Genomic DNA, 57,671 nt, shown 5'->3' on the forward strand with positions numbered 1-57,671 from the left:
CGGAGAGCCAGGTTCATCGCGAGCTCGCTTCGGGCCTTTCGGTTCCGGTCGGATTCAAGAACGGCACCGACGGCAACGTGCAGATCTGCATCGACGCGATCCGCGCCGCGGCCGGGGCGCACCACTTCCTTTCGGTGACCAAGCAGGGCGACGCGGCGATCGTCGAGACGCGTGGCAACGACGCGTGCCACGTGATCCTTCGCGGATCCACGAGCGGGCCGAACTACGACTCGGCGAGCATCGATGCCGTGGTCGCAAAGCTGCGCGCGGCCAAGCTCGCCGAGCGCGTGATGATCGACTGCAGCCACGGCAACAGCCGCAAGGATTTCCACCGCCAGGTGGAAGTTGCAGAAGACGTCGCCCGCCAGGTCCATTCCGGCTGCGCATCGATCTGCGGCGTGATGCTCGAGTCGAACCTCGTCGAAGGGCGTCAGGACCTCGTCGCCGGCCAGCCGCTGACGTATGGGCAGTCGATCACGGATGCCTGCATCTCGTGGGACACGACCGTGCCGGTGCTCGAGACGCTCGCAGAAGCGGTGCGGGCGCGGCGCGGTCGTTGACTGTGCCGACACCGATAGTCCGACTGGCGTCAATGTTTCGAGCTTGATGACACCGATGTCGTAGCGGCGCGGAGCCGCGCGGTTTACGGACAGGAATGCGTAATGGACATCCCCGTTCTGTAGCCGCTCCACCCCCGCCTTTGCCATTCGCGACGCGCGCGATCGGCTCTGGCCACTGCTAGCATTTCGCGCTATCAAATGAAGCCGCGGAACGCGAGGCAGCGGCGGACGCTTGCAGCGGTGTTCACCCACCCGACGCCAGGCTCGATCCTCTTCGCCGATATCGAGTCTCTGATCGTCGCTCTTGGTGGCTCTGTCGTCGAGCGAGCCGGCTCCCGCGTCAAGATCACGCTGGGCACGGAGCAATGGCACTGTCATCGGCCCCATCCCGGTAAAGAGGCAAGACGCTATCAGGTGGAGGAAGTCCGCGAGCTTCTCGAACGCGCAGGAATCCGACCATGAGTGTCATGAAATACAAGGGCTACACCGCCCGCATCGAGTACGACGAGCGCGACGAGATTTTCATAGGTCGGGTTCTCGGTCTTCGCGCCATCGTCAGCTTCCACGGATCGACGGTAAACGAGCTCCGAAAGCAGCTGCGAATCGCGGTGAACGAGTTTCTTCGTGATTGCGGCAAAAAGGGTGTGCGGCCAGAGAAAGAGGCCTCCGGAAAAATGCTGTTGCGGGTTCCGCCGGAGGTGCACGGCGCCGCTCTCGTCGCGGCGAAAGCAAAGGGCAAAAGCCTGAATCAGTGGGCGACCGAAGTGCTGGCTCGCGCGGCGCGCGTCTGACCACTTACCCAGGCCAGGCCTGACTCATCTCGCCATCGGCGCGCCGCGCATCGCCGGTTGCGGGGTTCCGGTCTGCCGATGTACGCGCCGGCGCTCGGGGGCTGCGGCCTGTGCGACCTTTTTCGGCGTGCCGGTTTCGATGTGCGAGCCGTACTCGTTCGCCCACACCTGCGTGAACTCGGCGCCGAACAGCAGGATCTGCGCCGAGTAGTAAACCCACACGAAGACGACCGCGAGAGAGCCCGCAGCGCCGAACACGCTCGCGGTGCTGCTTTTGCCGAGGTACAGCCCGATCAGTGCCTTGCCGAGCGTAAAGAGCAGCGCCGTCACAAGTGCGCCGACGGCGACGTCGCGCCATGCGACGCGTACGTCCGGCAGGAACTTGAAGATCATCGCGAACATCCCGGCCGACATCAGCAGCGACACGACACCGTTGACGACATGCCACGCGAACGCGCCTCCGGGCAGCGTGTGGCTGACCCAGTCTCCGACGGCTGTCAGCACCGCGCTCAGAACGAGCGAAACCAGCAGCAGGAATCCGATCGACAGCACCATCGCGAACGACATCATCCGGTTGCGAAGGAATGCGAGCATGCCTTCGTTGGGTTTTTCTTCGACGCCCCACACCGTGTTCAGCGCGCCCTGCAACTCGACGAACACGCCGGATGCACCAGCCAGCAGCATCGCAACGCCGATCACGGTCGCAATGATGCCGGAGCTCTGGTTCTTCGAAGCGTTGTCGATCATTCCCTCGATGGCTTTGCCGCCGTCCTGGCCGACGAGGCCGCCCATCGTCTGGATGATCGAATGGCGGGCAGTGTCGCCGCCGACGACGAAGCTCGCGACGGCGATCGTGATCACGAGCAGCGGCGCGAGCGAGAAGACGGTGTAGTACGAAATCGCCGCGCCGAGGCGCGCGGCCTTGTCGTTGGTCCACTCCCGGTACGATTGCTGGAAAAGATTTTTGCCGGCGGTGGTTGCGCTGCGGAGGTCCATCTTCCGTCTCCTCGTGCCGGCTGCTCGCGCAGCCGCGGCTCGCCAACTGAGTTTCGCACTCGCGTGCTTCAGCCGTTGAGCTTCGCACTCGCGTGCTCAGCCGTCAGCTTGGCACGCTCGCGCTCAGCTGTCTGCGATCAGCCTGAGGAGCTCGTCGATCTTGACGGGCTTGACCGTGTGGAGGTCGAACCCGGCCTCTTTGGAGCGTTCGCGATCGCGATCCTGACCGTACCCGGTCAGCGCGATGATGCAGGTGTCGGAAAGTCCCTGCTGGCGCATGCGGCGGCACACTTCGTATCCGTCGATACCCGGAAGTCCGATATCGAGAAGAATCACCGCCGGTTTTTCGCTCGTGGCGACGTCGATTGCGGTCTGTCCGTCGTAGGCGACCCGCACGTCGAAGCCTCGCATCTGCATGAGCATCGTCAAGCTGTCGGCCGCGTCCTGGTTATCGTCCACGACGAGAATACGGCGCGGCTTGCCGTTCGTGCTCGTCGGGTGTTCGACGACCGCCGCATCCGCGCGCAGCTCTTCACTGCGACACGGAATCCGTACCGTGAACTCGCTGCCCTTTCCGGGGCCTGCGCTCGCGGCGGTCACCATTCCACCATGCATCTCGACGAGGCTTTTGACGAGAGACAGCCCGATTCCAAGTCCACCTTGCGCGCGATCGAGGGAACGTTCGCCCTGCGCGAACAGCTCGAAAATCTGCGTGAGCATCTCGGGTGCGATTCCGATCCCCTGATCGCGTACGGTGATCGCGACCATCGTGCCCATCTTCTCCACGATGAGGTCGATGCGCCCGCGCTCGTTCTGGTATTTGGCGGCGTTGGTCAGCAGGTTGCCGATCACCTGGGTAATGCGCGTCAGGTCGCCGTCGATCGAGATCTTCTCGTCGGGGAGCCGGACGACCAGCTGATGATGCTGTTTCTCGACGAGCGCGCGGCTGGTCTCGACCGCGCAGCTGACGGCCTCGGCAAGGTCGAATGGCTGCAGCCGCAGCTTGATCTTGCCCTGCGTGATGCGCGAGACGTCGAGCAGGTCGTCGACCAGCCGCGTCAGCTGGTCGGCCTGGCGTTCGATGACTTCGCGGCACCAGATCAGCTCGGGATCCTTCGTTTCCTTTGCGCGCATGATGCCGGCGGCGTTGCGCACCGATGCGAGCGGGTTGCGAAGCTCGTGCGCGAGCAGCGCGAGAAACTCGTCCTTTCGATGGTCGGCTTCGCGAAGCTGCTGCGTCAGCGCTTCCTGCTTCGCGCTGGCCGCTTCGAGCGCGGCCGTGCGCTCGGCGACGCGCTGCTCGAGCTCGCGGTTGAGCCGCTCGGATTCGCGCGTCTTCCTGTAGAGCTCGGTGAACACGCTGACTTTGGCGCGCAGCAGCTCCGGCACGACCGGCACCGCGACATAGTCGACGGCGCCCGACTCGTAGCCCTTGAGACGGTCGAGGTCGGTCAGGTGTACCGCCGACACGAAGATGATCGCGGTCTTCTGATAGCGCGGATGTCCGCGAATGATCTCGGCGAGCTCGAACCCGTCGATGTCGGGCATGCTGACGTCCATCAGCACGACCGTGATCTCGTTGCGCAGCAGGTGGTCGAGCGCTTCCTTCGCCGAGTTGGCCTTGATCAGGTTCTCGCCGAGCTGGTTCAGCATCGCTTCGTAGCTGAGCAGCTTGGCCGGCTGATCGTCCACGAGGAGGATGTTGACCGCCTCGTGGTGATTGCCGTTCGCCACCGGCGTAAGGGAGGAAACGGGTTGTGTCATCGGTGCAGCCACAGGCGCAGCGCCGACAGAAGCTGCTCGGTGTTGACGGGTTTGGCGAGATAATCGGACGCGCCGGCTTCGAGGCATTTCTCGCGGTCGCCCTTCATGGCCTTCGCGGTCAGCGCGACGATCGGCAGCCTCCGGAACTCGGTTTTCTGGCGGATGACCTGCATGGTCTGATAGCCGTCCATCTCCGGCATCATGATGTCCATCAGCACGATTGCAACGTTCGGGGTGGTCTCGAGCGTCGTGATCGCCTCGTAGCCCGTCCCGGCCGTCAGCACCTCCATGCCGCGGCGCTCGAGCACGCTGCTGAGCGCGAAGATGTTGCGGACGTCGTCGTCGACGACCAGCACCTTCTTGCCGAGCAGGTCGTCGTCCGAGCGATGCAGCCGGTCGAGCATCTGCTGTTTCTCCGGCGGCAGGTCGGAGATCACGCGGTGCAGGAACAGCGCGGTCTCGTCGAGCAGCCGCTCGGGCGACTCGACGCCTTTGACGACCACGCTGCGTGCCAGCATGTGCAGGCGCGCGTCTTCTTCCGGCGAGAGCTCCTTGCCGGTGAAGACCACGACCGGCAGGTCGGCCAGGCTCTCGTCGTCGCGCATGGTCTCGAGCACCTGGAAGCCGCTCATGTCCGGAAGTCTCAGGTCGAGCACGCAGCAGTCGTAGGACTTCTCGCGCAGGGCCTTGAGCGCCTCTTCGCCGCTGGCCGCGGTCTCGATCGTGATGTCGTCGTGCTCGAGCAGCGTGTTGATGCTGAGCTGCTCGGCCGGATTGTCCTCGACGACCAGCAGCCGCTTGCTGCGCGGAACCGCGAAGTCCTTGATGCGGCCGAGCGCCGCTTCGAGGCCTTCGGTCGTCGTCGGCTTGGCGAGGAACGAGAACGCTCCGCGTGCAAGCCCGTGCTGCCGATCTTCATCGAGCGTGACGATCTGCACCGGGATGTGCCGAAGAGTGGGATCCTGCTTGAGCTGATTCAGCACCGTCCAGCCGAGCATGTCGGGCAGGAACACGTCGAGCGAAACCGCCGTCGGCGTGTGCTCGCGCGCGAGCTCGAGCGCATCGGCGCCGCGCATCGCCACCAGCACCTTGAATCCCTGCAGATGGGCCTGGTCGAGCAGGATGCGCGCGTAGCTCGGATCGTCCTCGACGATCAGCAGCACCGGATCTCCCGGGTTCAGCTCGTGACGGTCGTCCGGAATCTGGTCGATCGGGCGATCGACGGCGCGCACGCCAGACAATAGCGGCGTCGCCGGAGGCGAATCGGCCATCTGTCCCGACGCTGCGGTCGGGCCCGCATACGACTGCGGCAGGTACAGCGTGAACGTACTGCCTTGTCCCGGCGTGCTGCGAAGCTGGATCTCACCGCCGAGCAGCGACGCGAGCTCGCGGCTGATCGCGAGACCGAGACCGGTGCCGCCGTAGCGCCGGCTGGTGCCGGCGTCGGCCTGCTGGAACGCCTCGAAGATGATGCGCTGCTTCTCGGCCGGAATGCCGATGCCGGTATCCGACACTTCGAACGCGATCACGTTCTGTGCGCGACCGAGCACCGGGTGCTCCGGATTGAAGCCACTGTCGACCCTGGAGACGGCGAGGCGAACGCCGCCCTGCTCGGTGAACTTGAACGCGTTCGACAGGAGGTTCTTCAGGACCTGCTGCAGGCGCTTGGAGTCGGTGACCATCGTCGAGCCGATCGCAGGATCGATGCGCACGTCGAGCGAGAGCTTCCTGTTGTCGGCCTCGTGGCGAAACGGCCGCGCGATCGCCTCGAGCACGTTCGTGACGATGACTTCCTCGGCAACGACCGTCACCGTTCCCGACTCGATCTTGGACAGGTCGAGAATGTCGGTGATCAGGTTCAGCAGGTCGGTGCCTGCGCCGTGGATCGTTCGCGCGAACTCGACCTGTTTCGGCGTCAGGTTGCCCTCGACGTTCTCGCCGAGCTGCTGGCCGAGGATCAGGATCGAGTTGAGCGGAGTGCGCAGCTCGTGCGACATGTTCGCGAGGAATTCGGACTTGTACTTCGACGTGAGCGCGAGCTCGGTCGCCTTTTCTTCGACGGCGCGCCGGGCCTGCTCGATTTCCTGGTTCTTGCGCTCGACCTCGGCGTTCTGTTCGGCGAGCTGCTGGGCCTTCTGCGCGAGCTGCTCGTTGGTCTGCTGCAGCTCCTTCTTCTGCGACCCGAGCTCGGCCGCGAGCTGCTGCGACTGCACCAGCAGGCCTTCGGTCTGCATCGTCGCTTCGATCGAGTTGAGCACGATGCCGATCGACGTCGTCAGCTGCTCGAGGAACGCGAGGTGCGACGCGGTGAACGATCCGAGGGATGCCAGCTCGATGACCGCCTTGACCTCGCCTTCGAACAGAACCGGCAGCACGATCACGCTGCGCGGCTTCGAACGGAACAGTCCGGAGCTGACCGGCACCGAATCGGGCGGCAGGTCGTTGATCAGGATGCGGCGCCGGTCGGCCGCGCACTGTCCGAGCAGGCCTTCGCCGACGCGGATGACCGGGTTGTGACCGTTGGATCCGTCGTCGGCGAACGATGCGATCAGGTACAGCTCGTTCGGCTCGCCGCCTTCGGTCCGGTAGATGACGCCCTGGTGCGCGTTGACGAGCGGCGTCAGCTCCGACAGCAGCATCCGTCCCACCGTCGACAGGTCGCGCTGTCCCTGCAGCATGCCGGTAAAGCGCGCGAGGTTGGTCTTGAGCCAGTCCTGCTCGGTGTTGCGGTCCGTCGTCAGACGGAGGTTGTCGATCATCGTGTTGATATTGTCTTTGAGCTCGGCCATTTCGCCGCGCGCTTCCACCTGGATGGAGCGCGTCAGGTCGCCCTGCGTCACGGCCGTGGCCACTTCGGCGATTGCGCGGACCTGGCCCGTCAGGTTTGCGGCCAGCAGGTTCACGTTGCCGGTAAGATCCTTCCACGTGCCGGCCGCGCCGGGCACGTTCGCCTGGCCGCCGAGTCGGCCTTCCACGCCGACTTCGCGCGCCACCGTCGTCACCTGGTCGGCGAACGTCGCGAGCGTTCCGGTCATGTCGTTGATCGTTTCCGCGAGTGCGGCGACTTCGCCTTTCGCGTTCACGGTCAGCTTCGGCTTGAGGTCGCCGTTGGCCACGGCGGTCACGACGCGCACGATGCCGCGTACCTGTTCGGTGAGGTTCGCCGCCATGACGTTGACGTTGTCGGTAAGATCCTTCCACGTGCCGGCCACGCCGGGCACCTTGGCCTGACCACCGAGCTTTCCTTCGGTGCCGACTTCGCGCGCGACGCGCGTCACTTCGGCGGCGAACGCGTTGAGCTGATCGACCATCGTGTTGATGGTCAGCTTGAGCTCGAGAACTTCGCCCTTCACGTCCACGGTGATCTTTCGCGAGAGGTCGCCGCGTGCCACGGCGGTCGTCACTTCGGCGACGTTGCGGACCTGCGTCGTCAGGTTTGCGGCGAGCAGGTTCACGTTGTCGGTAAGATCCTTCCACGTGCCGGCCACGCCGCTCACGTTGGCCTGACCGCCGAGCTTGCCGTCGGTACCGACTTCGCGCGCGACGCGCGTGACTTCGGCCGCGAACGAACGCAGCTGCTCGACCATGCGGTTGAGCGTTTCCTTGAGATTGAGCAGCTCGCCGCGCACGTCGACGGTGATCTTCTTGGACAAGTCGCCGTTGGCGATGGCGGTTGCGACTTCGGCGATGTTTCGAACCTGCGCCGTCAGGTTCGACGCCATCGAGTTGACCGAGTCGGTGAGATCCTTCCACGTGCCGGCCACGCCGGGCACCTGCGCCTGGCCGCCGAGCCGGCCTTCGGTTCCGACCTCGCGCGCAACGCGCGTAACTTCGCCGGCGAAGCCGTTGAGCTGGTCGACCATCGTGTTGATGGTGTTCTTGAGCTCGAGGATTTCTCCCGAGACGTTCACGGTGATCTTGCGTGAAAGGTCGCCGCGCGCGACGGCCGTGGTCACCTCGGCGATGTTTCGAACCTGCGCGGTAAGGTTACCGGCCATGAAGTTGACGTTGTCGGTAAGGCCCTTCCACGTGCCGGCGACGCCGGGCACCTGCGCCTGACCGCCGAGCTTGCCTTCGGTTCCGACTTCGCGCGCGACGCGCGTGACTTCGGCGGCGAACGCGTTGAGCTGGTCGACCATCGTGTTGATGGTGTCCTTGAGCTCGCGGATTTCGCCGGACACGTCGACGGTGATTTTCTTCGACAAGTCGCCGTTCGCGATGGCGGTCGCGACTTCGGCGATGTTTCGGACCTGCGCCGTGAGGTTACCGGCCATGAAGTTGACCGAGTCGGTAAGGTCCTTCCAGGTTCCGCCGACGCCGGGCACGGTGGCCTGGCCGCCGAGCTTTCCTTCGGTTCCGACTTCGCGGGCAACGCGCGTCACTTCGGACGCGAACGCGTTGAGCTGGTCGACCATCGTGTTGAGCGTGTCTTTGAGCTCGAGGATCTCGCCTTTGACGTCGACCGTGATCTTCGACGAAAGGTCGCCGCGCGCCACGGCCGTTGCGACTTCCACGATGTTGCGGACCTGTCCCGTCAGGTTGCTCGCCATCGAGTTGACCGAGTCGGTAAGGTCCTTCCAGGTTCCGGCGACGCCCGGCACCTGAGCCTGACCGCCGAGCTTTCCTTCGGTTCCGACTTCGCGCGCGACGCGCGTGACCTCGGCGGCGAACGCGTTGAGCTGGTCGACCATCGTGTTGATCGTGACCTTGAGCTCGAGGACTTCGCCCTTCACGTCGACGGTGATCTTTCTCGAGAGATCGCCGCGGGCCACGGCGGTCGTCACTTCGGCGATGTTTCGTACCTGCGTCGTCAGGTTGGCGGCCAGCAGGTTGACGTTGTCGGTAAGATCCTTCCACGTACCGGCAACACCGGGCACCGCAGCCTGTCCGCCGAGTCGGCCTTCGGTTCCGACTTCGCGCGCGACGCGCGTGACCTCCGATGCAAAGCCGTTCAGCTGATCCACCATCGTGTTGAGCGTTTCCTTGAGCTGAAGGATTTCGCCCGACACGTTCACGGTGATTTTCTTGGAAAGGTCGCCGCGTGCGATTGCGGTCGCCACTTCGGCGATGTTTCGAACCTGCGCCGTCAGGTTGCCGGTCATGAAGTTGACGTTGTCGGTAAGGTCCTTCCACGTTCCAGCGACACCGGGCACCTGCGCCTGGCCGCCGAGCTTTCCTTCGGTTCCGACTTCGCGCGCGACGCGCGAGACTTCGCCGGCGAATGCGTTGAGCTGATCGACCATCGTGTTGATGGTGTTCTTGAGCTCGAGAACTTCGCCCTTGACGTCGACGGTGATTTTTCTCGAAAGGTCGCCGCGTGCGACGGCCGTCGTCACTTCGGCGATGTTTCGAACCTGCGTCGTCAGGTTTGCGGCCAGAAGGTTGACGTTGTCGGTAAGGTCCTTCCACGTTCCGGCCACGCCCGGCACCACGGCCTGTCCGCCGAGCTTTCCTTCCGTTCCGACTTCGCGCGCGACGCGCGTGACTTCGGAAGCGAAGCCGCGCAGCTGGTCGACCATCGAGTTGATGGCTTCCTTGAGCAGGAGAATTTCGCCGCGGACGTCGACGGTGATCTTTCGCGAGAGGTCGCCGCTGGCGACGGCGATCGTGACTTCGGAGATGTTTCGAACCTGCGCGGTCAGGTTCGAGGCCATCGAGTTGACCGACTCGGTCAGGTCCTTCCAGACGCCGCTTACGCCGGGCACCTGCGCCTGACCGCCGAGCTTGCCGTCGGAGCCGACTTCGCGCGCGACGCGCGTGACCTCCGACGTGAAGACCGACAGCTGCTCGATCATCGTGTTGACGATGGTTGCCGAGCGCAGGAACTCGCCCTCGAGGGGGCGCCCGTCGACGTCGAGTCGCATGGTCTGCGTCAGGTGTCCCTGCGCGACGGCCGCGATGGCGCCGGTGACTTCGGTGGTCGGCCGCAGGAGATCGTCGATCAGCGTGTTGACCGAGCCCTCCATCTCGCCCCACGCGCCGCGGCGCTGGTCGAAGCGGGTTCGCTCGCGGGTCTTGCCTTCCTTCCCGACCACCTGGCCGACGCGCTTGAGCTCCTGCGCCATCTTCTGGTTGGCCGTGACGATGTCGTTGAACGTGTCGGCGATCTTGCCGTCGATGCCGGCCAGATCGCCTGGAAGCTGGACCGAGAAGTCGCCGCTGCGCATTCGCTGCAGCGCGTGGAGGAGCTGCCGGCGGTCGAGCGGGACCGACAGGACTGCTTCCCCTTTGACGGCGCCGTTGGTGCCGGCGCGGGTACGACTGGGTCTGGGAGCGGTAGCTGAACCTGGAATGGTTTCCACGTGGAACTCCGTAAGCGGCCTAAGGCTGCGGAAACAAGGCGATCCCGTTATGGCGCGGACACGCGGTCGGGCGCGGGAAAGAGTGAAACAATTCGCCAATTGTGTGAAGAGCAGAGCTGCGGAAATACCCCGCACATGGGGGTAATTTTTTTGGGCGAACGCATCTAATTTCCCCGACGCCCGGCGTCATCGGAAATCTCGGAATCCTAACCGGCGGGAGCCGGAAATCGGGGACAGGAAATCGGGGACAGACACTGATTTCCGGATATCAGGGACAGACACCGATTTCGTGGAACCGGTGCCTGCCCCGCATTCCTCAGAACGCGAGCTGTTTCGGGGGCCGCACGACCACCTCGGCAACGTTCACGTAGATCGGCTGGCTGATCGCGAACAGCACCGCGTTGGCCACGTCCTCAGGGCTCGAGAGCACCTGGCGCACCCGCGGCTGCAGCGTCTTCATGACGTCGTCGGGCAGACGCTCGCCCTTTTTGACCTCGCCTTCGTAGCCGGCGGCCTTGAGGAACCCCGATACGAACGCCTCGTCGAAGTTGCGGGCGAAATTGGTGCCGATCGCCCCCGGCGAAATATTGACGACGCGGATGTTGTCCTCCTCGAGCTCGCGCCGCAGCGTGCTCGAGATGCTGGAGACTGCGTGCTTGGTGGCGCCGTAGACGCCCGAGTCGCTGCGGTGCGCCGCGATCGACGAGATGTTGACGATGTGCCCTTCGGCCTTGCACGCGCGCATCACGCGCACGGCCTCCTGGCAGCCGACGAGCAGCGCGAGGATGTTGGTCTCGAGCATCGAGCGCCATTCCTCCGGATCGCCGTCGACGATCGGTGTCGGATACGAAAGCCCCGCATTGTTGACCATGATGTCGAGGCGGCCGGTGTCGCGGGCGGCGCGCTGCACGAGATCGCGCGTCTCGTCGACATTGCGCAGGTCGACGACGGCCACGGTGGCCTTGCCGCCGGCGGCCTCGATTTTGGCGCGCGATTCTTCCATCGCGGCCAGTGTGCGGCCGGCAAGGAACACGTGGGCTCCGGCGCCGCCGAGCGCCTCGGCGATCGCGCGCCCGATGCCGCTCGAAGCGCCGGTTACGATTGCAGTCTTTCCGGAAAGGGATGCGGTGGTGTGCATGACGGGTCCTCCTTGGGTTGCCGCAAATTGACAGTCTGAACCTATTTTGTCAATTTGTAACGGTCATGGCCCGGCCCGTCACCGCCACGCGCGAGCGCATTCTTTCCGCCGCGTTCGCCCGTTTTTCGCACTACGGCTACCGCCGCACGTCGATGGAGGACATCGCCGCCGAGGCCGGGGTTTCGCGCGCGTCGCTGTACAGCCAGTTCCAGAACAAGGAAGAGATCTTCCGCACGCTCGCGAGCGAGCTTCACAAGGCAGCGCTGGCCGGCGTCGAGGCTGCGCTCGCGCGCGACGCTCCGCTCGCCCGGCGGCTGGTCGCAGCGGCCGAGGCCAAGAGTCTGCGCTTCGTCGAGGTCGCGTTCGCATCCCCGCACGGCGGCGAGCTGCTCGACGAGAACGGGCGGCTGTGCGGCGATCTCGGCACGCAGACCGAAGCGCGCTTTCGCGAGCTGCTGACCGATGCGCTGCGGCGCGCATCGCGAAGCGGCGAGATCGACCTTGCGTCGGTCGGACTGACGGCCGCCGACGCGGCCGAGCTGCTTTCGCGCGCGATGTCGGGCCTGAAGGGCCCGGGCCTTACCGTTCCATCCTATCGCAAGAAGCTGGCCGCGCTGATCCGCGTTTTCGTCGCCGGCTTCCAGTCGGAACGTCGCGCCAGCCGCTGAGCGTTCGGCTCGAACGTCGTCGAGCCGGGGACCGTTGGTCGGACGCTTCAGGCAATCATCGGCTCGGCGTTCGTTTGCACGTTCGCGCGTCCGGCGTAACTGGCACGTATGAACGAGCTCATACTGCATCACTACTGGGAGTCACCGTACGCGGAAAAGATCCGCCGCGTGATGGGCATGAAGAACCTCGCGTGGCGGTCGGTGATCATCCCCATGATGATGCCGAAGCCGGATCTCACGGCGCTCACCGGCGGCTACCGCAAGACGCCGGTGCTGCAGATCGGCGCCGACATCTACTGCGACAGCGACCTGATCGCGCGCGAGATCGACCGCCGCCATCCCGATCCGCCGCTGTTCCCCGCGGAAAGCGTCGCGCTCGCGATGATGCTCAGCTCCTGGCAGCAGGAGTTCTTCTTTCTGGCGGTACGAACCGCCGGCATGAGCGCACCGATTTTTCCGCCCGGTTTTCTCAAGGATCGCGCCACGATGGTCGACGTGCCGCTTACGATGGAGCAGGCGATCTCCGATGCGCCGGCGCTTCTGCAGCAGCTTCGCGCCAAGCTCGACCTTCTCGACCGGCATCTGTCCACGCGCCGGTTCGTGCTCGGCGACGTGGCCGGGCTTGCCGACCTGTCGCTGTTTCATCCGGCCAACACGTTGCGGGTGGTTCCGCAGACGACGCCGCTGCTCGAGCCGTTCGCCAGCGTGCGCTCATGGATGGAGCGCATCGATGCGTTCGGCTACGGGGCCATCACCGAGATGAGCCCGGCCGATGCGGTCGAAGTCGCGCGCGCGGCAACGCCGGAGCGCGGCGGCAGCGTCGATCCCGACGAGATCATCGGCCTCACCGCCGGCGACGGCGTCGAGGTCGTGCACGAAAGCTTCGGCCGCGATCCGGTCGCCGGCGAGCTCGTCTCGTCAACGGTTCAGGAGATTGCCATTGCTCGCCGCGACGATCGCGCCGGCGACGTCGTCGTCCATTTCCCGCGCGAGCACTACAAGGTGAAGAAGCTCTGAGGCCTACCAGATCAGCGGACGCCAGCGGTCGGCCGTGGTCCGATATTCCTTGACCCCGGTCTTCACGAATTCATCGTCTTCGGGCTTGCGATACGTGCCGCCGAGCAGGTCGAACAGCGGAAACGCCTGCGCGAAGTTCGTCCCATGGTCGTGGGCGTCGAGATCGTGGTGAATGCGGTGGTACTGCGGTCCGACGATGAGCGGCGTCAGCGGGCCGAGCGACAGCCGGAGGTCCATGTGGGCGAAGTAAAGGAGGGCGACACCGATCCCGCCCGCAATCGCCGTTCCGCCCGCATTGAAACCAAGAATCCACAGCACCGGAACGATCAGCAGAAGAAACTGCAGCGGCCGCTCGAGGAAATGCGTGCGCCGCGCCGTCGTGATGTTCACGGCCGGATCGCTGTGGTGAATCGCATGGATACGCCACAGAAGCGGAGACCAGTGCTGAAGCCGGTGGTAGAGGTAATAGAGGCCGTCGATCAGGAAGACTGCGGCCAGCCCGTAAAGAAGCGGATTTTCGAGCAGCGGAGCGCGCGGCGCGCCGGGATAGCCGCGCAGCCAGCTCGACGACGGCTGCGCGAGCACCCACTTCAGCAGGAGACCGCCGGCCACGAAGTTGAGCAGCATCGCACCGAGATTCCCGAGACGCTCGGATGCCGCGGGCCGCATGCCGGTCGAAAAACGGTGCTCGATCGGAATCGCGATCGCGAAAATGGCCAGCCCCCACCACAGCTCGGAGGCATGTCGAAACAGGTCGGTCATGACTGAGGAACGGGGGAGAATAACCACCGCCCGCCGGACAGGCAATGGACATTGCGGCGCCGTTCGGACACGGAGCGCCACTCCTTTGAGCTTGTGGTGGAACCTTTGACGCTTTCCTGGCGCGACTACGCGGGTGCTGCCGTCCTCGCCGTCGCCGTCATCGTCGGCGCGGCGCTGCGCATGCAGCCGGGCGTCATCGGCGTGATCGATGACGATGCCGTCTATGCCGTGACCGCCAAGTCGCTCGCCGAGGGGCACGGCTACCGGCTCATCAACCTGCCGGGGGCGCCGCCGCAGACGAAATACCCGATCCTTTATCCGGCGATCATCTCGCTTGCGTGGCGTGCCGGTGCGCTTTCATCGTCGCCGGGCGTCGAGCAGAGCCTGTTCGCGATGCAGGTAACCACCGCGGCCATCGCCGGCGTCGCGCTCGCGCTGGCCTATCTGTTCATCGTGCGCTTCGGCATTGCGGCACGTACGGCCGCGTTCGCCGCGTGCGTGCTGGTCACGTCGGCGCCGAACTATCTGTTCTACTGCAGCCAGACCGTCTCGGAGATGCCGTTTCTCGCGCTGATGATCGCAGCGCTGTGGGTCGTCGAGCTGCGGCTTCGCGCAACGGGTCCGGCGCCGTCTTTGGCGCGCGACGTGGCCGCCGGCATGCTCGTCGGCCTGCCGTTTCTTTGCCGCACAGCCGGCATCGTGGTTCCGGTCGCGGCGGTCGGTCTGCTTGCGTATCGGCGCAAGCCCGTGCGCGGCATCGCGCTCGGCGTCATGGTCGTGACGCTGCCGTGGCTCGCGTGGATGTTCTACGGTGCACACACGGCGAGCGACGAGATCATCGGTTACCAGACCGACTATCTCGGATGGTGGCGCACGAACGCATCGCTGATCGTGCCGCTGTCGAACATCCGCATGGCGTTCGCGGCGTTCCTGCACATCGATTTCGAGTATCTCGCGCGCGCCGCGTACAACAACATTGCGCATGCGAAGTGGCTGATGGCCGCGCTCGGCAGCCTGCCGTGGATCGTCGTGCTGTCGCGCGCACGCTCGCTGGCCCTCGTGCCGGTCATGCTGCTCGTCTATTTCGCGCTGCTCGTCGCGTGGCCGTGGCCGCCCGACCGCTTCCTCGTCCCGATGCTCCCGCTGCTCGGTGCGATGCTGTTCGATGCCGTCTGGAAGCTTGCTGCGCGCGCGTCGGTTGCCAGGGTTGCAAAGCCGCTCGTGGCCGCGGCGTTTGCTGCCGTGCTGGTGTCGAACGAATGGATGCTTTCGACGTACGTCTCGGCGAGCCGCACGGCCGGCTATCCGTATTTCATCTGGCCGGGCATTCCGGTCGAGTGGCAGAGCTATCAGAAGGCCTTTGCGTGGCTGCGCGAGAACAGCCAGCCGGGGGACGTCGTTGCCGCCGGCTTCGATACGATGACGTCGCTTTACACCGGCCGCGCCGCGATCCGGCCGTTCAACTCGCGGCCGCTCGCGCTGTTCTACGGCGTCGGCGGCTCGCCGGTCGGTGACGTCGCCGAGCTCGAGGGTTTTCTTGCGAGCTACGGCGCGAAGTATCTGCTGCTTGCGCCGCTTCCGGCGTACGACCTGGAGGAGCCGTTCTACAATCTCGTCTACGCCGCGAGCGACGAGCGTCCGGGGCTCCTGCGTCCGGTCTGGCAGCTTCGCACCGATCCGCGCTTCACGATCTATCAGGTGAGCGCTGCCGACCACCGCGGCGGCGGGACGCCGGCGGAAAAGGGGTTGCAGAACCCGGGGCCCTGACGTGTAACGTAGCGAGCTTTGCTCACGCTACGGGGAACCATTTTTGCTGCTCTGGCCGCCGCGCTGTCCGTTGCCGGAGGCCTGTCGGCGGTGCGTGCCGACGAACCCGCGACGCGCGGCGACCGCGCTACGCTGCGCGCCGACGGAGCGACGGTGCGCGCCGACGGAGCGACCGTGCGTGCGGATGGCACGACCATCGTCGACGACGTGGTGCTCACCGAGCTGCTGCAGAAGGCCATCGACCTGCGCCGCCGCGAAGACTTCGACCGCATGCTCGACGCGCGCGATCCCGGCGAGCTGGTCGAGCACGCCACGCTGACCGATCTCGACTTCGACTATCGCAAGCTCGGCATCGACTCGCTGTTCATCGTCGGCGACGAGCTGTTCTCGTATCCGTTCCGGCCCGAGAACGGCTGGGGCGGCAAAGGCCGCCGCGCCGATGCCGTCGATTACACGCCGAGCCCGCGGCGCGTGCACGAAGGCCTGGCGGGCGGACCCGATGCGTTCGCGTGCGCGAGCTGCCACTCGAAAGGCGGCCCTGACGGAGCGGGCACACAGACGCAGAACGCGTTCCTGCGCGGAGACGGTCTTGCCATGCACGGCGCCGACCAGAGAAATCCACCGCACGTGCTCGGCCTCGGCCCCGTCGAGATCCTCGCGCGCGAGATGACCGCCGAGCTTGCCGGCGAAGCCGCGGCCGCCCGCGACAAGGCGAAGAAGGAGCAGCAAGCCGTCGACGAGCCGCTGACCGCGAAAGGCGTCTCGTTCGGCCGCATCGGCGCCGCCGCCGACGGCACGCTCGACTACGCGAACGTCGAAGGCATCGACCACGATCTCGTCGTGCGACCGTTCGGATGGAAAGGCCACCAGGCGCGCCTTCGCGAAATGATCGAGGAGTCGCTGCAGATTCATCAGGGCCTCCTGTCCAAGCGCATCCAGCTCGGCGTAAAGGACGGCACGGTCGATCCGGCGCCGTACGGAAAAGGCCGCTGGGACGACGTCGACGAAGACGGCGTATCGCTCGAGATCGATTCGGGAATGCTGACGACGGTCGTCGGCTATCTCGCACAGCTCGAGGTGCCGGTCGTGCGGCCGCCGCACGATGCGCGCCTGCTCGACATGTTTGCCGCCGGCAGCGCGAAGTTCGACGCGATCGGCTGCGCCGGCTGCCATGTGCGCACGCTTCCGATCAAGGATCCGAAGCTCGACGCGGCCGACGGCACCGGCCGCGCTCCGTTCCTGATCGACGTGTCCAAAGACGGCGACGGACCCAAAGTCGAGCCGCTTTTTGCCGGGCCCGGAAGTCCGTATCTCGTGCACCTGTTCAGCGATCTCAAGCGTCACGACATGGGTGAAGCGCTGGCGTCGCGTGGCCCGGAGCGCGAGGTCGCCGATCGCGAGATCCCGGCAAGGATGTTCCTTACGCGGCCGCTGTGGGGACTTGCCGAATCCGCGCCGTACCTGCACGACGGGCGTGCACCCACGATCGACGACGCCATCACGCTGCACGGCGGAGAAGCCGCCGCCGCGCGCGATGCGTACGTGGCTCTGCCCGACAGCGAACGCGCGAGCGTGCGCGTGTTCCTGACGTCGCTGTCGCGCGCGCCGAAGCTGTTCGTGCCATGAACATACCCACCGCAAAGACCGCCCGGCTGCGTGCGGCATCTGCTGTCCTGATGCTTGCAGGTGTCGCGGCCGGAGCGGCGAATGCCGATGCACCGGCAACTGCCGCCGCATCGACATACGCTGCAGCATCGGCCGATGCCGCTCCGCCAGCGAATGCCGCAGCATCGGCGAATGCCGCAAACTGCCCGCCGATCTCGCGGCCGCCGTCGCTCAGCCTCGACGCCGCGCGCGAAGCGTTCCGCGACGCCGAGCGCCGCCACGAATGGAGAATGCGCGAAGCCGCCGACCCCGGCGCGCTGCTTCGCGACACGCGTGCGATCGTCGATAAAAATCCCGGTATGTGCGTCTCCAGGCTCGCCGAGCTCGGCGAACGCCTGTTCGAGCACGAGTACGACTACGCCGACGGTCTCGGCACGAGCGCCGAGCGCGCCGCGAACGGACCGTTCCGGCGCGTGCACGACGGCCTCGTCGGCGGACCCGAGACGATCTCGTGTCCGTCCTGTCACTGGGTCGGCGGCCCGAACGGCGCTGGCGCCGAGACCGACAACGCGCTGCTGGCCGGAGACGGCGACACGCTCGCGAGCGCCGATGCACGCAATCCGCAGGCACTGGTCGCGCTCGGCGTCGTGCAGGCGCTCGCGCACGAGATGACGCTCGATCTGCAGAAGCAGAAGAGCGACCTGATCAGCGAAACCGGCGGCTCCGGCCCGCGCGAAAAACGCCTCGTCAGCAAAGGCGTCGACTTCGGCGTGCTGCGCGTGAACGCAAAAGGCGAGCTCGATGCGTCGGGTCTCGACGGCGTCGACGCCGACCTCGTCGTCAAGCCGTTCGGCTGGAAGGGCACGCGGCCCGACATCGAAAGCTTCGCGACCGAAGCGCTGCAGCTTCATCTCGCCGTCGACAGCGCGACCGAGCTGGGGCAGGGCGCGCTCAAGGCGCTGTCCGCGCATCTGGCGCTTCTCGAGATGCCGATCGTCGAGCCGCTCAACCAGGATCGCGTGCTGCCCGCGGCGGCGACGGGCATGCTGCCCCCGACCAACACCAGCTTCGTCGACGACTTCATCCGCGGTCGAGACGAGTTCCAGTCGCTCGGATGCGCGAGCTGCCACCGGCCGATGCTCCTGCTCCGTAGCGCGGTGCTCGAGGTCGACGGGCTGCCGCCGATCGATCTCGCGCGCGAGATGCGCTCTCCGGCGATCCAGTACGACGAGGCGGTCGGCGGATATCCGGTGTGGCTGTTCAGCGATCTCAAGCGCCACGACATGGGCGCGGCCAACCGCGCGCGTCACGAGCAGCGCGGCGTTGCTCCCGAGATGTATCTTACGCCGCGACTTTGGGGCGTGGCCGACTCGCAGCCGTATCTGCATGACGGCCGCGCACCGAGCCTCGACTACGCAATTGCCGGACACGACGGCGAGGGCGCCGCCGCACGAGCCGCGTACGCCGCGCTGTCGCGCGAAGACAAGGGTGCGCTGCGCGTGTACCTGATGTCGCTCAGGCGCGCACCGCGCGTCGTCGTGCCTTGACGCCGGCCGCGCGCCGCGCGGCTTTCATCCTGGCTTACTTACGCCGGGCAGTGCAGCGTCACTGGCTGCCCCACCGCCTTCTTCAGGACGGTCTGCGCATCGACTGCTGTAACGCCATCTCTGCCGTTCGCGTCACAGACCCGGACGTCGCACGGCTTGGATTCCACGGCGGCATTCAGAACGTACAATGCGTCGACAGCTGTCGGCGCAGGTCGCTTCGGGTTTCGCGGCTGGCCGCACGGCACACGCAGGCAGTCGTCACGGCAGTATTCGCCGAACTCGAAATCGGTCTCTCCGTCGTCGCAGTCTTCCCACGGGTCGATTCCGCCATTCCCGCAATTGCGCTCGAGGGCGCAATCTGCCGGCTGCAGCCCATTTTTCCCCCAGCAGGCAATCGTGCCGTCCTCGTGCAGACCGCATGTGTGTTCCTCGCCGGCTGCGAGACTCACGAATTTCTCATCGGGAGGAGATGCCTCGCCATTGTGGTCATAACCCCAGCACACGGCCGTGCCGTCCTCGCGCAGTCCGCATGTCTGCCATCGGCCGGCAGTGATCCGGACGAACGTTTCGTCGGGTGGCGAGGATTGACCGTGGTTGTCCGCGCCCCAGCACGTGACCTTTCCGTCGTCTCGCAGACCGCACGTGTAGTCGCGACCGCCGGCAAGCTGAACGAATGTTCCCGGCGGCGGCGATGCCTCGCCATCTTCGTTGTATCCCCAGCACTCGGCGGTGCCGTCCTGGTGTAGCCCGCAGATATGCGACGAACCCGCAGTGACCTGCTGGAAAATCCCGCCCGGTGCGAAACTGTCCGACTGCCTCTGTCCCCAGCATGCAATCGTGCCGCTGGAACGAATTGCACATGCATGATTGCCGTTGGCCGCCAGCTCGACGAACGCTCCGGCGGGAGGCATCGGGGATCCGGTGAAGGAATATCCGCCCCAGCATGTAATCGCGCCGGCGAGTCCGATTGCACACTCATGGTAGTAGCCGGCGGCAATGCGGTGGAACGATCCTTCCGGCGGGATCTCTTCGCCGTACAAGCCGAATCCCCAGCAATCGATGCCTCCGTCGAGACCAATTGCGCAGCCGTGCACGTGTCCGACAGCGATCGCGGAATAGGATCCCGGCGGCGGACTGAAAAGGCTCTCGCCCCAGCAGACGGTATTGCCGCCGGCAGTCAGTCCGCACGCATGCAGATAGCCTGCACTCACGTCAACGAACGTTCCTGCCGGCACGGCGAGCTCGCCGTATTTGTTGTCACCCCAGCACACGATCGTGCCGTCGTCGCGAAGACCGCACGTGTGCGAGCCGCCGGCCGAGATGCGCGTAAAGTGATCAGCCGGCGGCACCGATTCGCCGAAGAAGTTTGCGCCCCAGCAGACAACGCTGCCGTCAGCCTTCAGTGCGCACGTGTGCTCTCTGCCGGTGGAGACCTGCACGAACGTACCGGCCGGTGGCGTCGATACTCCGAAGCCGTCCCATCCCCAGCACACGATGGTCCCGTCGATGCGCAGCGCACAGCTGTGTGCGTTGCCCGAAGTGACCTGCGTGAAGTTGCCGTCCGGTGGCGTGGTGCTGCCGCTCTCCGCTTTGCCCCAGCATATAAGCGTGCCGTCGGTTCGCAGTGCGCAGGCATGGTGATAACCCGAGGAGACCTGCGTGAACTGCCCTGGCACTACGACGCCCAGGTGGTCCGCCGTGAAACCGCCCCAGCAGTCGATGCTTCCGTCATCGCGAACTCCGCATACGTGGTAGAGGCCGGAGGAGATGTCCTCGAAGCGTTCTGCCGGCACGTCGCCTTTGCCGTAGCTGGTATTGCCCCAGCACGACGCGCTGCCGTCGGCACGCAGCGCGCAGCTTGCGCTGCCGCCGGCCGACACCTGAACGAATCCGCAGCTTTCTTCGGCAATTCCCGCTCGCACGGATGCGAGCAGTGCAGCCGCGACAAGAAGAGACGCCGTACACAGGCGAGATCGAGTCATGCGGCGACTTAGACTATGCCGTCAGACTCGAAGCAACGACGAATTCGACTCCCGGGTCGAGGAGATCATCAACCAACGCCTTTGCGGTCCGGAAGCTACAACGCCGTGCAGCTCGTGACGCTCGCCAACCCGACCGCCTTGCGCAGGATCGCGAGCGCGTCGGCCGTATCGACCTTCCCGCTGGCGTTGACGTCGCAGACGTTGTTCGCGCACGCCACGAGATCGACCGCAGCGCGCAGCGCCAGCAGCGCATCCGACGCGGTCAGCTCGCAGTCCGAGTTCGCGTCGCCGCACAAGGGATCGACCGACGTCGTCGCGACCGTGCAGCCGCATGCGGCGCCGATGCCGTCGTAGTTGGTGTCTTCCTGCCCCGGATTGGCGACGTCGGGGCAGTTGTCCTCGCAGTCGGGAACCGAATCGCCGTCGCGATCGGACGAGAGCGCTGCGGTCGGAGTGTAGAGGACGGCCTGGCGAACGAGGTCGACCGACTCCCTGCCGGCCCACGCCAGGCCCACCGTGCGGGTTTCGTTCTGGATCCCGGCGACCGCCGTGAACACGCCCGCGCGGCTTTTGCGATACTGCACGAGAACGGTGTTGCTGCCTTCGCTGAGCACGATCTGCCAGAAGTTGGGATACGCAGGAGTGTAGGTGTCGTTTTCGCTCTGCACGATGAGCCGCCGGTGCGGAGCCTCTCCGACGGTCTGGTACCAGAGCGTCGTCTCGTACGTGACGTAGTCGTGCCACAGCGCAACGATGCTTGCAGCCGGTGTGAAGCGCGACGGAAGCGATCGCGGGTAGTACCCCGCGAACTGGTTCGGGATGAAGCTGACGAGCCCCGAGCTCGATCCGTAGAGCTGCGAATACGTCTCGCCGTAGAACTGGAAGTCAAAGCCGATCGGAATGGCATCCGGCATGAAGAAGTGGGCGAGCACGGGCGTGCCGGTATCCTGGATGTCGATGTCCTCGAATACGGGCTCGGTCCCATCGGGCGGCGCCAGCGTGTCGGACTCCGAGTAGCATCCGCCGGTGTCGAGCCTGCCCTGTTCCTCGCAGGCATCGGCGATGCGGTTGCCGTTGCCGTCTTCCTGGCCGGGATTCGGGACGCCCACGCAGTTGTCGCACGCGTCGTCGACGCCGTCGGCGTCCTCGTCGGCGAGGTCGGGATCGCAAACGTCGCCGGTGCCGTCACCGTCGCAGTCGCGCTGCTCCGGGTTGGCGACGGCCGGACAGTTGTCGTCGTCTTCGCAGACGAAGTCCGCGTCCTCGTCGGAGGAGCAATCGAATTTCTCGCAGTCGCCGTCGCCGTCGATGTCGGCGTTGCCCGGCCCGTTGCAATTGTCGCACGCGTCGCCGTAGCCGTCATGGTCGGCGTCGGCCTGGTCGGCGTTTGCCGCCCGGCAGTTGTCGAGGCAATCGACGACGCCGTCGGCGTCGCTGTCGGTGCTCAGTCCGGGCGCGGGGACGAATCGCACGGCGTCGTGTTCGAACTCTACCGGCTCGAACCCCGTGACACGCAGGCCCACCCTGCCGGTCTCGTTCTCGATGCCGGCCGTAGCGTCTTCGTCGCGCGCGTTGCGGTACTGCAGCAGGATCTCGCCCGTGCCTTCCGACAGCACGATCTCCATGACGCGCGTGTTTTCTGGGTTGAAGCAGCGGTTCTCGGCGTCGAACTCGAGCACGAACCTTCGGTTCGGCGCGTCTCCTGTCGTCTGGTACCACACGCTCGTCTGCGCCTGGCACGACTCGTACGCCGCCGCGGCAATGAAGCCGCTCGGCTCGCCGAGAGACGGGATGTAGAAACCGGTGACGTGTGACTCCTGGTCTCGCAGGAATGTGAGCCATCCGTCGCGGTCGACGTAGAGCTGCTGGTACGTCGTGCCGTAGAAGGCGAAATCGAAACCGATCGGTATCGCCACGTTCTGGAACGTCCAGATGTTCGTCACCGGCGTTCCGGTCGCGGAGATATCGATGAAATCGTACGCCGGCTCGCTGCCGTCCGCGGGCGCGATCGTGTCGGTCTCGAAGTAGCAGCCGCCGCTGTCTAGCTGGCCCTGCGGCTCGCACGCGTCGCCGGTTTTGTTGCCGTTGCGATCGGTCGGATCGGCATTGGCGACGTCCGGGCAGTTGTCGAGCGGGTCGCACAATCCGTCGCCGTCGCGATCGGTGGTCCCGAGGCCATCGCAGCCGTCGCACGCGTCGCCGGGGAAATCGTTATCGCTGTTCTTCTGGTCCGGGTTCGCGACAGTCGGGCAGTTGTCGCACCACGAATCGATGCCGTCTCCATCTTCGTCGTAGAAGTCCGGATCGCATGCGTCACCAACGGCGTTGAAGCCGCAGTCGTGCTGGTCGGGGTTCCATAGGGTCAGGCAGTTGTCGACCGGATCGCAGCGGCCGTCGAGATCGAAGTCGCTCACGCCGAAGCCGACGCAGTGGTCGCATGCGTCTCCGAAATGGTCGTTGTCGGTGTCGATCTGATCGGGATTGACGACCGTAAGGCAGTTGTCGACGCCGGAGCAGACTCCGTCGCCGTCGACATCGGTATCACCATCGCCGACGCAACTGTCGCAGGCGTTTCCGAAACCGTCCTCGTCGTCGTCGTCCTGGTTGTAGTTGGCGGTGCCCGCACAGTTGTCGCACCGGTCGTCGACGCCGTCGCCGTCGGTGTCGACCGTGTCGGGATCGCACGGATCTCCGATGCGGTCGGAGTCGCAATCGCGCTGGTCGACGTTGACAGCCTGCGGGCAGTTGTCGAGGCAGTCGCGAAGACCGTCGGAGTCGGTGTCGGCGATCAACTCCGCGGTCGGAGCGTAGCGAACTGCCTCGTTGACGAGGTGCATCTCCTCGGGTCCGCCCCAGCGCACTCCGATCGTTCCGGCCTCGTTCTCGATTCCGGCGACGATGGTGTACCGGGTGGTGACGGATGGATACTCGACGAAGATGTCGCCTGTCGATTCGTCGAGAATGAGTTGCCATTGGCTGTGATGACTGGAGTCGAGAACCACGTCCGGGAACTCGAGCACGAACTGCCGGTTCGGCGCCGATCCGCGCGTTGCATAGAAACCGTAGTCGACTGTCGGGCCGGCCAGCGGCGCGATGACGGCATACGGTGCATATGCAGATGGCAATCCGTTCGGGTGATCCCACGGCTGGTCGTCGAGGAAGCTAACGAACCCTCGCGTCGAGACATAAACGGTGGAGTACGTCCTGCCGTAGAATTCGAAATCGAATCCGAGCGGAACCGGATCGCACTTCGATGCATTGATGCACGACAGCGGCGTACCGGTTTCCGCAATGCTGTCGAACGCGAATACCGGTTCGTTGCCATTCGGCGGCGCAATGGTATCGAAGACGGCGTAACAGCCGGCGTTGTCGAGCCGTCCCTGCACGTCGCAGACGTCCCCGGTCCTGTTGCCGTTGATGTCGGTCTGGTCGCGGTTGGCCAGCTCCGGACAGTTGTCTTCGTTCGCACAGATGCCGTCGTTGTCGGCGTCGGCGTAGTACGGAGCGACGTCACCATCGCACGCGTCGCCGATTTCGTCGAAATCGCAATCGAGTTGGAAGACGTTGGGTACCTGCGGGCAGTTGTCGTCGTTGTCGCAGCGCTCGTCGCCGTCGGAGTCGGCGGGGCCCTGGTTCGCGCAGGTATCGCAGACGTCGCCGAATCCGTCGTGTTCCTTGTCCTCCTGCCCGGGGTTGGCGATCGCGGGACAATTGTCGCACGCATCGGCCACGCCGTCGCCGTCGCCGTCGATCGTATCCGGGTCGCACGGATCGCCGATAAAATCGTGGTCGCAGTCGTCCTGGGTCGGATTGAAGATGTCAGGGCAGTTGTCCTGCTCATCGCAGGTGTCGTCGCTGTCCGCGTCGGACGGCCCGTATCCGAGACAGGAATCGCATGCGTTACCGAACGGATCGCCGTCGCTGTCGGCCTGGTCCGGGTTGGCAAGATCGGGACAGTTGTCGCAAAGCACATCGACTCCGTCGCCGTCGGAATCGACCGTATCCTGGTCGCACGCATCGCCGGTGCCGTCCGCGTCGCAGTCGGACTGCAGCGGGTTGGTGACGAGCGGGCAGTTGTCCGTGCCCGTGCACACCGCATCTCCGTCCTCGTCCGACGGACCATTACCGGTGCAGGTGTCGCACGCGTCGCCGAAGCCATCGCCGTCTGCGTCGGACTGCGTGGTATTGGCGATTCCCAGGCAGTTGTCGCACGCATCGCCGATCCGGTCCGCGTCGCCATCGGTCGAATCCGCATCACACACGTCGCCGATTCCGTCCTGGTCGCAATCGTTCTGTTCGGGGTTCGCGTCGGCGGGGCAGTTGTCGAGACAGTCGCGAATGCCGTCCGAGTCGGCGTCGCCGGTCATTGCTTCGGTCGGCGAGTAGCGAACCGTCTGGTCGGCAAGATGGATCGGTTGCCAGCCGGCCCATTGAAGCCCGATCGTCCCGTCATGGTTCTGAATTCCGCCGCTCGCAAAGAACCGATCGTGGACGGCGCTGGCGTAGTTGACCTCGATCCGGTTCGTGCCTTCGTGCAGCACGATCTCGAAGGTCACCGTCGTGTCGAAGTCGTTGCGTAGCGCAACGTTCAGGAACTCGACGATGAAGCGGCGATTCGGGGCGTTGCCGAGAGTCTGGTAGATCACCTCTCCAGTGCCCGGGAACAGATTCGTCCACAGCCCCGCGATGAGCGTGGCTGGATTGGTGAATCCGGGCAGACGCCCGCCGTAGCAGCATCCGGTCGTCAGCACTCCGTCGAACTGAAGGAAGCCGTTACTCGACAGCCACGCGTGCGTGAACGTTTTTCCGTAGAGCTCGAAGTCGAAGCCGAGCGGCAACGGATCGGTGAGCTCCTCGTCGCCGAGCTCGAGCTTGGTCCCCGTTGCAGCGATGTCGGTAAACGTGAACTGCGGCTCGCTGCCGTCCGGCGGCGAGACCGTATCGGACGCGGTGTAGCAGCCGCGGTTGTCGGACTTGGATTGCGGCTCGCACGCGTCGACGAGCAGGTTTCCGTTGACGTCGCCCGGCTGCGGGTCGGGATCGAGCGGGCACGCGTCGGCGCCATCGCAGAGCGCGTCGCCATCGGTGTCGGCAGCGCCCGGCCCCACGCACGTGTCGCAGGGGTCACCGAACGAGTCGTCGTCCGCGTCGTCCTGCGATTCGTTGGCGATGCCCGAACAGTTGTCGCATGTGTCCACGAAACCGTCGTCGTCGCTATCGGTTGTCGTGCGCGTGCTTCCGATGAGCCAGCTCGCGATTGCGGCCGCGACCTCCTTCCCTTTGGCGGAGTTCCGATCGATGCGAAGCATCGCCACGACGATCCGGCCAGCCGAGCTCTTGCTCGCGATCAGAACGGGAGCGTTCGCGCGCGAGACGGCGAGCACGTTGTAGTCGGGTGAGGCGTGCGAGAACGTACCCGGGATCGAGCAGGACGTGCTGGAGAAATCGGACGGAACAAGATCGGGAGACGGTCCCGTGATGATCGGATGCCGAAGCCCGATGTCGGTGAAGTCGAGGGAGCTCAGGCAGTTGTCGGTGTTGGGCGATTCGACGTCGCCCGGCAGCCAGGACACGTCCTGGCCGGAAAACGTGGGAACGTAGAGCCCGACACCGGATGCCGCGAGCCTCGTCACGAGCGGTTTTGCTTTGGCGACGAACTCGGAGTCGACGCAGCCGAATGCGATCACATCCTCCGCAATGGAACAGCCTTCGACCAGCATCTGATGCGACGTGATGGAGCGAACCGAATCCCAGCCCGGCCATTTATTGATCGCCGGTATGTCCGAGAGGGGGCAGTTGTCGACGACCAGGAGGCTGGCGGCGAATGCGGCCGATGGTGCAACGAAAACGAGGATCGCGAAGAGCGACGCGGCGGCCCGGGTCTTGAAGGATTTCACGGAGGTCAACTAACGGACGCGCGGCCTACACACAATATCGGTGGAAGCGCTCTTCCCGGAGCCGGCTTTCCCTGCTTTTCTTCCAGGTTATGAACGGTCTCGTGACGGGCGCTCCGACATTGCCGATGGTGGTCCGGGAAGACGCAAGCACGCGGCGACTGGCCAGCGCGTACCCCGGCGCTTTGAAGCAAAAAGGGCTGCTTCTCGTCGCTGGGCTGTTCGTTCTGCTCGCCGCACTGCTGGCGTTGTTTCAGCCGACGCTAGCCCTTCTCGCGCTCGTCGGGGCGCTGGTTGTTCCGTTGACGGTGGGAGTGACCGCCGCCGCCCTCTCGTTGTTGCGGAGATGGTTTCCGCAGCGCTGGATCATCGATGACAAAACGATCCGCCTGCGCGGATACCAACTGATCGGCACTCTGCCATGGAAGGACATCGTCTGGTGGAGCGTTCGTCCAGTCGAAGGCCTCGATGCCTACCGGCAGCTCGTAGTCGGTTTCCGTGTCGATCGCTTCAGCGAGAAGACGACCGACATCGTCGTCGCGGCGGAGCTTGCCGAAGCGCTCGACCGTCTGTTCCAGACAAAATCGGCAGGAGAGAAGCGTCTCTGAGCAAAAACGCCCCTGAGAAAGACGCAAGACGTTATCGGAGCCCCGCCAGAGCGGCGAGATTCGCACGCGTGCTAGGATACTCCGAGCAACAGTACGTCCGTCTTGCACTGCAGGATTCACTGCGACGGGCGGGATTGTCGTACACCGTCGAGATTCGCGCGGTCTGATCTGCCTTGCGGTGAGGTCCGATCGGCTGTAATCCGATCGGACGAGGTAGCGGCATGCGAAAAATGATGACGACCGTAGCGATTGCCGCGATGCTGCTGAGCACCTCGATCTCGCTCGCCGCCGACCCGGTCTGCGGCGACGTCAACGACACCAGCACGATCACCGCCAGCGACGCACTGCTGGTGCTCAGGAAGAGCGTCTCCCAGCCGGTAGACCTAGACTGCTCCGCTTTCGACGAGCAGCTCGCGGCTTGCGAGGCATCGCTCGCAGGACGCAACGCCGACCTTGCAGCGTGCAACACCAGCCTGCTCGCGAAGAACGCCGAGCTGGCCGCGTGCCTCAGCGCGCCGGTCTGCGGCAACGGCGTGGTCGAGGACGGCGAAGACTGCGACGTCGGCAGCCTGAACTCGGACGACTGCGTCTCGCAGGGTTTTGCGGGCGGCACGCTCGACTGTTCGCCCGGCTGCATCTTCGACACGACCGGCTGCTACGCGCTGCGCTTCGATGCATCCGGCAGCACGATCATCGACCATGAGACCGGGCTGGAGTGGGAGAAGAAGACGACAACCGTTTCGAGCGGGGAGAACCCGAACGATCCGCACGACGTCGACAACACTTATGCGTGGACCACGACCGGCACCGCGCCCGACGGCGATGCGTTCACCGATTTCCTCGCGAAGCTGAACGGCGGCGGCTCGCAGGATGGACTGACGACGACCGGCTGCTACGCCGGCCACTGCGACTGGCGGCTGCCGACGGTCGAGGAGCTGCTCGGCATCGGCGCGATCGGCCCGGCGTTCCAGCCGGATGCAGAGGATGCTTACTGGTCGGCCTCGACAAATGTCGGGACGAAGACGATGGCCTGGTATGTCGACACCGACGACGGCTCGTCGCAGTCGAGCTCCAAGACGACCGCCCGGTTCGTTCGCGCCGTGCGCTCCGGCGTGTAGAGCGTTCGCCTCGCCGTGCGCGAGTTGCGCGCTCGACCCGGCGTCTTCACGACATCACGAGCACCGCGCTTCCGTCGATCCGGTCGGTCTTCAGCCGCACGAGCGCCTCGTTCGCATCTTCGAGCGCAAACGTCGTCACGCGCGGGCGAATGCCGGCGGCCGCGGCCTCTCGAAGCAGACCTTCACCGTCGTTACGCGTGTTCGCTTCGACCGAACGAAGTTTTTTCTCGTGGAACAGGCAGCTCTCGTAGTCGAGCGACGGCACCGGCGTCATGTGGATGCCGGCGAGCGCACACGTGCCGCCCTTGGCAAGCGCACGCATCGCCACTGGAACGATCTCGCCGGCCGGCGCGAAGACGATTGCGCTGTCGACCGGCTCCGGCGGAACGTCCAGCGTCGCGCCTGCCCATTCGGCGCCCAGATCGAGAGCCAGTCGCTGGTGGCTTTCGCCGCGCGTCGAGACGAACACGCGGTGGCCGCGGTGGCGTGCAATCCGGAGCACGATATGCGCCGACGAGCCGAAACCGAACAGCGCGAGCGTTCCGCCCGGTGGCACTTCCGCCAGTTCGAGCGCGCGGTATCCGATGATGCCGGCACACATCAGAGGCGCTGCTTCCGCGTCGGAGAATTCGTCGGGAATCGCGTAGGCGAATCGTTCGTCGACGAACGCATATTCGGCGTATCCGCCGTCGGCGTGCCAGCCGGTGTAACGCGACGACGGGCAAAGGTTCTCGCGCCCGCTCTGGCACCACCGGCAAACTCCGCAGGTTGACCGCAACCATGCGATGCCGACGCGTGAGCCGGCAGCAAACCGGCGGGCGCCTGCTCCGCACCGCTCCACGGTTCCGACGACCTGGTGGCCGGGGACGATCGGAAGCTTCTGCTCGGCAAGGTCGCCTTCGATCACATGAAGGTCAGTGCGGCAGACTCCGCACGCACGCACGCGCACCAGAATCTCATGCTCGGCAGGCGCGGGGAGGGGCGCATCAACGAGTCGAAGGGGTTTCGTCGCCGCGTCGGCAAGTTTTTCGAGAATCATCGCACGCATCGACATCATCCTGGCTGCGGCGAGCGCGATCGAAGTTTCTTCGATGCGGTCTGCTTAGTCCGCGCGATCGGTAGCCAATGACAGAGTTGGGAGGTTCCCGTTCAAGCTCCGGCCCAGACCGTCCTGATCCCGAGTTCCCTGGCAGCCTTCGCCATCACCGTGTCCGACGTCAGCAGCCCGAGTCCATCGAGCTCCGCCACGGCAAGGTGGAGAGCATCGAGACTTCGCAGCCTTTGCCTCGTCGACCACAACTGGGCGCCTGCGTGATCGAAGTGCCGGCGGTCGACATCGATCGCCCGAAACAGTCCGGTGACGACGTCGCGTCGAAAAGCGTCCAATGCCGACTGTGCCTGCGTCCTGGACAGCTCCTTGTCGTGAACCTTGCGACGAAGCGCGGCGCTGGCCTCCGTCACCACGAGGGAAGAAACCATGCGCTGCCTTTGAGTGCGCAGGGCGCGCTCGGCGCGCTCGCTCTGATCCTCCGGCACGTAGTACGCGACTACCACGCTGGTATCGCAATAGACCGCCGTCATGCACGTTCTTCGTCGCGCATGCGTACGACCGTGCTGCGGCGGGGTTTCGCCCCTTTCCTCAGCATGGCCTTGCGCTCTTCGGTACGGTCGGGAAGCGTCACCGCACCGCGATCGGTCGGCACCAGTCGCGCTACCTCACGGCCATGACGGGTTATCGTCACAGAGTGTCCGGACCTGACCTCGGCAAGAAGGTCGGCCAGGTGGCTACGGACATCGCGGATACTGACGCGGCGCATGGCGGGACCTCCTGTATGTACACGGAAAATGTACACACCGGCCTCCCGAGGAGCAACGGCGGGCGCGATCGGTCTTCGCTGGGAAACAGCGCCCGGGTCCGTGAAGGTAGCCCCTCCATGATCCCTGCTTAGTTCGGTTGGTGGGACTGAGGCAATCACGCAGATGGAATAAGGCGCGACGGTTCTTCGGTCAGTCATCGCGCCGGAACGCTCAAATGTCCCCCGTCAGCGCGTGTTCGTTCGACCAGGTTTCTCTCGACAGCAGCGAATCGGGCGCGCACGATTCGCGCGTCGACCTCAATCTCGTCTGGAACAAGGAGACTCGTCGTGCGCGCACAACTTCTCACCTCTTCCATCCTTCTCGCTCTGGCTGCTGCGATCCCCGCTCACGCGGCGAGCTCGACGTCGACGCCGGCGATCCGCGTCGTCCCGCCCGACGGAATCTGGTGCGCCGTTACCAATGTTAGCACCAAGCCGCTCGATGTTTCCGTCGCGACCGTTGGAGAGAACGGCAGCGAGCTGAACAACAGCGGCGTCGTCACGGTGGCGCCGGGTGCGAGCGTGGGCAACGCGGCCTCGTCACCGAGCATCACAGGCTTCGTCTATTGCCGTGCCAATGGGCAGCCGAGCAAGAAAGTTCACGTGACGACGTGTCTCGTCACGGCCAATACGATCGTGAGCGGCAGCGGAGAGTGCCTGGCCACGACGACGTCGCCGTAGCGCGATTGCCGCGCCGCGCGGGCGCGGTTGCGGCGAGGTTCCGGACCGGAACGGCGGCTAAGGCTCCCCACTCCACCGACATGTTGGCCGCTTCGGCCGACTCGCCTGCAATGCGGCTTACCGCACCGCCTCGACCTTCCTGTCGTTATTCCACATGAGCGTCGTGAACTCGGCCTCCCAGCAGTCGACGTTGCCGGCGGTGTTGGCGACGAGCTGCACCCGCACCGGTGCTGTCAGCGGAAGCGCCGGAAGCGCGAGGCTTTTGCTGAGCGCTTTCGCACGAACCCTGGCTTCGCCGGCCATGCCGGCGCGAAGAACGATCCGGCGCATTCCGTCGGTCAGGCCGGCCCGGTCGAAATAGCGGAAGCCGTCCGGTGTGGTCGTCTTCCAGTGGCTGCCGGGCGGAACCACGAGCTCGACGACGGGCAGACCCGCTGCATAAACGCAGAGCGTGATTTCCGTCGAGCCCGATACCGGATTGCCGAGGTCTTCGAGGCCGGTTGCTTCGCCGTCCTTCCACACGAACTCGAGGGCTTTGGCGGAAGTATCTCCCACGTCCCTCATGCGGATGCGCGCCCGCGACTGATCGCGGCAGTCGCTGCGCGGCACGGGTCCGCAGATATCGACAGACGGCAACGTCGTCGTGCTCGTGGAGGTCGTCGTGGACGTCGTCGTGGACGTGGTCGTGCTCGTCGACGTGCTCGTGGTTGTGGGGATCGTGCTGGTCGTCGTTGATGTCGTGGTGGTTGTCGTCGATGTCGTGGTCGTTGTCGGCGGGCAGTCCACACGGTCGAAGACCGCCAGTCCGTTGCTCCCGTATCCTCCGACGTAGACGCTCTTGCCGTCGTCACTCGCGGTCATGCCGACCGAATCCTGCATTGCGACTCCGACCGTACAGCCGTCGCTGCCGGTCCGGTTCACGCAGCCGTACGCGCCGGGCTGCTGCGTGATCTCGCCGTTCGTCATGTCACGGTCGAAGATTGCGACACCGTCACTGTCCTCGAATCCCACGTATACCGCCATGCCGTCGGAGCTCACCACCACCGAGCGCGGCGAGACGAGACCGTGCCCATCGGTGCACAGCCCGAAGGAGCCATTGTTGCTGATGCATCCGGCGTGACCGGGCTTCTGTGTCAGCTCGCCGGTGGCAACGTTGCGGTCGAACACGGTGATCGCGTTGCTGCTGCCGGTAAAGCCGGCCACCACGTAAAGGTTCTTGCCGTCCGGGCTGAGCGCGCCGTTGATCGCCAGCACGAGCTGCGATCCGTCCGTGCAGGCACCGCCGCTGCCGTCGTCGCTGATGCAGCCGGCGGTCCCGGGTTTCTGCGTAAGCACACCGGTTACCGTGTTGCGGTCGAAGATCGCGATCGCATTCGAGGTCACCGAGACCACGTAGACGCTGGTACCGTCGGGGCTGATCACGATGTCATTCGCACCGGACACCGCGACGCCGTCGGTGCATCCTCCCGCGCCGTCTTCATTGATGCAGCCGCTCGCACCGGGCTTGCGGACAAGAGTGCCGGTGACGGTGTCGCGGTCGAAGATGACGATCCCGTCACCGGTCGTAACCACGGCATAGAGGTTTTTCTGATCCGGGCTCAGCCGCACGTTGATGACACCACCGCTGCCGGTGGCGCAGCCTTCGGCGCCGTCGGCATTGATGCAGCCCGCGGTGCCCGCTCGCTGCGTGAGCTGCCCGGTCGATGTGTTACGGTCGAAGATATCGACCCCGTTTCCGGAACCTACGTACGCGGTCGTAAAGTCTGCAGTGACCTCCACTCCGCGCGCGCCTTCCAGGTTACGCACATCCGTACAGATGCCGCCGGACCCGGTGTTGCTGAGACATCCCGCGGTTCCGGCAAGCTGCGTCAGCGCTCCGGTTGCCGTGTTGCGAGCAAGCACGACGATCTCGTCGCTGAACTCCATCGTCACGTAGACAGTTTTGTCGTCGGGCGAGATGCTGAGCACGCCCGTGTGATCGATCGCCACCGCAGCTGTGCATCCGAGCGCTCCTCCGGTTTCGACGCAGCCCTGCGGCAACGGCTTCTGCACGAGGCACGCGCCGGCACCGGCGCGAATCGGCATGCAGAGGATCGCCGTCACGGCGGCAAACGCACAGAGATTGCGTGTTGGATTCCCCTCCGTCCGTACCATGAAGACCTCCCCCTCGGCCACCGTTGGTCGCGGCGGCACGTGCTGTTCCTAGCAAAGCGATGCGGCCGTGGCGAGGCGTACACCGACATCGCGCGGCCGGTCCGATCTGGTGTAGAGGCGAAGCTATCCGTGGGGATTTCCGCCGGAGCGTCGCGAACAGTCGCTGGCGCGATGGCAGTCGCCTTGAGCAAGGCGCCGTTAGAGAGTCCCGCCCAACCCTCTCTCTGAACAGTAGAAACGTCCATACGTGTGCTCACGGTAGCGCGGCGACTCGTGTGCCGCCGAGGTCATGGGTTTAACACGTACAGATCAATCACCCCGACCCCTTCATTGCCACCCACTGGTTGCCTCAGCGATCCGATGAGCAATGCCGGCCGCCCTTTGCCGTCGGGATCCGGCGCGCGCCGTATGTTCCATCCGAACCAGCTCTCGGCACCGTCGCCGGTCCAATCCGCAAGCACGTCGCCGGTCTTCCCCGAGCGAATGTCCACGCGCCCGACGCGGTCCGCGCCGCCTTCGCGATGCCACGGCGCACCGATCGCAACGTCGTCGACGCCGTCGCCGTCGACGTCGCCTGCGCTGATCACCATGCGGCCGTAGTACTCGCCCGGCTGCTTGCCGCTCCACTTGCGAAGCTCTTTGCCCGTGACGCCGGAGAACACCTGCACGAATCCGGGCTGCGTGCGCGTGGTGTCGCCGCTGTATGCGGACGAGATCGCGATCTCTCCGCGGCCGTCGCCGTCGAGATCGCCGATCGATGCAAACATCTCGCCGAAGCCGGTGATCGGGTCGGGACTGTCCCACTGCCGCAGCAGCGCGCCCGTGTTCGCAGACAGCAGAAACACCGCACCGCGAAGATCGGTCGGCGACACGCCCTGGAAGTCTCCGATTGCGACATCGTCGTGGCCGTCGGCGTCGAAGTCGCTGGTGCGCGCCACGTACCAGCCGAATGCCCAGCGCGGCGCTTCCGGTTCGTACATGCGAAGCACCGAGCCGTCCTTGCCGCTCAACAGATAGACGCGCCCGCCGTCGCGAAACGGTGCGCCGGCAAAAAGGTCGACGATGCCGTCGCCGTTCTGGTCGCCGGCAAGTGCCATGTCCCAGCCGAGCGTCTCTTCGCGCTTGGCGATCTTTCGCCACAGCACTTCGCCGGTCTTCGGCGAGCGCGCCGAGATCACGCCGTGCTGCACGCCGTCGAGCTTTGCCTGCGGCGCAGAGATGACGACGTCGGCCAGCTTGTCGCCGTCGAGATCGGGAATCGGAATCACCGACTGGCCGAACATTCCGCCTTCGAGCACGCCGTCCCATTCGCGCAGCTTCGCGCCGGTGGCGCCCGACCAGATCATCGCGACGCCGTTCTGGTAAACGTTGTCCTTGAGCTTCCAGCGCGAGCCGGCGGCGATGTCGGCTTTGCCGTCGCCGTCCACGTCGAGCGGATCGCCGAAGCGGAAGCCGAGCTCGCCGTTGGGAACTTCACCGGTGATGCGGCGCGCGAGGCACCAGCCGCTGCCGGCTTCGCTGCACGGCGGGACGGCAGCGGCTTGCGATGCAATCGCGAGGATCGCCGCGAGTGCGAAGACAGTGGAGGAACGATTGCGCAAAAAGGTCATAGAGTCTGATTGAGTCTCCGGGGTCGGTTTTGCCCGTTAGAGTTGCGGAGATTACGTGGCTTATTCTCCGCATGCGTTGCGTTGAAACCTCAGTCCTGCGGAGACTGCACGTCATTCCTCGCAGGAAGTGCGAGGCGCGGCAATCTCGCCGACGCGGGAACATTCCCCGGGGAATGTCGGTGCGAGGCGACGCGCGAACATTCCCCGGGGAATGTCGGCGGATGGCGGCCGCGCCGTCAAACGAACAATCACTGGACGCGGTTAGGGCGATAGCCGCTGGTCTTACGGCTTCGATTCACCGATACTGCTCGCCTGCCTGCCGACCCAGAGGCTGTTCTGTCTCTCGGTCCCCTCGTCCTTTCGTCCTCTCGTCCTGCAAGGAGAATTTGAACATGAAGCGACAGTTTCTGATCGCAGCGGCTTTGTCTGCTGTTCTGAGCCTTGGCAGCATCGAGACACGTGGATGATCGCCGGATTTCGGACGCCAAGGGGGGAAATATGAATCGGATCTTTTTTGTCGCGGCCTTCGTGCTCGCGACCACGGCCGGACTGGCGCAGGCGGCCGACGTCGCCATCGTCCCGACCAAGCTCCTCATCGTCGACACGACCGCAGCCGGCGGCAACTTCAAGGTCGTCGTGGTCGCGAAAGATCCGGCTGTTACGAAGGGGACGGGCACGGACCTGACGATGATCTCGGCGTCATTGCGCATCGCCTACGACGAAGCTGCCGGCGAATTCGCGATGCCACAAGGCGCGGCCTGGGTGAAGAACACGGTTTCGACGAGCAAGTATCTGCTGAGCACTGCGCCCGACGGTGGTCCGGTCAAGCTCAATCTCATCGAGTCCGGCAAGCTCCTCAAGTTCAAGGCCGTAGCACCCGGCGAACCAGCGCTCGACATCTCCGCAGCTCCTGTCGGAGAGGTGTCACTCAGCGAAACGATCGTCAATGGTGACGAAACCACCCGGCTCTGCGGCAAGTTCTCGTCCTGCACGTACAAGAACATTGCCGGCGGCCTCGGCTACAAGATTGTCTGCACGGCCGGCGAGGCCGATCCTGGCTGCTCCGCGTCCCCGGCATCGACCACGACCACGATTGCACCGACGACAACCCTCGACGCACCGACGACAACCCTCGACGCACCGACGACGACGCTCAACGTAACGACCACGACCCTCGACGTAACGACGACGACGCTGGACGTGACGACGACGACGCTGGACGTAACGACGACGACTCTGGGCGTAACGACGACGACGCTGCTTTTCTGCGTCCCGGAGACGACAGACAACTGTTCCACCGGGCAGCCGGGCATCTGCGATGCAGGAACGCGAGTTTGTAATCCGGCCGGTACGGCCTACGGATCCTGTACGCCGCTGACGACGGGTTACGCGGAAATCTGCTTCGACGGACTCGACAACGACTGCAACGGCGTCGCCAACGACGGCTGCGTCTGCCAGCTGGGCACTCCGGAAAGCTGCAACACCGGTCAGCCCGGTTTTTGCGCGAACGGCACACGCATCTGCCTGGGCACGAGCTGGGGCGCCTGCACTCCTAACGCGCCCGTGTCGCCGGAGGTCTGCGATTTCCTCGACAACGACTGTGACGGCGAGACGGACGAAGGCTGCATCTGCTCACCGAACTCGACTGCCGTCTGCAGTACGGGCCTGGCTGGCCTCTGCGACGTCGGACTCGCGACCTGCAGCGCAGATGGCAGCGGTTACGGCAGCTGCAGTCAGCTCCTGTTCCCGACCGAGGAAAGCTGCGGAGATAGCGTGGACAATGACTGCGACGGCGAAGTCGACGAGGACTGTACGACAACGACGACTACGACATCGACCACGATTCCACCCGATACGACGACGACGACGACGACAACAACGACCAGCACAACGGTGACGGCTTGTGTTCCCGTCATGGCGCCGCCGGCTCTGGCTGCGGGCACCTTCATCCGCTTCACGCGCGGCGAATCGCAACTCGCGAACGACGTCAATTTCTATGCCGACCCCGAAGCCAATGCGCTTTCCAACGCCGACCCGGCGGTATTGGATGCATCCAACTTCATCGATCCTGCCGTTTGCGGTTCCACGGCCGCCGATCTGGACTTTCATTGGGAGGTCCGATACCCCTCCACGTCGGCCATCACGAACCCCTATACCCTTGCAGGCATCACTGGTTACCGCAGAGTCCGCCTCGAAATCGGCGCGAACACACTGATCGGTCAATCTGTTCCGCCAGTCACGTTCAGGCTCACCGCAACCTCGCGGCTGACAGGGCTCAGCAGCACGGTCGATATTCTTTCGGAGCTTTCAGAGTCGACTATGTCCCTGACCGTGTTCAATGCCTGCAAAGGCCAGGTGACAGCGTGCCCTACCTGCATCTGTAATTCGGCTCTGGCGCTGCCGGCGAACGAACCGACCTGACGGTCGGCGTTTCGCGGAGCGCGGCACGAAGAGTTGAGGATCGTTGGTCTCGCCGACGCGCGAACATTCCCCGGGGAATGTTGGGGGATGACGGCCGCGCCGTGAAACGGACAACGTAGCTTCACTGGACGCGAACTTGGCAATCCACGCATGTCGCGGGAGGGCAACATCTCGCTACGATCATGCTTCGACCTTCCGCTTGCTTGCAGGCGTCCTTCCGAGCTTCATGAATGGCTTTTCGATGGCGAAGTAGGTTGCGGCGGCCAACGTTAGTGTTGCAGCAACTGCAAGCCACCCCGCAAGTGTCGGTGAACTGGTCAGATGGCGGCTACCGAGCTTCACGATCGGAAAGTGAAGAAGATACACGCCAAAGCTGATAGCACCCAGAAAACGGAGCGGCGCCAGAGACAGAACGCGGCGCATGGTTCCTTCTCCGTGCATCGCAGCAATCAGGCATACCGTCCAGAGCGCGCCGAAGCGCCCTGGCTCAGCAAAGAAGCGGTTATGTAGAACCTCTTCGCCGGTTACCCATGACCAGACACTCGGGATGTGGAGCAGCACGATTGCCATGGCAAGCCATCCTGCGCCTTCGACAGCCGTTCGCGCTCTCGAGCTCAAAGGGCCCAGCATGGTTTCGATCGAGTCGTGAGCCCATGCGGCGAAAACGCCACCGAGAAATGCGGGGAGCGTTCGCCACAGCTCCGCCGGGAATGTCGAAGGAAAGAACGACTTGATACCGCTGACCAGGCCGATGAGCAGTGCAGCGGCTGCTACCAGGATGGCTGGTCGATGTGGCAGCGCAGCACCGGCAAGCACGATCAGAGGCAGCAGGGCGTAAAAATAACACTCTATCGGAATGGTCCAGAACACTCCGACGCCCGCACGAAGCATCAGGTGGTCGACGACGCTGTCGAAGGTCAGACGATCCACAAAGTCCGCGCCAAGAAACGACGCAAGACAGGTTGCCAGCAGAACGACGGAGTAGAGCGGGTAGATCCTGAAGAATCGTCGCTTGAAATATTGCGTCCAGACCTCCGCGCTGTGGAGTGCGTCGGGGCTGTTCTTCAGAAGCAGCGACGTGAGCAGATAAGCGCTCAGCGTGAAGAAGAGACAGACGCCGTAAAATCCCGACCCCGCGAGGTCGAGCCCCGGGAATAGGGGAACCCGGAGCTGGCTGAGGTGCGACACGACCACGAACGCGACGGCGAGACCTCGCAGGCCGTCGAGGCATGAAACGCGTCCCACGCGCCGAGCTTGTCACAGGGCCGGTCCTGAATCACCGCGGCCGCGTTGACACCCACGGTGCTACAGTCGTGGTCGACATCTGTCGACGATCTGGCAATGGGTACGCGACTTAGATCGGGCACGACTGGGCCAAGCGGTCGTTGGGTTCGATAACGTGTAGATGTTTTCGACAACGGGGATAGACAATCCATTGCTTTGCACAGCCGCTGCAGTGGCAGCATGGTAGTCTTCAGCTACATAGTGCCCATGCTGATTTTGGCCGAAACGCCTGACGCCATTACAGTTCTGATGGCGGCTGCGGCCCTCGCCACAATTCTCCCCGCGGTTGCTCGCTTGTACCGCTGGCTGCGCCCGGAACCGGGCGCGCTTGCGCCCGTCGTCGTGGCCACGGTGGACTGGGAAAGCTACGTGATCGCTCCGGACGTGAAGAAGCAGCTGCGGGAAAGCGTCCCCTTGGAAGACTTAGTCTCATGGGAAAAGCGGCAGCGAGAATTTCCTTCGGTGAGTTCAGATGAACTGCTGGAGCGTTTCTCGCGATCCTTCACCTCCGCCGAAGCGATCGCATCCCGGCAGACTAGATACTTGTATATACGGTGGGAACTCGAGCTGGCCATCGTTGTTCGTAACGACAGCAATGTCGTCGCCTCTGCAGCGAAGCTGCTTCTGCCTGGAGACGGCGTAGCAGTAGTTTCGAGAACAATTCTGTTCAGAGATTCCCCGCTCGTAGAATGGAAGGGTGAGATTGCGCTTGGAGACATTCTTCCAAACTCAGCTGTACGCCTACGAGTGTGGAAAGCCGATCTTTTCTTCGACGCCACGCAGTTGAGCCAGTTTGCCGTTGTCTATGATGGAGGGCTTGGGAAAGTCATCAATCAAGAGATGACAACCAGTCCGCAATCATGGTTTGGTCTGGGCACACTCTTTTGGATCTCAGTCGGTGGACTTGTTCTTATGGTTCTCTCGTTGGTCGGCCTATTTCTCTTTGCCAGCCATTGAGCAATCGCATACTTGGCTCGACCGTCTGACCCCGTCCCGCGATTCGTATGCTGCGGTGCGGAGGAGCTGTAGCGAAACGGGATCAGCAGACTGAACGAGCCGATCCGATCCGCTGCTCACGCCAACGTTTCACCGATCCTCATTTTTCGCGCACCTCACCGATGGTGACGTCAGACTTGGAACACCTCATCGCTGCATGACGTACCAGTCGATCACCCCGACCCCGTCCTTGCCGGCCATCGGCTGTCGCAGCGAATCGATCAGCAACGCTGGCCGTTTCTTGCCCTCGGGATCCGGTGCGCGCCGAATGTTCCATCCGAACCAGCTGCCTGCGCCATCCCCGGTCCACTCCGCGAGAGCTTCTCCGGTCTTGCCGGATCGAATGTCCACGCGGCCGACCTTGTCGGCGTCGCCCGCTTTGTGCCACGGCGCGCCGACCGCGAGATCGTCGACGCCGTCGCCATTGATGTCGCCGGCGCTCGTGATCATGCGGCCGTAATACTCGCCCGCCTGCGTCCCGGTCCAATGGCGCAGCTCTTTGCCGGTGACGCCGGAGAACACCTGAACCTCGCCGGGTTTCGACCGCGAATCGTCTGCGCTGTACGACGACGCAATCGCGATCTCGGTGCGACCGTCGCCGTCGAGATCTCCCATCGACGTCACCATCTCGCCGAAGCCGGAAACCGGGTCGGTGCTATCCCAGCGGCGAAGCAGTGCGCCTGTGTTGGTCGACAGCAGGAAGACCGCACCATGCGTATCGCCCTCGGATTCTCCCTGCATCGCGCCGACGACAAGGTCGGGATGTCCGTCGGCATCGAAGTCGTCGGTGCGTGCGACATACCAGCCGAACGTCCAGCGCGGCACTTCGGGCGCATACATCCGGAGCACGGAGCCGTCCTTGCCGCTCAGCAGATAGACGCGGCCGCCGCTGTTGGCAGGCGAGCCGACAAACACATCGACTGCGCCGTCGCCGTTCTGATCTCCGGCGAGCGCCATGTCCCAGCCGAGATTCTCTTCGCGCACGGCCGTCTTCTGCCACAGGGTTTTGCCGGACTTGGGCGAATGCGCGGAGACGACACCGTGAAGGACGTCGTTTTGCTTGGCTGTCGGCGCGGCGATGACGACATCGGCAAGACCGTCGCCGTCGAGATCGGGAATCGGAACGACCGAGTGGCCGAACATTCCCTCGTTGATCGTCCCGTCCCACTCGCGGATCTTCGCACCGGTCGCGCCCGACCAGATCGTCGCGACGCCGTTCTGGTAGACGTCGTCCTTGAGCTTCCAGCGCGAGCCGGCGGCGATGTCCGCACGACCGTCGCCGTCGGCATCGAGCGGCTCGCCGAAGCGGAAACCGAGCTCACCGTTCGCAACATCGCCGGCAACGCGACGTGCATTGCACCAGCCGGTACCGGCACCGCTGCACGGCGGGACGGCCGCGGCCGGCAACGCCGCCACGAGCAGCGTCGCGAGCGAAAGCGCGATCAGTCGAGAGAACGGGATCAGAACAACCGGCGCCGGAATCGAAAGAAGCAGAGGAAGAACGAGGCTGCGCCGGCGGTGCGAGTGCACCGCCGGCGCCGTGATCATGAGTGGCAGCAGGCGACCCAGTGCATGGTGAGGCAGTTTCGACCTCCGGGGTTACCATCCCCGCCCAATACGAGAGCACCCAGCGCACCGGTGGCGTTGGTCAATGAGACAACGTCGCCGCCGACTCCGAGATGACCGGTGTTGTAGACCCACCGCGGGTCGCCCGACGCGGGGCTCTGGGCGCACTGACCGGCCGACGGCCTCGCAGGATTGACTGCCCACAAATCCGTCACCGTGTTCATCGCCGTGTCTTTCAGGCCCGTCATTGGCGGGCCCTGCGATACGACCAGCTCAGGATAGCTGCAGACGTGAGCGCCCGCGAAGTTGGAGGCGCAGGCGGCTTCCGCGGCCGGAAGACCAGCCATGAGATTGTAGTTGAAGCGTCCGGCAGTCTTGGTCAGCGCGCCGACCACCGTTCCGAGCGTCGTCGTCGTGGTGGTGCTCGTAGTGGTCGTTGTCGTGCTCGTCGTGGTCGTCGTCGTCGCCACCGGCAAACATCCCGGCGGCTCCGCATCGCACACAGCCTGCGCGCACTCCTTGCCCTGGAACTTCTTCTCGTCGTCGGTGATCACGTCGGTACCCGTGCAGTGCATGCAGAAGCGCGAACCCCCGGGGCCGAACTGCACGGACGCGTTTACGGTGTTCTGCGGGAAATCGTCGGCGAGCGTGAACGTGACGCCCGAGCGGATCTTTACGAGCAGCTTGCCGTCGGAGATCTGCGCCTGGTTCTTGGTGTCCGGATTTTTGTACTTCCAGCCATTGCCGTTATCGAGCCAGAGCTCGCTGTCGGCGGTCAGCACGTAACAGAAGTTGTCGGTCGCGCTCCAGACGTGAACCGAAGCTCCATTCAATTTGGGATTGTCTGCGTCCGTGTACTGGATGTTCGACACGTGCGAGAAGAGCTGGATCTGACGCTTGGTCGCGTCCGTCGGATGATCCTTGATCGAAAACTTCTTGGTCAGCAGGTCCTCCTCGGCCGCGGATGCGCCGCTGGCGAAGATGGCGATCACGAACATTGCCGACATGGCTGCGAGACTGATTCGTTTCATGAGTTACCCCCGAGTTGCCGCCTCGGGACGGCAGGAAATCTGAAGAATGCGCGATAGTCACTGATACCTCTCCCCGGTGTCAAGGCCGCACCCGACGTACGGGCCTGCCGGCGTGGCGCGGGCCTCGGCTCGCGTTCGGCATTGCGAGTGTCGCAAGTCCGGACCTCATGCGTCCTTAACAGGCAGTCACCGATTGCGAACCGGCCCTCGCGACCCGCATCGCCCGTCTGCTCTCGACCGCGCCGCGGCTGCTCCCGGCCCGAGCGCCCGCTCTTCCCGTCGGAACGGTTCCCGGGCTATGGTCGCGGCCTATGACATACGATCCTTTTTCCCGTGGCCCCCATGCGGTTGGTGTCCGTACCGTTGACCTCTCTGACGCATCGCGTTCGCGCTATCTGCCGGTCGAGCTGTGGTATCCGGCGACAGCTGCGATTGCGGGAAAGGACGTCGACGAGTCCACGATGGACCACTACGACCTGCTGCCGGGATTTCCTCCTCTGAAGCAGAAAGCCGTGCGCGGCGCCGAGGCAGCCGATGGCCGCTGGCCGATCGTGATGTTCTCGCACGGCTTCGGCGGACATCGCCGCCAGTCGACGTTCCTGTGCACGCATCTCGCGAGTCACGGCTACGTGGTCGCGGCGCCCGATCACACCGGCAACACCGTCATCGACATGGCGCAGATGACGCTGCAGGTGATGATGGGCGAGCCGATGCCGGAAGTGGAGCCGATGATCACCGAGCTCATCAAGGCGCGGCCGGCCGACGTGAGCTTCGTGATCGATCGCCTGCTCGCCGGCGACATGGGCATCGCGCCGTCGTCTCTCGAAGCCGACCACATCGGAATGTCGGGCCACAGCTTCGGCGGCTGGACGACGCTTATGGTCACCGGCGGCGACCGCCGCATCCGCGCTGCGCTCGCGCTCGCACCGGCCGGCGGCAAGAGCCCGCTTCCCGGCGAGCTGCTGACAGCCGCGCTCGATTTCTCGTGGGGACGCGACGTGCCGACGGTCTACCTCGTTGCCGACAAGGATTCGCTGCTTCCGCTCGAAGGCATGCACGAGCTTCTCGCGAAGACCGGCGGCACCAAACGCATGTTCGTGCTCGAGAACGCCGACCACATGCACTTCTGCGACGACGTCGAAGGCACGCACGAGCTGTTCCGTTCGATGCCGCCGCCGGGACCGTTCGCCGAGATCGCCAAGGTGCTGCCGGCTGCGAGCGAGCTCTGCCCCGGCGAGCACGCGTACGACTTCAACCGTGCGCTCGGCCTTGCCCACATGGACGCGGTGCTGCGCGGCAGCGAACCGGCTGCGGCGTTTCTCGCCGGAAACGTCGAGAAAGCGTTCGCGGATCGCGGGGTGAAGGTGATCGCGGTCTGAGCATGGCGGGCGCGGGAGAAGACGGACGGCTCTTCGGAACCCGCGAAGAGCTTCGCGCTCGCAACGCTGCGCTTTCCCGTTACGAGCAGTGGCAGCTTGGTCGCGTTGCGGTGATGCGTCCGGATCAGGCGATTTCGGCGGTTGCGGCTTTGTACGAGCTTCTGCCGGCTTCGAGCCGCGACAGGCCATTCGATCCCACCGGCGTCGTGACGATGCACGAGCGACTGGCCGCATTGTCACGATTCGCCGCCGCCACGTGAACTCGCAGGAAAGGGCGATCGCGGACCTGGCGCGCCTGCTCTCGGCGGCGGCAATTCCGTACATGCTCATCGGCGGCCACGCCAATGCGATCTGGGGTGAGCCGCGCGCGACGCTCGACGTCGATGTGACGATCTGGGCGACCGAGCATCAGGCAGAGCACGTCGCCGCTATTCTGGAACCGGCCTTTCAGTGCCTGGTCGAACAACCCGTCAACTTCGTTCGCGATGTTCGGGTGCTTCCGTTTCGCTCGCTCGACGGCGTGCGCATCGACGTCATCTTCGGTCTGCTTCCGTTCGAGAAGATCGCAATTGGCCGCGCACGGCGCGTGTCGATAGCCGGATGCGATGTTCAGGTCTGCTCTCCCGAGGACCTGATCCTGATGAAGGTCATCTCGGAAAGGCCGCGCGATCTCGAAGACGCCCGAGGCGTCGTCCTCGCGCGCTACGAAGATCTCGACTTCGACTACCTCGATCCGCAGATCAGCGAGCTTGCGGAGTTTCTCGCGAAGCCGGAGATGGCCCGGCACTGGTCGCAGTGGAAGCACGAAGCGAAAGACAGGCGCCGCGCATGAACTTCTCCCTCCCCGACGACGTCGAGACCATCCGCGTCGAAGCCGAGCGTCTCGCGTCGGGGTTCGACGACGACTACTGGCGCCGGCACGACGCGGCGAAGGAATTTCCGTGGGAGTTCTATCGCGCGTTCGCTGCGGGCGGCTGGCTCGGCATTCTCGTTCCCGAACAGTACGGCGGCTCGGGGCTCGGCGTGCTCGCGGCCGGCACGCTTCTTCATGCCGTCGCTTCGAGCGCGGGCGCGATGAATGCGGCGTCGACGCTTCATCTGTCGATCTTCGGAATGGGGCCGGTCATCCACCACGGCTCCGAGGAATTGAAGCGCCGCGTGCTGCCGCCGACGGCGACGGGCGAGCTTCACGTCTCGTTCGGCGTGACCGAGGACGATGCGGGCACCGATACGTCGCGCATCCGCACCACGGCCGAACGCAGCGGCGATCACTGGGTCGTAAACGGCAAGAAGATCTGGAACACCAAGGCGCAGCAGGCCGAGAAGATCCTGCTGCTGACGCGCACCACGCCGCGCGAGGAGTGCGTGAAGCCGCTCGACGGCATGACGCTGTTCCTTGCCGACCTCGACCGCAGCTGCTGCGAGATCCGCGAGATTCCCAAGCTCGGCCGCAACGCGGTCAACTCGAACGAAGTGTTCATCCGCGACCTCGTCGTCTCCGATGCCGACGTAGTTGGTGAAGTCGGGCGCGGATTCTACTGCCTGCTCGACGGGATCAATCCGGAGCGCATCGTGATTGCGGCCGAAGCGGTCGGCATCGGGCAGCGGGCGATCGACTGCGCGGTTCGTTATGCGCGCGAGCGCGTGGTCTTCGGGCGGCCGATCGGACAGAACCAGGCGATCGCGCATCCGCTTGCCGACTCGCACTCGGAGCTCGAGGCGGCCGACCTGATGTGGAAGAAGGCGGCGTGGACGTACGACCGCGGCGAGAACGCCGGGCCGCTTGCGAACATGGCCAAGCTGCGCGCGGCCGAAGCGTCGTTTCGCGCGTGCGACCGCGCGCTGCAGACGTTCGGCGGCTTCGGCTACGCGACCGAGTACAACGTGGAGCGCTACTGGCGCGAGTCGCGCCTGATGCGCATCGCGCCGATCTCGCAGGAGATGGCCCTCAACTACCTCAGCGAGCACGTCCTCGCCCTCCCGAAAAGCTACTGATGCCGAAATCGGGGACAGACACCGATTACGGAAAATCGGGGACAGACACTGATTTCGGAAAATCAGTGTCTGTCCCCGATTTAGCCGGCGACCCGCAATTTCCCAAGGGAAAAATAAATGTACCTGGTCCCATTTATCCCGATGCACCGCGGGCGGCGGTGGGGGCGCTGGTGATGCGCGACGGGAAGCTGCTGGTGGTGGAGCGGGGGAAACCTCCGGCGGAAGGGGTGTGGGCGCTTCCGGGCGGAAGCGTCGAGCTTGGCGAGACGCTCGCCGAGGCGGCCGAGCGCGAAGTGCTCGAAGAGACCGGAGTGGTCGTGCGCGCCGGTGCAGTCGTTCACGCGTTCGATGCGGTGGTGCGCGACGACGACGGCCGCGTGCGCTTCCACTACGTGATCGTCGATCTCGCCTGCGACTATGTCAGCGGCGAAGCAGTCGCGGGCTGCGATGCGCGCTCGGCGCGATTCGTTTCGCGTGAGGAATTCGCCACGCTTCGCTCGAGTCGCGCGACGGTGGACCTTTTGAGGCGCATCACGTCGTTCCTTTCTGCGCCCGAAACGACCGATGCGCCCGACGCAGACAGCGACGACGCGTCCGACTGAACTCGACAGCCCCACCTGCTGCAAGTAGTCTCGCCGCGTGCATGCTGCTTTCGCCGTCCCGGGCGCGCGCCGCGCTCACCGCCGTCACCTCGTTGTTGCGACTGCCGTCGTGCTTGCCGCCTCGCTGGCCGCAGCAGGATGCGGCGGCACGATGCGAAAGACTCCACTCGCGCCCGCGCCGTCGCTCAGCCAGCTTGCGCCGTCCGACGAGCTCTACGAGCTGTCGCCGGCACGCATTCACATCCGCCGCCTCGGCCCCCAGGCGCTGCGCCTGCTCGCTCCGCACTGGAGCCGCCTGCGCGAGAGCGACCGCAAGATGGTCCAGCTCACGCTCGTCAGCACGCTCGCCGAGGCCCGCATCGCGCCGTTCGTGCGCGCCGAGCTCAAGAAAGCGTCCGACGCGCACCCCGACCTTGCGGCGGCCGCACTGGCGTGGCTGAGGACCCCGATCGGCTACGACGTGAAGTTCTCCGAAGCCACGGCGTGGAGCGGCGAGAAATCCCCGGAGAAAACCTTCTACTCCGACGTGGCGGAGATCCGCGAGAACCGCATGCCCGAGGTCCGCATGGAACGCATCCGGCGCCTCGCGGCAGTGACCGGTGCGCTCGAGAAGACACTCGACATGACCGAGGCTGTCGGCAAGGTGGTCGCGCGACTCGTCAACGTTGCGATCGCCGATCGTAAGGCGCTGCCGCTCGCGACGCTCGAGGCCGAAGTCGACCGCGAGCGGCGCGTGCCTGCGGTTGCGGCGGCGTACGAGCCGGTCGTCAACGCGTCGCTGCTCGCGCGCTGCCGCGATCTCGACCTCGATCAGCTCGACCAGTACATCGACTTCTCCAAGTCGCCGGCCGGCATGTGGTACCACGACACGCTGTCGGCAGCGCTGGTTGCCGGCATCGCGCAGGCCAGCACCGACGTCGAGGGCGTGCTCGACGCCAACGCGCACTCCGACAAGCCGGCGCCGGAGGTCGGCGGATTCGATCTCGACTCGCTGCTCGTTCCGCTGCCGTCGGGTCGCACGATCCGCCTGCTCGCGCTCGCGCAGAGCGGTCCCGAATCCGAGCCGTCGGTGCTGCTTCGCTACGAGACGACGCTGCCGCTCGACAACGCGGCCGCGGTTCGCAGCGAAGCGAGCGAGGTCTGGGACAAGCTTCGCGGCCAGATCGAATCCGAAGGCGCGACCGCAGCCGTGCTGCAGCCCACGGGATCGGTCAGCGGATGGGTTTTCCCGTTCGCGTCGTCGCGCAAGTTCGCGTGGCGCAGAAGCGAAGACGGAAACTGGACGCCCGCGCCGCAGACGGCCGGTGCGCTCGAGCGCGAGATGTTATGGAGCGTTCCGCCCTGACGGCGGATTCGTCGAGCCGCGCGCAGCCGGCGCGCGTCCTGCCGGCGCCGCCATGTTTCCACGAGGAGCACCGGCGGGCGGTTGCCCGATTCCACGCGCAGCACCAGCGGCCGGCGCCGGCCCGCCCGCAGCGTTAGCACCAGCCGCCGGCGCCGCGCTGCGCGCAGAGTTCGCACTCGCACCACGCGCAGCGTTAGCACCAGCCGCCGGCGCCGCGCTGCGCGCAGGGTTCGCACTCGCACCGGGCGCAGGGTTCGCACCAACCGCCGGCGTCGCACCACGCGCAGCGTTCGTGGCCGGCACCGCTCCGCGCACCGCACCGGGCGCGGGCTTCGGCGGTCTTCTCTCCGGACCGGCTGCAGCTTTCGGCGCGCTGCCCTTGTCGAATCCCGAGGCCACTCCGATCCTGCGGCTGAACACGCGGATGCGGTCGCGTGCCAGCACAGCGGGCGTGATGTCGATGTACTCGGTCATCAGCCACGTCTGGAATCCGGGGCGCAGGCCGCGACCCGCGAGGATGATCTCCGGCATCTTCTCGTTGCGCAGCGGCCGCCACGTCCTGGTGTCGAGCTCGACGGTCTCGCGTCCGAAATTTCCGACCGGCGTCCAGTTGTCCCTGTGGTTGAAGCCGATCAGGTGCACCGCGCCGAGTCCCCAGACGCTGCCGCGATGATCGTAGTAAAGATTGACGAGGCGCGCCTGGGCGTACTGCGATTCGAGGTCGTTGCTCGCATTGAAAACCGCACGCGCAACGTCGGAACGCGCTTCGGTCGCGACCCACGCGGCGAACGCAGCCGTGAGCACGCCGATCGCGATCTTTCCGCCCGGGTTGTGCCGCAGCCACGAGAAGATCCAGCCCGACGCGATCGCTCCGGCGACCGGGAAGTACGGCTGCGCAAGCAGCATGTCGGGATGCGCCTGGTGATCGATGAACGTGAACGTGGTGGCGAGCGCCCCTCCGATCCAGAACGCAAACAGCCCGGGTCTTTCGCGCACGATCGCGAACGCACGCGCCGGTCGCACCACGGCGGCCAGCAGCGCGATCGCACCGGCCACCAGGAACAGCGTAGGCAGCGGATGCGGATAGTGCTCGAACCCGCGCGACTCGGTCACGAAGAACCACAGGCTCTCGTGCCAGTCGATCGGCTTGTGCGTGGATCCGAACGCGAGCAGCTCCTGGTGGATCTGCGCTTCGAGCGCACCGTGGAGCGCGAACCACGCTTCGTACGCGCCGAGCGCGAGCAGCGCGCCGGCGATCAGCATCGCGACCGATTTCCACGTGGAACGGCGGTCGACGAGGGTCGCAAGGCCGCACGCGGCCAGCACGAGGGCGGCCGGCTGCCAGCAGAGGAACGCGCACATGCCGAGCACACCGCACGCGAACGGCCTTCGCCGCGCGCACGCGAGATGCGCCGCGAGAAGGAACACGACCATGTACATCTTCGGCTGGAAGCCGGTCGCCGACTCGAGGAACACGCCGTACAGCACGAACGTTCCGGCCGCACCGACGAGAACGGCCGCGTCGAAGAGCGGAACTTTCCCGGTGCGCTGCCGCACGTCGAAGCCTGTGAGCTCGGCGGACAGCAGCCAGATGAGGATCGCCGAAATGGCAGCAGCGGCGACGCACGCGGCGCGTCCGGCAATCACGTCCGTTACGCCGAACGTGCGTCCGACGGCGAGCGCGGCGCCGCCGATGATCGTCGGCAGCTGCGTCTTTACTTCCATCTGCGCGACGTGCGGCGGAACGCCCGACGCGCAGCGCTCGGTCATGTAGAAGTAGAGCTGGTCGTCGGCCAGGATCGGGCGAGTCCAGAAACCGTGCCCGTAGCACATCGCCCACGTCAGCGCGCAGAGCAGGGCGGCGAAGAGAGCTTTCATCGCTCTGCCGCCTCGTCCGCCGGCGGAGCCGGAGGCTGCCGGAGCGCCGCGACGGTCGCCGGATCTCCGTAGCTTTGCGCGAGAAGAAGCGCAGACTGCCCGAGCCGGTCGACGGGGGATGAATCGGCGCCGGCGGCGAGCAGCTCTTCGACTACGCCGGTGCGCCCGTACCACGCGGCAAACATCAGCGCGGTGCGCCCGGTTGCGTTGCGCGCATCGATCTCGGCGCCGGCTTCGACAAGCCGGCTTACGATCGGGCGGCTGCCTGCGGCGGCCGCGGCCATGAGCGGCGTCCACTCGTCGTACGGCCAGCGCCGTACGCGCGCCGACGGATTGGCGTGTTTGCGCAGCAGCAGCGCGACCAGGCCGTCGTCGCCGTGCGCGGCGGCATAGAACAGCAGCGTCTCGCCGTGCGAATCGGGTGCATCGATCGCCCCGACGCGCTCGAGCAGAAGCAGCACGTTGCGCCCCTGGGCCATCTTGCCGGCAAAAGCAGGGAGCTTTGCGGGATCTACGCCTTTTCCTGCCGGGTTCGCGTCGGCGGCGAGCAGAATCGCGATCGTGTCTTCGTCGCCGCGCGCCACGGCAATCGCGAGCGGCGTCCCATAATTTTCACGGGCCTCGTTGACGTCGGCGCCGTCCTTGATCGCGTTCGCGACGATCATCGGACGGCTGTGGCTGACGGCCTTGAACAGCAGCGTGGTCTGGAACGAGCGCTGCTTTGCAGGGTCGCCGAGCTCCTCGAGCATGACCGGTGCAAGACGCGGCGCCGCAAGCGCAACCGCTTCGGCAGCGACGTCGGCAAACGTTTCGGACTGCGCGACCAGCGGACCGATCGGCCGCACCACCAACGAGATCATTTCGCGGCTGTCCTTGTCGCTCGCCGCGTCGGACGGCGTGCCGCCGTCGCCGGTACGCGGCACTTCGCGCCCCGAGAGCACGCCGCTTTCGACGAGACCTTCGAGCACGGCGCGCGCCTTCTGCGGATCGGTGAGCACCTTGCTGCCGCGTTCGAGCAGCAGCTTCGCCGACGACAGATGGCCGTTCGCGACCGCGAGTGCGAGCGGCGTTTTGGACGGCCCCGCGCCGGCATCCGGATCTGCACCGGCATCGAGGAGCATGCGCACGATCGCGTCGTTGCCGGCACGCGCAGCCCAGCCGAGAGCGGTCGCGCCGCGTGCGCCGGGCTCGTTGATCGCGGCTCCGTGGCGAAGCATCAGCTGAACGCCGCTCGCGTTGCCGGCCGCTGCGGCGGCGCCGAGCGGCGTCGCATCGCGCTTTCCATGTCCGTTTACCGCAGCACCGCCGGAGACGAGCTTTTCGAGCTGCGCCGTGTCGGCGGCGGCGCGCACCAGATCGTCGGCGGACGCGGCGTGGGCCTCGGCGTGCGGGGCCGCGGGCTTCGCGACATCGGCGGCCGATGCGGCGTGAAGCTCGGCGGACGCGGCAATCGGCCACGTGGCCACCGTTGTGATCACGATGGTGGTCGCGATCGCGCTCTTCGCAACCGCGGCGATCGCGATCGCGATCACGCGCGCGGTGGCGGCGAACGTTGCTGCGGAAAGAACGGCGATAAAACGAGGCATGTCGGCTTCCGGTGCAGTCAGGTCTGGAACTTTCCGAGCACCGCCGGCTCGGCGAGCGGCTGGAAGCGCTCCATCGCATCGAGGAGACCGGCCGCATCGGGCGCGACCAGCACCTTGGCGCGGTGCTTCGGCTTGAGGAACCCTTCGTCCACCGAGTGGTCGAGCATCGACAGAAGGTGACCGAAATAACCTCCCACGTCGAGAAGCCCGCACGGCTTTCGATGAATGCCGAGCTGCGTCCACGTGAGCACCTCGAACCATTCCTCGAACGTTCCGATCCCGCCCGGCATCGCGATGAAACCGTCGGAGACCTCGGCCATCAGCGCCTTGCGGGCGTGCATCGAATCGACGATCTCGAGGCGCGTGATGCCGTGGTGCGCGAGCTCCTTGTCGGCAAGGCCGCGCGGAATGATGCCGGTGACTTCGACGCCGCGCGCGAGCGCGGCATCGGCGAGGATTCCCATCAGGCCCACGTTGCCGCCGCCGTAGACGAGCCGTATGCGGCGGCGCGAGAGCTCGTCGGCGAGCGACTCGGCGGCCTCGGCGTACTCGGTCCGCGTTCCGACCGACGAACCGCAGAAGACGCAGACTGCGCGTATGGCTGTTGGCGGGCTTTGCATGGTTGCGCCGAACGTCGCTTCGCAGCGGTGACTGGCCTCGTGGCGTTGCGCGTCGCCGCGTTACAGCGGGCGGCGCTCGCGCATGATCGGCGGCTGCATCGACCACATCACGCCGCCGGTCAGTCCGCCGTCGACGACGAGCGCATGTCCGTTGACGAACGACGACTCATCGCTCGCCAGCCACAGCGCGGCCGACGCGATGTCTTCGGGAAGACCGGCGCGGCGGATCGGCTGGAACATCGCGATCGTCTGGCGCACGAGCTCGAGCTTTGCGTTCTCGTCCATCGAGTCGTCACCGAACGCGGAGCCGAGAAGCGGCGTAGCGATGCCGCCCGGGCAGATGCAGTTGACGCGCACGCCACTCTCGCCGAGCTCCATCGCGACCGTCTTCGTAAGCTGGATGACCGCCGCCTTGGCCACGGTGTAGACGTGCGGCGCATATCCGGCGCGCAGCCCTGCGACGCTCGACGTGCTGATGATGCTGCCCGAGCCCTGCGCGCTCATGACCGGCGCCGCATGCTTGATGCCGAGGAACACCCCGCGCAGCAGCACGCCGACGGTCGCGTCGAACTCTTCGACCGGGATTTCGGCGATCGGCCCGGATGTCCCGCCGTAGCCGGCGTTGTTGAAGATCGTGTCGAGCCGCCCGTGCTCGGACACCGCCAGATCGATCATCGCCTTGACGTCGGCTTCGCGCGCAACGTCGGCATGAACGTAGCGCGCCGCGCCGCCGTTCGACGAAATCTCGTCGGCGAGCTTGCGGCCGCGATCGTCGTTGATGTCGGCGAGCACGACGCTGGCCTTCTCGAACGCGAACAGCCGCGCCGTGGCCTCTCCGATTCCACTTGCCGCGCCCGTAATGACCGCGACCTTCCCTTCGAGTCTTGCCATGTTTCCTTTAAAGTCGCGCACTTGGAAAATGGTACCTGGTACATTTTCCGGTGCGGTGAAGCTGCCGGCCGCTATAGCATGGAAGGCGGGACTGTCATCTGGTCGCCTCGCCGGCGATGCCGCGGCGGCGCAATCACGAGGCAAACCGTCGTCATGAGGAACTATGTCGAATGCAGATGACCACGATCGGCGCACCCGGGCCGAACCGTTTCATGCCGGCGAGATGGCGGTGCACGAGCGCTACGGCATCCGCGAGCGCATCGAGGAGGTCGGCCGGGCGGTCATCCGCGACGCGATGCCGATGCAGCATCGCCAGTTCTTCGCCGTGCAGCCGATGCTGTTCGTCGGAAGCCTCGACGGCGCGCGCCGCCCGTGGGCATCCGTGCTGGCGGGGCCGCGCGGATTCATCGCGGCGCCCGACGCAACCACGCTGCGCGTGAATGCGCTCCCCGCGCCGGGCGATCCTCTGTCCGCCAATCTCGAAGTCGGGGCGCCGCTCGGATTTCTCGGGATCGAGTTCGCGACCCGCCGCCGCAACCGCCTGAACGGCACCGTCGAGGCGCTCGACGCAACAGGCTTCACCGTTCGCGTCGATCAGAGCTTCGGCAATTGCCCGCAGTACATCCAGGCTCGCGACGGTGTGTGGGCGGCCTCGCGGTCTGGCGAATCGCCTGCGGAAACGTTCGCGCACCGACTCCCGGATGACGCCTTGGCCATCGTCCGCCGCGCCGACACGCTGTTCATCGCATCGGCGGCCGCCGGCGCCGGCGGGACAAAACCTGCGGTCGGCGCCGACGGCGTCGACGTCTCCCATCGCGGCGGCAAGCCGGGCTTCGTGCGCGTGACCAGCGGCGAGGCCGGCGACGTGCTGACGCTGCCGGATTTTCGCGGCAACTTTCTGTTCAACACCGTCGGCAACCTGGTGAGCAATGCCGTCGCCGGAATCCTCGTGCTCGATTTCGCGTCCGGGGACCTGCTGCAACTGACCTGCACGGCCGAGGTCGTCTGGGACGGGCCCGAGGTGGAATCGTTTGCGGGTGCGCAGCGGCTCGTAAAGCTCACCGTCGATCAAGGAATCCATCGGCGCGCGGTGCTCGCGGGAAACTGGAGCGCACCCGAGTACGCGAGCCAGCTCGAGGCAACCGGCGACTGGGACGAAAGCACCAAGCGCTGAGCCGCGCGTCCGCGGCGCGGTGAAACCTGCCCGGGAAGCTTGTCCCAAGTCGCGCCGTATGGCACCTGTTTTCCATGACATCGCCGGGTATCCGGCAAAGGGGGGTTTCATGAAAAAATCGATCTTTTCGGTATTCGTCACGATGGTTGTATTCGCGATCCCCGCGGCCGCCGTTGCAGGCGGGAAGCCCGCCGGGGCGTCCTGCCACGTCCACAAAAGCTGCCGTAGCAACCTCTGTGTTCGGTTGCAGCCGAGCGACAAGTTCGGGGTCTGCTGCAGCCCGCAGGATTGCGCGGAACTGGGAGCGCAGTGCGGATTCATCGACAACGGATGCGGCACGGACATCCAGTGTGGCGACTGCAGCCCGGGCGACCAGTGCGTGAACAACCAGTGCGTGGCCGGGACGACCACCACCACGACGACGAGCACCACGACCTCGACGAGCAGCACGACGTCGACCACTTCGTCGACGACATCGACAACGATTGCCGGTGCGTGCCCGAGTGGTGGACAGCTCGTCGGCGGCTTCTGCTGGTATCTGAGTGCGGCCGGCGCCAGCTGCGACGCCACCTGTAGCGGCGTGGGGCTTGTCTACAACGACGCGACACGCACCTACGCGGGAAGCGACGGTGCGTCGTTCGCCGATTGCAACTCCGTGCTGGAAGCGCTCGGCACCGAGGGCACGCAGTACGGTGACGGAACTTGCCTCGATGGCATCGGCTGCTTCTGGCAGTCCTTTGGGATCGGGCGAGTGCGCTGCACGTCCCCGACGACGACCGGTTCGGCATACGATACCGAGGGCACTGCACTGCGCGCGTGCGCCTGCGACTGATGCAGAGAGGATGAAGGCGTAAAGAGCGGACTTCGCGCGGTACTGCATTGCGGTACCGCGCGAATCCGCCGGCTCGGGCGGTCTTCCGTAACGCGCCTTACTTCGTCGATTCGAGCGATCGCGGCTGCGTCGTCGCGAGCCATTCCACCATCGGCAGGTGCTGGCGGCCGATGAAAAGCTCGCCGCCGGCGAGATACGCCGGCACGTTCCAGACGCCTTCGGACGAAAGCTGCTCGCGGCTCGCGTCGAGCTCACGCGGTCCGTCACCGGTCACGTACGCGCGAAACCCGTCGGCATCGGGACCGAGGCACTTTTCGACGAAATCGACGTCGGCCTCGGCGTTCTCGCGCCAGATGCGGTCGAACACGCGCTCGACATATTCGCCGGCGCGTTCACGAGAGCGGCGGCGCAGCCACAGCAGGCCGAGCGACGCCGCGGTCGCGTCGGTGCTGCGGTGGGCATCATCGATTGCGAGGCCTCGCGACGCGGCATAGCGGCGCAGCTCGCTCGCGACATACTCTGCGCGCATGCGCAGGTGGCGTGCGCTGCGATCGTCGTTCGACACCGTCATGCGTGGCCGCGTGCTCGCGACTGCAGGAAACGGAAGCCATTCGAACATGGCGCCGAGCCGCGACTCGAGCGCACGCGTCGGAGCGACCGCGAGATAAGAAGCTGCGCAGTTGAAATCGATCGCGACGCGCACCGGTGACGTCATTACGCAGCGCTCGTTTCGCGCGGATAGACGATGTCGGGCGCGGGCCCCCGGCGGCCCTCGAGGATCCAGCCGATGCGCGGAAGATGCTCCCGGCCCCAGTAGTATTCGCCTTCGACCACGTAGCCCGGCACTCCGAATATTCCTGCGTCGAAGATCGCATGCTGCTCGGCGAGATACGCGGGGCGCGCCGCGTCGGCGTGCGCGGCAAATCCTGCGACGTCGGCCCCCGATTCGCCGAGGACGCGCTCGATCACCTCGAGCGACTCGGCATCGAGCTCGCGCTTCCAGAAGCTCTCGAACGTGCGGTCGAGAAAGCGCGCGAGGATGTCGTCGCCGTGCGCCTTAGCCCATTGCATGGCGATGCCTGCAAGCGTGGTGTCCCAGATCTTTACCGTGCCGCGCAGCGTGAGGCCGCGCATTTTCGCATAGCGGCGCGCGTCGCCGTAGGCGTACTTGACCCACGTCCACTGCGCGGCGCTGCGCTGGCTCTCGGCGACGTTGTCGCCCGAGTCGAGCCGCGCCGATCCCGCGAATGATGGAATGTCGAGCGAGAGCGGTCTCCAGTCCACGGCAATGCCGAGCCTGCGGGCAAGCGCGCGAGTCGGATCCTTTGCGAGGTAAGCGTACGGGCTCTTGAGGTCGACGTAGACGATCAGCGGGCGATCCGATCGCAGCGGATCGAAGCGACTCGCATCGGATGACGATTTCTGGTCCGCATTCTCGCGCAAGGTCCGTACCTCCGTTCTGTCAGACGACGAGGCTCCGCTCGAGCGCATCCGGATTCGCTGCGCCGCACAGTGCCATCGCGATGTCGCACTCGTCGCGCAGCATCGCGAGCATCCGTTTGACGCCGCGATGTCCACCGGCGGCGAGCGCCCAGACGACGGGACGCCCGACGGCAACGGCACGCGCGCCGAGCGCGATCGCCTTGATCACGTCGGTCCCGCGCCGCACGCCGCCGTCGAGATAGACCTCCGCGCGCCCGTCGACCGCGTCGACGACGCTCTCGAGCACGTCCATCGTGGCCGGCGCACCGTCGAGCTGGCGACCGCCGTGATTCGACACGAACACGCCGGCCGCGCCGTGCGCCACGGCCAGACGCGCATCATCGGCGTGCAGGATGCCCTTGAGCACGATCGGAAGAGACGTCATCGCGGCCAGCTCGGCAACGTCGTTCCAGTCGAGCGACGGATCGAGCAGGGATGTCACGTACGCCGCCAGGCCGGATTCGGGCGCGTCGGGAAACCGGTCGAGCCCGACCGCGGAAAAGTTCGCGAGCTTCATGCCCGGAGGCAGCGAAAACCCGCTGCGCACGTCGCGATAGCGCCGGCCCCAGACCTGGCCGTCCACCGTCAGCACGATCGCTTTCGCGCCGGACGCTTCGGCCCGCCGCACGAGCTCGGCCGTCAGCCCGCGATCCTTGTAGATGTACAGCTGGAACCAGCGCGGGCCGTCCGCTGCCGCCGAGATTTCCTCGATCGAAGCGGTCGCGAGCGTGCTCATGATCATGAGCGTTCCGGATTCGGCGGCGGCGCGCGCGGTGGCGAGCTCGCCGTCGTCGTGCGCGAGCCGCTGCATCGCGACCGGTGCGATCATCACCGGCATCGAGACGGGACAACCGAGCACGGTCGTCGAAAGCGTGCGGCCCGAAACGTCGCGCAGCACGCGGCCGAGAAGGCGCACGCGTCCGAACGCGTCGCGATTGTCGCGAAGCGTGACTTCGTCGCACGAGCCGCCGGCAAAATAATCGTACGCCGCGGCCGGCAGATGCTCGCGCGCAATGTCTTCGAAATCCTCGAGGCAGCAGGTCTTCACGCAGCGACAATTGAAGGAAGGCGAAAGCGGAAGCAAAGCACTGCGGCGGACAGCGAGACGGGTCGTTTCATTTCTGCTTTGCCGTTGGGGGCGGGGATGGTTTTTTGGCTCTTCGCGGGTTGGTGCTTCGAGGTCCTGAGCCGCGCGCAATCAGCCTGATTTCCGGGCCCCGACCAAGACCGCCTGCACGAACACCGGCGACGTCTTCACGGAGCGGCCGCCGTCCCCCGACATTCCCCGCGGAATGTTCGCGCATCCGAGAGATTGCCGCGACATTCCGCGCTTCGTGTATCCGAGAGATTGCCGCGACATTCCGCGCGGAATGTTCGTGCATCGGCGAGATTGCCGCGCTTCGCATCCATGAAGGCGCGGCCAAAGTCGAGGTCCGCCTGATACTGGTTGTGTGCTGCGCAGCGCAGCTCGATGTTCTCGGGCGTAGGAGGTCCGCCCATCGCGAAGGGGGCTCTGTGGTGGAACTCGATGTTGCTCGTCTCGCGGCAGCGACGCCCTCGTCCGTCTACGTAGCAGCAGCGACCCGAGTCCCGTCGCCATACTTCGCGCCGCACGGCCGCGGGGATCGTCCGGGATCGCTGTGCTCGCTGCGAAGCGGCAGTAGCGGCCGCGGGCGTTGTGCCGGGTCGACCGGTGCATTCCGCGTTCGTTGACGTGGTCGACCTCGGTCGATCGGCGCATATTTCTTTCGTCGGCGTCGTCGACCTCG

At 65.4% G+C, this 57,671-nt stretch carries 43 protein-coding genes and 4 pseudogenes (1 of these 47 running past the window's edge); 20 read left to right on the plus strand and 27 right to left on the minus strand.

Annotated elements, in window-relative coordinates:
* Nucleotides 1-560: 3-deoxy-7-phosphoheptulonate synthase (locus tag VN634_20390; GenBank protein HXC53259.1), on the plus strand; the 560-nt coding region annotated here is incomplete at its 5' end.
* Between the two features lie 458 nt (nucleotides 561-1,018).
* Nucleotides 1,019-1,351: a type II toxin-antitoxin system HicB family antitoxin gene (locus VN634_20395; GenBank protein ID HXC53260.1), complete on the plus strand. Its 333-nt coding sequence runs from the start codon at nucleotides 1,019-1,021 to the stop codon at nucleotides 1,349-1,351.
* 24 nt (nucleotides 1,352-1,375) lie between these two features.
* Here VN634_20395 and VN634_20400 read toward each other — a convergent pair whose 3' ends face one another.
* From VN634_20400 to VN634_20415, 4 genes are all read right to left on the minus strand, one after another.
* Complete coding sequence (locus tag VN634_20400) at nucleotides 1,376-2,347, minus strand: YihY/virulence factor BrkB family protein (GenBank protein ID HXC53261.1); 972 nt, start codon at nucleotides 2,345-2,347, stop codon at nucleotides 1,376-1,378.
* Nucleotides 2,348-2,470: 123 nt separating this feature from the next.
* On the minus strand, nucleotides 2,471-4,111 hold the full coding sequence (locus VN634_20405; GenBank protein ID HXC53262.1) for a response regulator: 1,641 nt from the start codon (nucleotides 4,109-4,111) through the stop codon (nucleotides 2,471-2,473).
* A complete protein-coding gene (locus VN634_20410) occupies nucleotides 4,108-10,413 on the minus strand; it encodes a HAMP domain-containing protein (protein ID HXC53263.1) in 6,306 nt (2,101 codons plus the stop codon). Before VN634_20410 ends, VN634_20405 begins: the two co-directional genes overlap by 4 nt.
* 316 nt (nucleotides 10,414-10,729) lie before the next feature.
* Entirely contained in the window at nucleotides 10,730-11,551 is an 822-nt protein-coding gene (locus VN634_20415) for an SDR family oxidoreductase (GenBank protein HXC53264.1), read from the minus strand.
* A 65-nt stretch (nucleotides 11,552-11,616) separates the two neighbouring features.
* Between VN634_20415 and VN634_20420 the strand changes: the two genes are divergently transcribed.
* Nucleotides 11,617-12,219, plus strand: a complete 603-nt coding sequence (locus VN634_20420; GenBank protein HXC53265.1) for a helix-turn-helix domain-containing protein — start codon at nucleotides 11,617-11,619, stop codon at nucleotides 12,217-12,219.
* Nucleotides 12,220-12,327: 108 nt separating this feature from the next.
* Nucleotides 12,328-13,236: a glutathione S-transferase family protein gene (locus VN634_20425; GenBank protein HXC53266.1), complete on the plus strand. Its 909-nt coding sequence runs from the start codon at nucleotides 12,328-12,330 to the stop codon at nucleotides 13,234-13,236.
* A gap of 3 nt (nucleotides 13,237-13,239) precedes the next feature.
* Here VN634_20425 and VN634_20430 read toward each other — a convergent pair whose 3' ends face one another.
* On the minus strand, nucleotides 13,240-13,998 hold the full coding sequence (locus VN634_20430; GenBank protein HXC53267.1) for a sterol desaturase family protein: 759 nt from the start codon (nucleotides 13,996-13,998) through the stop codon (nucleotides 13,240-13,242).
* A 105-nt stretch (nucleotides 13,999-14,103) separates the two neighbouring features.
* Between VN634_20430 and VN634_20435 the strand changes: the two genes are divergently transcribed.
* Genes VN634_20435 through VN634_20445 form a run of 3 tightly spaced genes read left to right on the plus strand, consistent with a single transcriptional unit; the run spans nucleotide 14,104 to nucleotide 18,917 of the window.
* Nucleotides 14,104-15,765 (plus strand): hypothetical protein, encoded by a 1,662-nt coding sequence (locus tag VN634_20435; GenBank protein ID HXC53268.1) that lies wholly within the window; start codon nucleotides 14,104-14,106, stop codon nucleotides 15,763-15,765.
* A gap of 18 nt (nucleotides 15,766-15,783) precedes the next feature.
* Complete coding sequence (locus tag VN634_20440) at nucleotides 15,784-17,391, plus strand: di-heme oxidoredictase family protein (protein ID HXC53269.1); 1,608 nt, start codon at nucleotides 15,784-15,786, stop codon at nucleotides 17,389-17,391.
* The gene (locus tag VN634_20445; protein ID HXC53270.1) at nucleotides 17,388-18,917 is read left to right on the plus strand and encodes a di-heme oxidoredictase family protein; all 1,530 of its coding nucleotides are present in this window, start codon (nucleotides 17,388-17,390) and stop codon (nucleotides 18,915-18,917) included. The genes VN634_20440 and VN634_20445 overlap by 4 nt, the downstream gene beginning before the upstream one ends.
* Before the next feature lie 38 nt (nucleotides 18,918-18,955).
* On the opposite strand, the gene VN634_20450 is transcribed toward VN634_20445, so the two are convergent.
* The 6 genes and pseudogenes from VN634_20450 to VN634_20475 form a co-directional block, all read right to left on the minus strand.
* Entirely contained in the window at nucleotides 18,956-20,899 is a 1,944-nt protein-coding gene (locus VN634_20450) for a hypothetical protein (GenBank protein ID HXC53271.1), read from the minus strand.
* A gap of 95 nt (nucleotides 20,900-20,994) precedes the next feature.
* Nucleotides 20,995-23,736: a thrombospondin type 3 repeat-containing protein gene (locus tag VN634_20455; GenBank protein ID HXC53272.1), complete on the minus strand. Its 2,742-nt coding sequence runs from the start codon at nucleotides 23,734-23,736 to the stop codon at nucleotides 20,995-20,997.
* A gap of 600 nt (nucleotides 23,737-24,336) precedes the next feature.
* A pseudogene (locus VN634_20460) lies at nucleotides 24,337-24,438 on the minus strand (thrombospondin type 3 repeat-containing protein).
* A gap of 27 nt (nucleotides 24,439-24,465) precedes the next feature.
* Nucleotides 24,466-24,717: pseudogene (locus VN634_20465) on the minus strand (thrombospondin type 3 repeat-containing protein).
* A gap of 123 nt (nucleotides 24,718-24,840) precedes the next feature.
* Nucleotides 24,841-25,161, minus strand: a pseudogene (locus tag VN634_20470) (thrombospondin type 3 repeat-containing protein).
* Nucleotides 25,153-25,257: pseudogene (locus VN634_20475) on the minus strand (thrombospondin type 3 repeat-containing protein). Before VN634_20475 ends, VN634_20470 begins: the two co-directional pseudogenes overlap by 9 nt.
* 1,640 nt (nucleotides 25,258-26,897) lie before the next feature.
* Here VN634_20475 and VN634_20480 point away from each other — a divergent pair.
* Both VN634_20480 and VN634_20485 read left to right on the plus strand, forming a co-directional pair.
* Nucleotides 26,898-27,401 carry a hypothetical protein gene (locus tag VN634_20480; GenBank protein ID HXC53273.1) on the plus strand — a complete coding sequence of 168 codons (504 nt, stop codon included), beginning with the start codon at nucleotides 26,898-26,900 and terminating at the stop codon, nucleotides 27,399-27,401.
* Between the two features lie 221 nt (nucleotides 27,402-27,622).
* Entirely contained in the window at nucleotides 27,623-28,519 is an 897-nt protein-coding gene (locus VN634_20485; GenBank protein HXC53274.1) for a DUF1566 domain-containing protein, read from the plus strand.
* Between the two features lie 46 nt (nucleotides 28,520-28,565).
* On the opposite strand, the gene VN634_20490 is transcribed toward VN634_20485, so the two are convergent.
* From VN634_20490 to VN634_20500, 3 genes are all read right to left on the minus strand, one after another.
* Nucleotides 28,566-29,567, minus strand: a complete 1,002-nt coding sequence (locus tag VN634_20490) for a zinc-dependent alcohol dehydrogenase family protein (GenBank protein ID HXC53275.1) — start codon at nucleotides 29,565-29,567, stop codon at nucleotides 28,566-28,568.
* 101 nt (nucleotides 29,568-29,668) lie between these two features.
* Entirely contained in the window at nucleotides 29,669-30,100 is a 432-nt protein-coding gene (locus VN634_20495) for a type II toxin-antitoxin system VapC family toxin (GenBank protein HXC53276.1), read from the minus strand.
* Complete coding sequence (locus VN634_20500) at nucleotides 30,097-30,222, minus strand: hypothetical protein (GenBank protein ID HXC53277.1); 126 nt, start codon at nucleotides 30,220-30,222, stop codon at nucleotides 30,097-30,099. The genes VN634_20495 and VN634_20500 overlap by 4 nt, the downstream gene beginning before the upstream one ends.
* Nucleotides 30,223-30,663: 441 nt before the next feature.
* On the opposite strand from VN634_20500, the gene VN634_20505 reads away from it, so the two are divergent.
* Nucleotides 30,664-31,056: a hypothetical protein gene (locus VN634_20505; protein HXC53278.1), complete on the plus strand. Its 393-nt coding sequence runs from the start codon at nucleotides 30,664-30,666 to the stop codon at nucleotides 31,054-31,056.
* A gap of 117 nt (nucleotides 31,057-31,173) precedes the next feature.
* Here the strand turns inward: VN634_20505 and VN634_20510 are convergent, their stop codons facing one another.
* Both VN634_20510 and VN634_20515 read right to left on the minus strand, forming a co-directional pair.
* Entirely contained in the window at nucleotides 31,174-33,210 is a 2,037-nt protein-coding gene (locus VN634_20510) for a beta-propeller fold lactonase family protein (GenBank protein HXC53279.1), read from the minus strand.
* A gap of 287 nt (nucleotides 33,211-33,497) precedes the next feature.
* Nucleotides 33,498-34,820, minus strand: coding sequence for a hypothetical protein (locus VN634_20515; GenBank protein ID HXC53280.1), 1,323 nt, complete (start codon nucleotides 34,818-34,820; stop codon nucleotides 33,498-33,500).
* A gap of 498 nt (nucleotides 34,821-35,318) precedes the next feature.
* Between VN634_20515 and VN634_20520 the strand changes: the two genes are divergently transcribed.
* Nucleotides 35,319-37,241 carry a MopE-related protein gene (locus tag VN634_20520; protein HXC53281.1) on the plus strand — a complete coding sequence of 641 codons (1,923 nt, stop codon included), beginning with the start codon at nucleotides 35,319-35,321 and terminating at the stop codon, nucleotides 37,239-37,241.
* Nucleotides 37,242-37,421: 180 nt separating this feature from the next.
* On the opposite strand, the gene VN634_20525 is transcribed toward VN634_20520, so the two are convergent.
* Nucleotides 37,422-38,486, minus strand: a complete 1,065-nt coding sequence (locus VN634_20525) for an acyltransferase (protein HXC53282.1) — start codon at nucleotides 38,484-38,486, stop codon at nucleotides 37,422-37,424.
* 219 nt (nucleotides 38,487-38,705) lie between these two features.
* Here VN634_20525 and VN634_20530 point away from each other — a divergent pair, with 219 nt between their 5' ends.
* Nucleotides 38,706-39,482, plus strand: a complete 777-nt coding sequence (locus VN634_20530; protein ID HXC53283.1) for a hypothetical protein — start codon at nucleotides 38,706-38,708, stop codon at nucleotides 39,480-39,482.
* A 186-nt stretch (nucleotides 39,483-39,668) separates the two neighbouring features.
* Here VN634_20530 and VN634_20535 read toward each other — a convergent pair whose 3' ends face one another.
* Together VN634_20535 and VN634_20540 are read right to left on the minus strand one after the other, a co-directional pair.
* Nucleotides 39,669-41,069: an FG-GAP-like repeat-containing protein gene (locus VN634_20535; protein HXC53284.1), complete on the minus strand. Its 1,401-nt coding sequence runs from the start codon at nucleotides 41,067-41,069 to the stop codon at nucleotides 39,669-39,671.
* Nucleotides 41,066-42,118 carry a hypothetical protein gene (locus VN634_20540; protein HXC53285.1) on the minus strand — a complete coding sequence of 351 codons (1,053 nt, stop codon included), beginning with the start codon at nucleotides 42,116-42,118 and terminating at the stop codon, nucleotides 41,066-41,068. The genes VN634_20535 and VN634_20540 overlap by 4 nt, the downstream gene beginning before the upstream one ends.
* Before the next feature lie 461 nt (nucleotides 42,119-42,579).
* Here VN634_20540 and VN634_20545 point away from each other — a divergent pair, with 461 nt between their 5' ends.
* The 6 genes from VN634_20545 to VN634_20570 are packed head-to-tail and all read left to right on the plus strand — an operon-like array spanning nucleotide 42,580 to nucleotide 47,439.
* Nucleotides 42,580-43,497, plus strand: a complete 918-nt coding sequence (locus VN634_20545) for a dienelactone hydrolase family protein (protein ID HXC53286.1) — start codon at nucleotides 42,580-42,582, stop codon at nucleotides 43,495-43,497.
* A 2-nt stretch (nucleotides 43,498-43,499) separates the two neighbouring features.
* Complete coding sequence (locus tag VN634_20550; GenBank protein ID HXC53287.1) at nucleotides 43,500-43,757, plus strand: hypothetical protein; 258 nt, start codon at nucleotides 43,500-43,502, stop codon at nucleotides 43,755-43,757.
* Complete coding sequence (locus VN634_20555; protein HXC53288.1) at nucleotides 43,754-44,329, plus strand: DUF6036 family nucleotidyltransferase; 576 nt, start codon at nucleotides 43,754-43,756, stop codon at nucleotides 44,327-44,329. The genes VN634_20550 and VN634_20555 overlap by 4 nt, the downstream gene beginning before the upstream one ends.
* Nucleotides 44,326-45,492 carry an acyl-CoA dehydrogenase family protein gene (locus VN634_20560; protein ID HXC53289.1) on the plus strand — a complete coding sequence of 389 codons (1,167 nt, stop codon included), beginning with the start codon at nucleotides 44,326-44,328 and terminating at the stop codon, nucleotides 45,490-45,492. Before VN634_20555 ends, VN634_20560 begins: the two co-directional genes overlap by 4 nt.
* Nucleotides 45,492-46,094, plus strand: coding sequence for an NUDIX hydrolase (locus VN634_20565; protein ID HXC53290.1), 603 nt, complete (start codon nucleotides 45,492-45,494; stop codon nucleotides 46,092-46,094). The genes VN634_20560 and VN634_20565 overlap by 1 nt, the downstream gene beginning before the upstream one ends.
* Nucleotides 46,095-46,131: 37 nt before the next feature.
* On the plus strand, nucleotides 46,132-47,439 hold the full coding sequence (locus VN634_20570) for a hypothetical protein (protein HXC53291.1): 1,308 nt from the start codon (nucleotides 46,132-46,134) through the stop codon (nucleotides 47,437-47,439).
* Here the strand turns inward: VN634_20570 and VN634_20575 are convergent.
* From VN634_20575 to VN634_20590, 4 genes are read right to left on the minus strand one after another with little or no spacing between them, the layout of a single operon-like run.
* The gene (locus VN634_20575; protein HXC53292.1) at nucleotides 47,419-49,317 is read right to left on the minus strand and encodes a hypothetical protein; all 1,899 of its coding nucleotides are present in this window, start codon (nucleotides 49,315-49,317) and stop codon (nucleotides 47,419-47,421) included. The two genes, VN634_20570 and VN634_20575, sit on opposite strands and share 21 nt — an antisense overlap.
* Entirely contained in the window at nucleotides 49,314-50,903 is a 1,590-nt protein-coding gene (locus VN634_20580; GenBank protein ID HXC53293.1) for an ankyrin repeat domain-containing protein, read from the minus strand. The genes VN634_20575 and VN634_20580 overlap by 4 nt, the downstream gene beginning before the upstream one ends.
* Before the next feature lie 17 nt (nucleotides 50,904-50,920).
* Complete coding sequence (locus VN634_20585; GenBank protein HXC53294.1) at nucleotides 50,921-51,523, minus strand: TIGR00730 family Rossman fold protein; 603 nt, start codon at nucleotides 51,521-51,523, stop codon at nucleotides 50,921-50,923.
* Nucleotides 51,524-51,583: 60 nt separating this feature from the next.
* A complete protein-coding gene (locus VN634_20590; protein HXC53295.1) occupies nucleotides 51,584-52,414 on the minus strand; it encodes a glucose 1-dehydrogenase in 831 nt (276 codons plus the stop codon).
* A gap of 163 nt (nucleotides 52,415-52,577) precedes the next feature.
* On the opposite strand from VN634_20590, the gene VN634_20595 reads away from it, so the two are divergent.
* Together VN634_20595 and VN634_20600 are read left to right on the plus strand one after the other, a co-directional pair.
* The gene (locus tag VN634_20595; protein ID HXC53296.1) at nucleotides 52,578-53,588 is read left to right on the plus strand and encodes a pyridoxamine 5'-phosphate oxidase family protein; all 1,011 of its coding nucleotides are present in this window, start codon (nucleotides 52,578-52,580) and stop codon (nucleotides 53,586-53,588) included.
* 109 nt (nucleotides 53,589-53,697) lie between these two features.
* Entirely contained in the window at nucleotides 53,698-54,420 is a 723-nt protein-coding gene (locus VN634_20600; protein HXC53297.1) for a hypothetical protein, read from the plus strand.
* Between the two features lie 97 nt (nucleotides 54,421-54,517).
* Here VN634_20600 and VN634_20605 read toward each other — a convergent pair whose 3' ends face one another.
* The 4 genes from VN634_20605 to VN634_20620 form a co-directional block, all read right to left on the minus strand.
* Entirely contained in the window at nucleotides 54,518-55,135 is a 618-nt protein-coding gene (locus VN634_20605) for a DsbA family protein (protein ID HXC53298.1), read from the minus strand.
* A complete protein-coding gene (locus VN634_20610; protein HXC53299.1) occupies nucleotides 55,135-55,863 on the minus strand; it encodes a DsbA family protein in 729 nt (242 codons plus the stop codon). The genes VN634_20605 and VN634_20610 overlap by 1 nt, the downstream gene beginning before the upstream one ends.
* A 19-nt stretch (nucleotides 55,864-55,882) precedes the next feature.
* The gene (locus tag VN634_20615) at nucleotides 55,883-56,950 is read right to left on the minus strand and encodes an alpha-hydroxy acid oxidase (protein ID HXC53300.1); all 1,068 of its coding nucleotides are present in this window, start codon (nucleotides 56,948-56,950) and stop codon (nucleotides 55,883-55,885) included.
* A 206-nt stretch (nucleotides 56,951-57,156) separates the two neighbouring features.
* Nucleotides 57,157-57,671: the 3' portion of a hypothetical protein gene (locus tag VN634_20620; protein ID HXC53301.1), read on the minus strand. The gene runs 859 nt beyond the window's last position; 515 of the gene's 1,374 nt are visible here — the last part of the coding sequence; the start codon falls outside the window, past its right edge — the gene reads right to left on this strand; it ends in the stop codon at nucleotides 57,157-57,159.

Source organism: Candidatus Limnocylindrales bacterium (assembly GCA_035571835.1).
Classification (GTDB): Bacteria; Desulfobacterota; Binatia; order UBA1149; family CAITLU01; genus DATNBU01.

Excerpts from the sequence above, each read along its gene's own strand:
- VN634_20585 (HXC53294.1), bottom strand. The coding sequence starts at position 51,523 with ATGCAAAGCCCGCCAACAGCCATACGCGCAGTCTGCGTCTTCTGCGGT.
- VN634_20400 (HXC53261.1), bottom strand. The coding sequence starts at position 2,347 with ATGGACCTCCGCAGCGCAACCACCGCCGGCAAAAATCTTTTCCAGCAA.
- VN634_20540 (HXC53285.1), bottom strand. The coding sequence starts at position 42,118 with ATGAAACGAATCAGTCTCGCAGCCATGTCGGCAATGTTCGTGATCGCC.
- VN634_20580 (HXC53293.1), bottom strand. The coding sequence starts at position 50,903 with ATGCCTCGTTTTATCGCCGTTCTTTCCGCAGCAACGTTCGCCGCCACC.
- VN634_20520 (HXC53281.1), top strand. The coding sequence starts at position 35,319 with ATGAATCGGATCTTTTTTGTCGCGGCCTTCGTGCTCGCGACCACGGCC.
- VN634_20445 (HXC53270.1), top strand. The coding sequence starts at position 17,388 with ATGAACATACCCACCGCAAAGACCGCCCGGCTGCGTGCGGCATCTGCT.
- VN634_20595 (HXC53296.1), top strand. The coding sequence starts at position 52,578 with ATGTCGAATGCAGATGACCACGATCGGCGCACCCGGGCCGAACCGTTT.
- VN634_20450 (HXC53271.1), bottom strand. The coding sequence starts at position 20,899 with ATGACTCGATCTCGCCTGTGTACGGCGTCTCTTCTTGTCGCGGCTGCA.
- VN634_20425 (HXC53266.1), top strand. The coding sequence starts at position 12,328 with ATGAACGAGCTCATACTGCATCACTACTGGGAGTCACCGTACGCGGAA.
- VN634_20545 (HXC53286.1), top strand. The coding sequence starts at position 42,580 with ATGGACCACTACGACCTGCTGCCGGGATTTCCTCCTCTGAAGCAGAAA.
- VN634_20485 (HXC53274.1), top strand. The coding sequence starts at position 27,623 with ATGCGAAAAATGATGACGACCGTAGCGATTGCCGCGATGCTGCTGAGC.
- VN634_20550 (HXC53287.1), top strand. The coding sequence starts at position 43,500 with ATGGCGGGCGCGGGAGAAGACGGACGGCTCTTCGGAACCCGCGAAGAG.
- VN634_20495 (HXC53276.1), bottom strand. The coding sequence starts at position 30,100 with ATGACGGCGGTCTATTGCGATACCAGCGTGGTAGTCGCGTACTACGTG.
- VN634_20395 (HXC53260.1), top strand. The coding sequence starts at position 1,019 with ATGAGTGTCATGAAATACAAGGGCTACACCGCCCGCATCGAGTACGAC.
- VN634_20560 (HXC53289.1), top strand. The coding sequence starts at position 44,326 with ATGAACTTCTCCCTCCCCGACGACGTCGAGACCATCCGCGTCGAAGCC.
- VN634_20430 (HXC53267.1), bottom strand. The coding sequence starts at position 13,998 with ATGACCGACCTGTTTCGACATGCCTCCGAGCTGTGGTGGGGGCTGGCC.
- VN634_20455 (HXC53272.1), bottom strand. The coding sequence starts at position 23,736 with ATGCACCTCGTCAACGAGGCAGTTCGCTACGCTCCGACCGCGGAGTTG.
- VN634_20510 (HXC53279.1), bottom strand. The coding sequence starts at position 33,210 with ATGGTACGGACGGAGGGGAATCCAACACGCAATCTCTGTGCGTTTGCC.
- VN634_20415 (HXC53264.1), bottom strand. The coding sequence starts at position 11,551 with ATGCACACCACCGCATCCCTTTCCGGAAAGACTGCAATCGTAACCGGC.
- VN634_20575 (HXC53292.1), bottom strand. The coding sequence starts at position 49,317 with ATGAAAGCTCTCTTCGCCGCCCTGCTCTGCGCGCTGACGTGGGCGATG.
- VN634_20490 (HXC53275.1), bottom strand. The coding sequence starts at position 29,567 with ATGCGTGCGATGATTCTCGAAAAACTTGCCGACGCGGCGACGAAACCC.
- VN634_20420 (HXC53265.1), top strand. The coding sequence starts at position 11,617 with ATGGCCCGGCCCGTCACCGCCACGCGCGAGCGCATTCTTTCCGCCGCG.
- VN634_20590 (HXC53295.1), bottom strand. The coding sequence starts at position 52,414 with ATGGCAAGACTCGAAGGGAAGGTCGCGGTCATTACGGGCGCGGCAAGT.
- VN634_20565 (HXC53290.1), top strand. The coding sequence starts at position 45,492 with ATGCCGAAATCGGGGACAGACACCGATTACGGAAAATCGGGGACAGAC.
- VN634_20405 (HXC53262.1), bottom strand. The coding sequence starts at position 4,111 with ATGACACAACCCGTTTCCTCCCTTACGCCGGTGGCGAACGGCAATCAC.
- VN634_20600 (HXC53297.1), top strand. The coding sequence starts at position 53,698 with ATGAAAAAATCGATCTTTTCGGTATTCGTCACGATGGTTGTATTCGCG.
- VN634_20605 (HXC53298.1), bottom strand. The coding sequence starts at position 55,135 with ATGACGTCACCGGTGCGCGTCGCGATCGATTTCAACTGCGCAGCTTCT.
- VN634_20535 (HXC53284.1), bottom strand. The coding sequence starts at position 41,069 with ATGATCACGGCGCCGGCGGTGCACTCGCACCGCCGGCGCAGCCTCGTT.
- VN634_20530 (HXC53283.1), top strand. The coding sequence starts at position 38,706 with ATGGTAGTCTTCAGCTACATAGTGCCCATGCTGATTTTGGCCGAAACG.
- VN634_20515 (HXC53280.1), bottom strand. The coding sequence starts at position 34,820 with ATGACCTTTTTGCGCAATCGTTCCTCCACTGTCTTCGCACTCGCGGCG.